At 68.8% G+C, this 54649-nt stretch carries 53 protein-coding genes and 1 tRNA gene; 33 read left to right on the top strand and 21 right to left on the bottom strand.

Annotated elements, in window-relative coordinates; genetic code table 11:
• Positions 1-5: 5 nt before the first annotated feature.
• Positions 6-191 (bottom strand): (2Fe-2S)-binding protein, encoded by a 186-nt coding sequence (locus AC1RN0_RS05695; protein WP_492786469.1) that lies wholly within the window; start codon positions 189-191, stop codon positions 6-8.
• A gap of 164 nt (positions 192-355) precedes the next feature.
• On the opposite strand from AC1RN0_RS05695, the gene AC1RN0_RS05690 reads away from it, so the two are divergent.
• Genes AC1RN0_RS05690 through thiE form a run of 4 tightly spaced genes read left to right on the top strand, consistent with a single transcriptional unit; the run spans position 356 to position 3561 of the window.
• On the top strand, positions 356-1750 hold the full coding sequence (locus AC1RN0_RS05690) for a cytochrome ubiquinol oxidase subunit I (protein WP_492786468.1): 1395 nt from the start codon (positions 356-358) through the stop codon (positions 1748-1750).
• A 1-nt stretch (position 1751) separates the two neighbouring features.
• Complete coding sequence (gene cydB / locus AC1RN0_RS05685) at positions 1752-2774, top strand: cytochrome d ubiquinol oxidase subunit II (RefSeq protein WP_492786467.1); 1023 nt, start codon at positions 1752-1754, stop codon at positions 2772-2774.
• Positions 2758-2904: a hypothetical protein gene (locus tag AC1RN0_RS05680; protein ID WP_492786466.1), complete on the top strand. Its 147-nt coding sequence runs from the start codon at positions 2758-2760 to the stop codon at positions 2902-2904. Before cydB ends, AC1RN0_RS05680 begins: the two co-directional genes overlap by 17 nt.
• 9 nt (positions 2905-2913) lie before the next feature.
• Positions 2914-3561: a thiamine phosphate synthase gene (gene thiE, locus AC1RN0_RS05675; RefSeq protein ID WP_492786465.1), complete on the top strand. Its 648-nt coding sequence runs from the start codon at positions 2914-2916 to the stop codon at positions 3559-3561.
• Here thiE and AC1RN0_RS05670 read toward each other — a convergent pair.
• Complete coding sequence (locus tag AC1RN0_RS05670; protein WP_492786464.1) at positions 3558-3761, bottom strand: hypothetical protein; 204 nt, start codon at positions 3759-3761, stop codon at positions 3558-3560. The genes thiE and AC1RN0_RS05670 overlap by 4 nt on opposite strands.
• 169 nt (positions 3762-3930) lie before the next feature.
• Here AC1RN0_RS05670 and efp point away from each other — a divergent pair, with 169 nt between their 5' ends.
• Both efp and AC1RN0_RS05660 read left to right on the top strand, forming a co-directional pair.
• Positions 3931-4497, top strand: a complete 567-nt coding sequence (gene efp / locus AC1RN0_RS05665) for an elongation factor P (protein WP_492786463.1) — start codon at positions 3931-3933, stop codon at positions 4495-4497.
• Between the two features lies 1 nt (position 4498).
• The gene (locus tag AC1RN0_RS05660; protein WP_492786462.1) at positions 4499-5296 is read left to right on the top strand and encodes an inositol monophosphatase family protein; all 798 of its coding nucleotides are present in this window, start codon (positions 4499-4501) and stop codon (positions 5294-5296) included.
• 6 nt (positions 5297-5302) lie between these two features.
• Here AC1RN0_RS05660 and AC1RN0_RS05655 read toward each other — a convergent pair whose 3' ends face one another.
• The 3 genes from AC1RN0_RS05655 to AC1RN0_RS05645 are packed head-to-tail and all read right to left on the bottom strand — an operon-like array spanning position 5303 to position 7175.
• Complete coding sequence (locus AC1RN0_RS05655; protein WP_492786461.1) at positions 5303-5911, bottom strand: carbonic anhydrase; 609 nt, start codon at positions 5909-5911, stop codon at positions 5303-5305.
• Positions 5912-5919: 8 nt separating this feature from the next.
• A complete protein-coding gene (locus AC1RN0_RS05650; RefSeq protein ID WP_492786460.1) occupies positions 5920-6222 on the bottom strand; it encodes a TFIIB-type zinc ribbon-containing protein in 303 nt (100 codons plus the stop codon).
• The gene (locus AC1RN0_RS05645) at positions 6222-7175 is read right to left on the bottom strand and encodes a TerC family protein (RefSeq protein ID WP_492786459.1); all 954 of its coding nucleotides are present in this window, start codon (positions 7173-7175) and stop codon (positions 6222-6224) included. Before AC1RN0_RS05645 ends, AC1RN0_RS05650 begins: the two co-directional genes overlap by 1 nt.
• Positions 7176-7457: 282 nt before the next feature.
• Between AC1RN0_RS05645 and AC1RN0_RS05640 the strand changes: the two genes are divergently transcribed.
• On the top strand, positions 7458-8516 hold the full coding sequence (locus AC1RN0_RS05640) for a glycerophosphodiester phosphodiesterase (RefSeq protein WP_492786458.1): 1059 nt from the start codon (positions 7458-7460) through the stop codon (positions 8514-8516).
• A complete protein-coding gene (locus AC1RN0_RS05635; RefSeq protein WP_492786457.1) occupies positions 8513-9844 on the top strand; it encodes a hypothetical protein in 1332 nt (443 codons plus the stop codon). Before AC1RN0_RS05640 ends, AC1RN0_RS05635 begins: the two co-directional genes overlap by 4 nt.
• Positions 9845-9973: 129 nt before the next feature.
• On the opposite strand, the gene AC1RN0_RS05630 is transcribed toward AC1RN0_RS05635, so the two are convergent.
• Together AC1RN0_RS05630 and AC1RN0_RS05625 are read right to left on the bottom strand one after the other, a co-directional pair.
• Positions 9974-10486 carry a 6-pyruvoyl trahydropterin synthase family protein gene (locus AC1RN0_RS05630; RefSeq protein WP_492786456.1) on the bottom strand — a complete coding sequence of 171 codons (513 nt, stop codon included), beginning with the start codon at positions 10484-10486 and terminating at the stop codon, positions 9974-9976.
• 41 nt (positions 10487-10527) lie between these two features.
• Positions 10528-12372, bottom strand: coding sequence for an ABC transporter transmembrane domain-containing protein (locus AC1RN0_RS05625; protein WP_492786455.1), 1845 nt, complete (start codon positions 12370-12372; stop codon positions 10528-10530).
• 109 nt (positions 12373-12481) lie between these two features.
• Between AC1RN0_RS05625 and rpmE the strand changes: the two genes are divergently transcribed.
• Entirely contained in the window at positions 12482-12709 is a 228-nt protein-coding gene (rpmE, locus tag AC1RN0_RS05620) for a 50S ribosomal protein L31 (RefSeq protein WP_488899615.1), read from the top strand.
• Positions 12710-12930: 221 nt separating this feature from the next.
• Here rpmE and rcdA read toward each other — a convergent pair whose 3' ends face one another.
• Both rcdA and AC1RN0_RS05610 read right to left on the bottom strand, forming a co-directional pair.
• Positions 12931-13455, bottom strand: a complete 525-nt coding sequence (rcdA, locus tag AC1RN0_RS05615) for a protease adaptor protein RcdA (protein WP_488899614.1) — start codon at positions 13453-13455, stop codon at positions 12931-12933.
• Between the two features lie 95 nt (positions 13456-13550).
• Entirely contained in the window at positions 13551-13751 is a 201-nt protein-coding gene (locus AC1RN0_RS05610) for a DUF1192 domain-containing protein (RefSeq protein WP_492786454.1), read from the bottom strand.
• An 84-nt stretch (positions 13752-13835) separates the two neighbouring features.
• Between AC1RN0_RS05610 and AC1RN0_RS05605 the strand changes: the two genes are divergently transcribed.
• Both AC1RN0_RS05605 and AC1RN0_RS05600 read left to right on the top strand, forming a co-directional pair.
• Positions 13836-14813, top strand: a complete 978-nt coding sequence (locus tag AC1RN0_RS05605; protein WP_492786453.1) for an NAD(P)H-quinone oxidoreductase — start codon at positions 13836-13838, stop codon at positions 14811-14813.
• Positions 14814-14924: 111 nt separating this feature from the next.
• Positions 14925-15629, top strand: coding sequence for a DUF1013 domain-containing protein (locus tag AC1RN0_RS05600; RefSeq protein ID WP_492786452.1), 705 nt, complete (start codon positions 14925-14927; stop codon positions 15627-15629).
• 86 nt (positions 15630-15715) lie between these two features.
• Here the strand turns inward: AC1RN0_RS05600 and AC1RN0_RS05595 are convergent, their stop codons facing one another.
• Positions 15716-15889 carry a YdcH family protein gene (locus AC1RN0_RS05595; RefSeq protein WP_492786451.1) on the bottom strand — a complete coding sequence of 58 codons (174 nt, stop codon included), beginning with the start codon at positions 15887-15889 and terminating at the stop codon, positions 15716-15718.
• 135 nt (positions 15890-16024) lie between these two features.
• Between AC1RN0_RS05595 and AC1RN0_RS05590 the strand changes: the two genes are divergently transcribed.
• From AC1RN0_RS05590 to AC1RN0_RS05575, 4 genes are all read left to right on the top strand, one after another.
• On the top strand, positions 16025-16624 hold the full coding sequence (locus AC1RN0_RS05590; protein WP_492786450.1) for a UbiX family flavin prenyltransferase: 600 nt from the start codon (positions 16025-16027) through the stop codon (positions 16622-16624).
• A complete protein-coding gene (locus AC1RN0_RS05585) occupies positions 16621-17061 on the top strand; it encodes a TIGR02444 family protein (RefSeq protein WP_492786449.1) in 441 nt (146 codons plus the stop codon). Before AC1RN0_RS05590 ends, AC1RN0_RS05585 begins: the two co-directional genes overlap by 4 nt.
• Before the next feature lie 46 nt (positions 17062-17107).
• Positions 17108-17332, top strand: a complete 225-nt coding sequence (locus AC1RN0_RS05580; protein ID WP_492786448.1) for a YdcH family protein — start codon at positions 17108-17110, stop codon at positions 17330-17332.
• Between the two features lie 196 nt (positions 17333-17528).
• Complete coding sequence (locus AC1RN0_RS05575; RefSeq protein WP_492786447.1) at positions 17529-17972, top strand: ABA4-like family protein; 444 nt, start codon at positions 17529-17531, stop codon at positions 17970-17972.
• On the opposite strand, the gene AC1RN0_RS05570 is transcribed toward AC1RN0_RS05575, so the two are convergent.
• The 3 genes from AC1RN0_RS05570 to AC1RN0_RS05560 all read right to left on the bottom strand — a co-directional run bounded on the left by AC1RN0_RS05570 (position 17973) and on the right by AC1RN0_RS05560 (position 22518).
• Positions 17973-18533, bottom strand: a complete 561-nt coding sequence (locus tag AC1RN0_RS05570; protein ID WP_492786446.1) for a hypothetical protein — start codon at positions 18531-18533, stop codon at positions 17973-17975.
• Between the two features lie 44 nt (positions 18534-18577).
• Positions 18578-19177, bottom strand: a complete 600-nt coding sequence (locus tag AC1RN0_RS05565) for a hypothetical protein (RefSeq protein WP_492786445.1) — start codon at positions 19175-19177, stop codon at positions 18578-18580.
• Positions 19178-19272: 95 nt separating this feature from the next.
• Positions 19273-22518: an acetyl-CoA carboxylase family protein gene (locus tag AC1RN0_RS05560; RefSeq protein ID WP_492786444.1), complete on the bottom strand. Its 3246-nt coding sequence runs from the start codon at positions 22516-22518 to the stop codon at positions 19273-19275.
• Positions 22519-22625: 107 nt separating this feature from the next.
• Between AC1RN0_RS05560 and AC1RN0_RS05555 the strand changes: the two genes are divergently transcribed.
• The 3 genes from AC1RN0_RS05555 (at position 22626) to AC1RN0_RS05545 (ending at position 28220) form a co-directional block, all read left to right on the top strand.
• A complete protein-coding gene (locus AC1RN0_RS05555) occupies positions 22626-23402 on the top strand; it encodes an ImuA family protein (protein WP_492786443.1) in 777 nt (258 codons plus the stop codon).
• A gap of 106 nt (positions 23403-23508) precedes the next feature.
• Positions 23509-24969: a DinB/UmuC family translesion DNA polymerase gene (locus tag AC1RN0_RS05550; RefSeq protein ID WP_492786442.1), complete on the top strand. Its 1461-nt coding sequence runs from the start codon at positions 23509-23511 to the stop codon at positions 24967-24969.
• Positions 24966-28220 carry an error-prone DNA polymerase gene (locus AC1RN0_RS05545; protein WP_492786441.1) on the top strand — a complete coding sequence of 1085 codons (3255 nt, stop codon included), beginning with the start codon at positions 24966-24968 and terminating at the stop codon, positions 28218-28220. The genes AC1RN0_RS05550 and AC1RN0_RS05545 overlap by 4 nt, the downstream gene beginning before the upstream one ends.
• Before the next feature lie 8 nt (positions 28221-28228).
• Here the strand turns inward: AC1RN0_RS05545 and AC1RN0_RS05540 are convergent, their stop codons facing one another.
• The 3 genes from AC1RN0_RS05540 to AC1RN0_RS05530 form a co-directional block, all read right to left on the bottom strand.
• Positions 28229-30034, bottom strand: a complete 1806-nt coding sequence (locus AC1RN0_RS05540; protein ID WP_492786440.1) for a response regulator — start codon at positions 30032-30034, stop codon at positions 28229-28231.
• A 67-nt stretch (positions 30035-30101) separates the two neighbouring features.
• The gene (locus tag AC1RN0_RS05535; RefSeq protein WP_492786439.1) at positions 30102-31319 is read right to left on the bottom strand and encodes a molybdopterin molybdotransferase MoeA; all 1218 of its coding nucleotides are present in this window, start codon (positions 31317-31319) and stop codon (positions 30102-30104) included.
• Positions 31309-32127: a ferredoxin--NADP reductase gene (locus AC1RN0_RS05530; protein WP_492786996.1), complete on the bottom strand. Its 819-nt coding sequence runs from the start codon at positions 32125-32127 to the stop codon at positions 31309-31311. The genes AC1RN0_RS05535 and AC1RN0_RS05530 overlap by 11 nt, the downstream gene beginning before the upstream one ends.
• 156 nt (positions 32128-32283) lie before the next feature.
• Between AC1RN0_RS05530 and AC1RN0_RS05525 the strand changes: the two genes are divergently transcribed.
• Positions 32284-34446: a prolyl oligopeptidase family serine peptidase gene (locus AC1RN0_RS05525; protein ID WP_492786438.1), complete on the top strand. Its 2163-nt coding sequence runs from the start codon at positions 32284-32286 to the stop codon at positions 34444-34446.
• Between the two features lie 3 nt (positions 34447-34449).
• On the opposite strand, the gene AC1RN0_RS05520 is transcribed toward AC1RN0_RS05525, so the two are convergent.
• Positions 34450-34611, bottom strand: coding sequence for a hypothetical protein (locus AC1RN0_RS05520; RefSeq protein ID WP_492786437.1), 162 nt, complete (start codon positions 34609-34611; stop codon positions 34450-34452).
• A 144-nt stretch (positions 34612-34755) separates the two neighbouring features.
• Here AC1RN0_RS05520 and AC1RN0_RS05515 point away from each other — a divergent pair.
• From AC1RN0_RS05515 to rplA, 5 genes are all read left to right on the top strand, one after another.
• Positions 34756-34831 (top strand) — tRNA-Trp (locus AC1RN0_RS05515).
• 60 nt (positions 34832-34891) lie between these two features.
• A complete protein-coding gene (secE, locus tag AC1RN0_RS05510) occupies positions 34892-35203 on the top strand; it encodes a preprotein translocase subunit SecE (protein WP_492786436.1) in 312 nt (103 codons plus the stop codon).
• Positions 35204-35207: 4 nt separating this feature from the next.
• Complete coding sequence (gene nusG / locus AC1RN0_RS05505; RefSeq protein WP_492786435.1) at positions 35208-35786, top strand: transcription termination/antitermination protein NusG; 579 nt, start codon at positions 35208-35210, stop codon at positions 35784-35786.
• A gap of 203 nt (positions 35787-35989) precedes the next feature.
• Positions 35990-36421: a 50S ribosomal protein L11 gene (gene rplK / locus AC1RN0_RS05500; protein ID WP_492786434.1), complete on the top strand. Its 432-nt coding sequence runs from the start codon at positions 35990-35992 to the stop codon at positions 36419-36421.
• 4 nt (positions 36422-36425) lie between these two features.
• The gene (gene rplA, locus AC1RN0_RS05495; RefSeq protein ID WP_492786433.1) at positions 36426-37115 is read left to right on the top strand and encodes a 50S ribosomal protein L1; all 690 of its coding nucleotides are present in this window, start codon (positions 36426-36428) and stop codon (positions 37113-37115) included.
• A gap of 68 nt (positions 37116-37183) precedes the next feature.
• Here rplA and AC1RN0_RS05490 read toward each other — a convergent pair whose 3' ends face one another.
• Both AC1RN0_RS05490 and AC1RN0_RS05485 read right to left on the bottom strand, forming a co-directional pair.
• Positions 37184-37456: a hypothetical protein gene (locus AC1RN0_RS05490; RefSeq protein ID WP_492786432.1), complete on the bottom strand. Its 273-nt coding sequence runs from the start codon at positions 37454-37456 to the stop codon at positions 37184-37186.
• A 145-nt stretch (positions 37457-37601) separates the two neighbouring features.
• Entirely contained in the window at positions 37602-38144 is a 543-nt protein-coding gene (locus tag AC1RN0_RS05485) for a lipocalin family protein (protein ID WP_492786431.1), read from the bottom strand.
• Between the two features lie 371 nt (positions 38145-38515).
• Between AC1RN0_RS05485 and rplJ the strand changes: the two genes are divergently transcribed.
• Together rplJ and rplL are read left to right on the top strand one after the other, a co-directional pair.
• The gene (rplJ, locus tag AC1RN0_RS05480) at positions 38516-39031 is read left to right on the top strand and encodes a 50S ribosomal protein L10 (protein WP_492786430.1); all 516 of its coding nucleotides are present in this window, start codon (positions 38516-38518) and stop codon (positions 39029-39031) included.
• A gap of 45 nt (positions 39032-39076) precedes the next feature.
• The gene (gene rplL / locus AC1RN0_RS05475) at positions 39077-39460 is read left to right on the top strand and encodes a 50S ribosomal protein L7/L12 (RefSeq protein WP_492786429.1); all 384 of its coding nucleotides are present in this window, start codon (positions 39077-39079) and stop codon (positions 39458-39460) included.
• Positions 39461-39538: 78 nt separating this feature from the next.
• Here rplL and AC1RN0_RS05470 read toward each other — a convergent pair whose 3' ends face one another.
• Positions 39539-41506, bottom strand: a complete 1968-nt coding sequence (locus AC1RN0_RS05470) for a M61 family metallopeptidase (protein ID WP_492786428.1) — start codon at positions 41504-41506, stop codon at positions 39539-39541.
• A gap of 68 nt (positions 41507-41574) precedes the next feature.
• Between AC1RN0_RS05470 and AC1RN0_RS05465 the strand changes: the two genes are divergently transcribed.
• From AC1RN0_RS05465 to rpoC, 3 genes are all read left to right on the top strand, one after another.
• Positions 41575-41733 (top strand): hypothetical protein, encoded by a 159-nt coding sequence (locus AC1RN0_RS05465; RefSeq protein WP_492786427.1) that lies wholly within the window; start codon positions 41575-41577, stop codon positions 41731-41733.
• A gap of 281 nt (positions 41734-42014) precedes the next feature.
• Positions 42015-46103, top strand: coding sequence for a DNA-directed RNA polymerase subunit beta (gene rpoB / locus AC1RN0_RS05460; RefSeq protein ID WP_492786426.1), 4089 nt, complete (start codon positions 42015-42017; stop codon positions 46101-46103).
• A gap of 88 nt (positions 46104-46191) precedes the next feature.
• Entirely contained in the window at positions 46192-50376 is a 4185-nt protein-coding gene (gene rpoC, locus AC1RN0_RS05455; RefSeq protein ID WP_492786425.1) for a DNA-directed RNA polymerase subunit beta', read from the top strand.
• 75 nt (positions 50377-50451) lie between these two features.
• Here the strand turns inward: rpoC and AC1RN0_RS05450 are convergent, their stop codons facing one another.
• Positions 50452-51054 (bottom strand): hypothetical protein, encoded by a 603-nt coding sequence (locus AC1RN0_RS05450; protein ID WP_492786424.1) that lies wholly within the window; start codon positions 51052-51054, stop codon positions 50452-50454.
• Positions 51055-51507: 453 nt separating this feature from the next.
• Between AC1RN0_RS05450 and rpsL the strand changes: the two genes are divergently transcribed.
• The 4 genes from rpsL to AC1RN0_RS05430 form a co-directional block, all read left to right on the top strand.
• On the top strand, positions 51508-51879 hold the full coding sequence (gene rpsL, locus AC1RN0_RS05445) for a 30S ribosomal protein S12 (RefSeq protein WP_488899585.1): 372 nt from the start codon (positions 51508-51510) through the stop codon (positions 51877-51879).
• Between the two features lie 12 nt (positions 51880-51891).
• The gene (gene rpsG, locus AC1RN0_RS05440) at positions 51892-52365 is read left to right on the top strand and encodes a 30S ribosomal protein S7 (protein ID WP_488899584.1); all 474 of its coding nucleotides are present in this window, start codon (positions 51892-51894) and stop codon (positions 52363-52365) included.
• 83 nt (positions 52366-52448) lie between these two features.
• The gene (fusA, locus tag AC1RN0_RS05435) at positions 52449-54527 is read left to right on the top strand and encodes an elongation factor G (RefSeq protein ID WP_492786423.1); all 2079 of its coding nucleotides are present in this window, start codon (positions 52449-52451) and stop codon (positions 54525-54527) included.
• A gap of 51 nt (positions 54528-54578) precedes the next feature.
• A partial coding sequence (locus AC1RN0_RS05430) for a hypothetical protein (RefSeq protein ID WP_492786422.1) occupies positions 54579-54649 on the top strand: 71 nt, incomplete at its 3' end.

Below are 54649 nucleotides of genomic sequence, written 5' to 3'. Positions count from 1 at the left end.
GGCCGCTACTCGGCGGCGTAGCGCAGAACGTCGCGGGACTGGTCAATCATCTCGCGCATTTCGCAGACGCAGCGCGCGCACTGGACCTTGCAGTCATGGGCGCGGAACACGTCGGCGGGGCGCGTCGCGCCAGCCTCGATGGCCGCGCGGACCTGACGTTCGCGGATGCCGTTGCAGTTGCAGACGTACACGGGAAGGCCTCGACTTGAGAACGATCCGCATGTAGCGACTCGCAGTCGCCGTTGCAACTCATTTGCAATTAGAAATCATGGTTGTGCGACCGGATGTCGCTGCAACCCGGGTTGTCCCGGCGGCGTTGGAGGCGTTGGGTAGCGTCGTTCGACGAGGGGGCGGGATGATGAGTTTTGACGCGGAACTGCTGGGCCGGTTGCAGTTCGCCTTCACCATCGCCTTCCACATCATCTTTCCGAGCTTCACCATCGGCCTGGCCAGCTTCCTCGCCGTGCTTGAGGGTCTGTGGCTGATCAGCGGCCGCGAGGCGTTCCGCAACCTCTACCTTTTCTGGATCAAGATCTTCGCCCTCAGCTTCGGCATGGGCGTCGTGTCCGGCGTGGTCATGAGCTACGAGATCGGCACCAACTGGTCGGTGTTCTCCCGCGTCGCGTCGCCGGTGATCGGTCCCCTGCTGGCGTTCGAGGTGCTGACCGCCTTCTTCCTCGAGGCCAGCTTCCTGGGCGTGATGCTGTTCGGCTGGAAGCGGGTGGGGCCCAGGCTGCACTTCCTCGCCACGGTGCTGGTCGCGCTCGGGACCCTGGTGTCGGCGTTCTGGATCATCTCTGCCAACAGCTGGATGCAGCATCCGACCGGATTCACCACCCTGCCCGACGGCAGCCTGCGGGCCACCGACTGGCTGCAGGTGATCTTCTCGCCGACCTTCCCCTCGCGCCTGGCCCACATGAGCCTCGCGGCCTACCTGACCACGGCCCTGGTGGTGGGCGCGGCCAGCGCCTGGACCCTGCTGAAGGACCGCAACCAGCCCGAGTCGCGCCTGGCGCTGCGCATGGCCGTCGGCATGTTCGCCATCGTCGCGCCGCTGCAGCTGCTGGCCGGGCATGAGTCCGGCAAGCTGGTGCTTGAGCACCAGCCGCTGAAGACCGCGGCCATCGAGGCCTACTGGAAGAGCGCGCCCGACCAGCCGCAGAGCCTGATCGGCCTGCCGGACCGGGGCGCGGCCAAGACGCACTTCGAACTGGCCATTCCCGGCATCGGCAACACGGTCCAGGGCGTCCCCAGGGACCATGTCCTGAAGGGGCTCGACGCCTTCCCGCGCGAAGACTGGCCGGTCGTCGGCCTGGTCTACTGGGCGTTCCGCGTCATGGTCGGCCTCGGGCTGGCGATGATCGGACTGGGCGTCTGGGGCGTGGTGCTGATCGCCCGCAAGCGGCTGGAGGACTCGACCTGGTTCCTGCGCGCGGCGGCGGCCATGGGGCCGGCCGGATTCGTCGCGGTGATCGCCGGCTGGATCGTCGCCGAGGTGGGGCGCCAGCCCTGGACCATCTATGGCGTCCTGCGCACGGCGGACTCGGCCTCGCCGGTCGGGCCCGGCCAGATCTCCGCCTCGCTGCTGGCCTTCATCGTCATCTACGCCATCGTCTTCAGCGCCGGCGCGATCTACATCCTGCGCCTGATCGCCAAGGGGCCGTCGCCCGACACCGAAGCCCCGCCGGCGGCCGAGGGGCGCGCGCCCGGCACGCCGCTGGCGGCCGTTCCCGCCGAACCGGAGGCCTGAGATGACCCTCGACCTTCCCCTCATCTGGGCCGGGCTGATCGCCGTGGCGGTCCTGCTCTATGTGCTGCTCGACGGCTTCGATCTGGGCGTCGGCCTGCTGTTCCCGTTCGCCCGCTCGCCGAAGGACCGGGACGTGATGATGGACAGCATCGCGCCGGTCTGGGACGGCAACGAGACCTGGCTGGTGCTCGGCGGCGGCGGCCTGTTCGCCGCCTTTCCGCTGGCCTACAGCATCCTCGCGCCGGCCCTCTACCTGCCGCTGATCCTGATGCTGCTGGCGCTGATCCTGCGCGGGGTGGCGTTCGAGTTCCGCCTGCACGGGCGCAAGCGCGGCAAGGCCTTCTGGACGGCCGCCTTCGCCGGCGGCTCGCTGATGGCCACCCTGGCCCAGGGCCTGGTGCTCGGCGGCTTCATCCAGGGCGTGACGGTGAAGGACGGCCAGTTCGCCGGTCAGCCGTTCGACTGGCTGACGCCCTACAGCCTGCTGGTCGCGCTGGGGCTGGTCGCCGGCTACGCCCTGCTCGGCGCCTGCTGGCTGATCTGGAAGACCAAGGACGAGCTGCACGGCGACGCCCGCCGCTGGGCCATCATCGCCGGCGGGGCGACGGCGCTGCTGCTGGCGGCGGTCAGCGTGGCGACCCTCATCGTCCATCCGCGCGTGGCGGCCCGCTGGGGATTCGAGAGCGGCCACTTCACGCTCAACATGCTGCCCTTCCTGCCGATCCCGATCCTCGGCGCCGCCGGTCTGCTGATCGTCGCGGAGGGCCTGCGCCGCAGGGAGCACGGCATGCCCTACGCCGGGGCGGCGCTGGTCTTCCTGTCCGGTTACCTCGGGCTGGCGGTCGGCTTCTTCCCGGCCATCGTGCCCTACGACATCGACTTCCGGCAGGCGGCCAACGCCGACAACGCCCTGGCCCTGATGCTGGTGGGGGTGGGGGTCATGCTGCCGCTGATCCTCGGCTACACGGCCTGGGTCTACTGGCTGTTCCGCGGAAAGGTCGGCGACGGTGAAGGTTACCATTGAACCCCCGCCCGGCGAGGGCGAGCCCCTCGCGCCGCTGCACCGCCGGCTCGGCTGGTTCGTCGGCCTGGCCCTGGCCTCGGCGGCGGCCACGGCCGTCGTCGCCTATGCCCTGAGGGCCCTGCTGGTGTAGGGACGGTCCATGACCGCTGATTGCCGCCTCTACCTGATCACCCCGCCGAGCCTCGACGACCTGGCCGCCTTCGCCCACACCCTGGCGGCGGCGCTGGACGCCGGCGACGTCGCCGCCCTGCAGATCCGCCTCAAGGACGCGCCGGACGAGGTCGTCGCCGCCGCCGTCGAGGTGCTCGGCGTCATCGCCCGCTCGCGCGACGTGGCCGTGATCCTCAACGACCGTCCCGACCTGGCCGTGAAGTTCGACTGCGACGGCGTGCACGTCGGCCAGGACGACATGAGCTGCGCAGACGCCCGCAGGATCGTGGGCAAGGACCGCATGGTCGGCGTCACCTGTCACGACAGCCGCCATCTGGCGATGGAGGCGGCCGAGGCCGGGGCCGACTATGTGGCTTTCGGAGCCTTCTTCCCGACCACGACCAAGGACGCGCCGACGACGGCCGATCCCGAGATCCTGTCGATCTGGCAGGAAACCATGTCGGTCCCCTGCGTGGCCATCGGCGGGATCACCGCCGACAACGCCGCCGGCCTCGTCGCCGCCGGCGCGGACTTCATCGCCGTCAGCGCGGGGGTCTGGAGCCACCCCGACGGCCCGGCCGCCGCCGTGAAGGCGCTCAACGCCGCGATCGCCGAGGGGCTGGCGGCGCGCGCCTAGTCCTCGGTGCGGAGAGTCTTCAGGATAAGATGGCTGACGGTGCAGGCCATCACGGCAACGACGGTCATGGTGACGGCGGCCACGATCGGCGTCTGCAGGGACTCAAGTCCGGAGTCCCGCAGGCGGTCCATCGCCATCACCACCAGCAGAAGCCAGAAGCCGCCGGAGGCCAGGAGCGTGGCGTTGCGCCACAGCGTCACGAGGCGGATTCGTCTTTCCCTCGACTGATCTGACAACGGCGTCATGGGCGGGGTCCTGTCGTCGGTTCGTGGAATGAGCTTCGCTCATTTTGCCTCGCCTTGCTATCCCACGGCCCTGCCGCTAGGTTCCGCCGCCCTTTCCCGACCCCCCGCGCGGCGCCCCCTACCCATGAAGATCAACGGCAACACCATCAAACCCGGCATGGTGCTCCAGCACGACGGCGGCCTGTGGGTCTGCGTGAAGGCCTCGCACGTGAAGCCCGGCAAGGGCGGCGCCTTCGCCCAGGTCGAGATGAAGAACCTGATCGACGGCCGCAAGACCAACGAACGCTTCCGCTCGGACGACAAGGTCGAACGGGTGACCCTCGACCAGCGCGACAACACCTTCCTCTACGCCGAGGGTGAGATGCTGGTGTTCATGGACGCCGAGAACTACGAGCAGATCAGCCTGCACGAGGACTTCGTCGGCGAGGACCAGGTCCGCTTCCTGCAGGACGGCATGAAGGTGAAGGTCGAGTTCCATGAGGAACGCCCGATCAGCATCTCGCTGCCCGAACATGTCGTGCTGACCATCGTCGAGGCCGACGCCACGACCAACGGCCAGACCGCCTCATCCTCCTACAAGCCCGCCAAGGCCGACAACGGCATGCGCATCCTGATCCCGCCCTATATGGAAGCGGGCGAGCGCGTGCTGGTCTCGACCGAAACCGGCGAATACCTGCGCAGGGCCGACTGACGTGTCCACAGCTTCCGCACTTCTGACTGTCATGATCGACGCCGCCCGCAAGGCGGCCAAGGGCCTGGCCCGCGACTTCGGCGAACTGGGCGAGCTCCAGGTGTCCAAGAAGGGCGCCGGGGACTTCGTCACGGCCGCCGACATCAAGGCCGAGCAGGCCCTGTTCGAGGCCCTGACCAAGGCCCGTCCCGGCTACAGCTTCCTCGGCGAGGAGCGGGGCCTGGTCGAGGGCACCGACAAGACCCACCGCTGGATCGTCGACCCGCTCGACGGCACGACCAACTTCATGCACGCCATCCCGCACTTCGCGGTCAACATCGCGCTCGAGCGCGAGGGCCAGATCGTCGCGGCGGTGACCTACAACCCGATCACCCACGACACCTTCTGGGCCGAAAAGGGCAAGGGCGCCTGGCTCGGCAACGAGAAGCGCCTGCGCGTGGCGGCCCGCACCCGGCTCGACGAGAGCCTGCTCGGCACCGGCGTGCCGTTCATCGGCCGCCCGGGTCACGGCCAGTTCCTTAAGGAGCTGCACCAGATCAGCCAGCGCGTCTCCGGCGTGCGTCGCTTCGGCGCCGCGGCCCTCGACCTCGCCTGGGTGGCCGCCGGCCGCCTGGACGGGTTCTGGGAGCGCAACCTGAGCCCCTGGGACGTGGCGGCGGGTCTGCTGCTGGTCACCGAGGCCGGCGGCAAGGTCACCGACCTCGACGGCGCCGACTACCGCGTCGAGCGCGGCGACATCTGCGCCGCGAACCTCGAACTGCACCCGCTGATCCTCGAACGGCTCCAGGCGGCGCAGTAGTCAGGGTCAGGAGACGGGGACCAGCCGGTCTCCCTCCAGCCGCGAGAGCTCGCCGTTGTGGATGTCGAAGCGGAAGCCGTGGAGCGCGAGGTCTCCGGCCCGCACCGCGCTGCTGATCCAGGGAAACGACCTCAGGTTCTTCAGCGAGAGGCCGATGATGGCGGCCTCGAGGTGGAGCAGGGCGTCCTTCGGCGGTTTGGGTTCGGGAATCGGCCACAGGACCGGCTCGGCGATTTCCATCCATCGCGCGACGAAGTCCCGCGCTTCCGGCGGCGCGCCCTCGACCATCGCCTGGACGCCGCCGCATTGTGCGTGGGCGAGCACGACGATGCGGGACACCTTGAGCACCCGAACGCCGAACTCCAGCGCCGCGCTGGTCCCGTGATAGCCCGCGTCCGGCTCAAAGGGCGGGACCAGCGCCGCGACGTTCCGGATGACAAAGAGTTCGCCCGGTCCCGCCCCGAAAACGGTCTGCGGATCCACCCGCGAATCCGAGCAGGCGATGACCAGGGTCTCCGGCCGTTGTCCCCGGGTCGCCAGGGCCTCGTAGCGGGCGCGTTGCTCCGGCCAGACGTCGGCGCGGAACCGGCGGTAGCCGTCGAGAAGCGGTTTCATGGCAGGCCTCAATCAAAGATGTCGAACAGGTCGAAGCCGCGCTTGCGGCGACCCTGATGGCGATGGTCGTCGTCGTAGTCGTGCCGGCGGTGGTCATTGTGACGCTCCGGCGGGCGATAGCGGGGGTCCGGCGCCGGGGCCTGGACCGTCCGCGCGTCGGCGGGTCCGCCGCGGCTGGCCTCCATCAGCTTTTCCAGTTCGCCCCGGTCGAGCCAGACCCCCCGGCAGACGGGGCAGAAGTCGAACTCCACGCCCGACCGGCTGACCGATTGCATGGCGGCGTTGTCGTTGGGGCAGACGAGCAGGGGCATCACGAATCTCCATTTTGCGAGGGCAGGGGTGGGGCGGCGCGGGTGCGCCAGAGGGAGTAGAGGACGCCGCTCGCCAGGATCGCGAAGGTGATGGCGAGCGACCATTCGGCCGGGAACTTGCCGAGGCCGAGCAGGTCGGCGACGAAGATCTTCGAGCCGATGAACACCAGCAGCACGGCCAGGGCCTGCTTGAGCCAGGCGAAGCGGTGCAGCACCGCGGCCAGCGCGAAATACAGCGCCCTCAGGCCGAGGATGGCGAAGATGTTGGAGGTGTAGACGATGTAGGGATCGGTGGTGATGGCGAAGATCGCCGGCACCGAGTCCACCGCGAAGACGACGTCGGCGATCTCGATCATGACCAGCGCCAGGAACAGCGGCGTGATCCACAGCACCGGCCGGCCGCCCGCCGTGACCGGTCGACGGACGAAGAACCGCTCGCCGACCAGCTGGTCGGTCACACGGAACCGCCGGCGCATCCACAGCAGCAGCGGGTTGGCGGCGAGGTCCTTCTCCTTGCCGCCCGGCCAGAGCATGCGCACGCCCGTCACGATCAGGAAGGCGGCGAACAGGTAGAGCAGCCAGGCGAATTCGCTGACCAGGGTCGCGCCGACGCCGATCATGATCGCCCGCAGCACGATGACCCCGAGGATGCCCCAGAACAGCACCCGGTGCTGCAGGTCGCGGGGTATGGCGAAGAAGCTGAAGATCAGGGCGATGACGAACACGTTGTCCATCGCCAGGCTCTTCTCGACGACGAAGCCGGTGACGTATTCGATGCCCGCCCGGGCCCCGAGCTGGGACCAGACGAAGCCGCCGAAGGCCAGGCCGATGGCGATGTAGCCGGCCGAAAGCGCCAGGCTCTCGCGCACGCCGATGGTCCGGCTGCCGCGATGCAGAACGCCGAGGTCGAGGGCCAGCAGCAGGCCAACCACGGCGACGAACGCCAGCCACATCCACAGCGGCTGGCCCAGGATGATGAAAAACAGACTCTCCAGCTTACCCTCCTGTTGTCTGGAGGGTGGCGCGTCGCCGGCTTAGGTTTCCTGTCCGGACCCGGCATCGAGCTCACCCGATGCGGTCCGACATCACGCGCTTTCGCTGCGTCAGAGGGGCCCGGCCCGCGTCGGGGAGATAGGGGCGGCTCCACGGACCGGCAAGGGGCGCCCCGGCGATAAGCGAAAGCCTGTTCGCGGCGTCTTGACGAACCCGTCACAGGACGCGGCTAATCCCGGCTCATGACCCTCACCCGACGCTCCCTCGCCGCCGCGAGTCTCGCCATGGCCGCCAGCCCCGCTCTCGCCAGGCCGCACCGGCCGCGCCCCATCGTCATCGGCCACCGCGGCGCCAGCGGCGAGCGGCCCGAGCACACGCCGATGGCCTATCGCCTGGCGATCGCCGAGGGTGCGGACTTCATCGAGCCGGACCTGTGCATCACCAGGGACGGCCACCTCGTCGCCCGGCACGAGAACGAGATCGGCGGCACGACGGATATCGGGACCCGGCCTGAGTTCGCCGCCCGGAAGACCACCAAGGTCATCGACGGACAGTCGATCACCGGCTGGTTCACCGAGGACTTCACCCTCGCCGAGATCAAGACGCTGCGGGCCCGCGAGCGCCTGCCGCAACTGCGCCCGGCCAACGCCGCCTTTGACGGCCAGGAAGCGATCCCGACCTTCGCCGAGGTCGTGGCCATCGCGAAGGCGGCCGGCGTCGGCGTCTATCCGGAGATGAAGCACCCGCGCCACTTCGCCTCGGTCGGTCTGCCGTTCGAACAGCGCATGGCCGACGCCCTCAAGGCCGAGGGGCTGAACTCGAAAAGCGCGAAGGTCTTTGTCCAGTGTTTCGAGGTCGGGCCGCTGAAGACCATCCGCGCCCTGACGAAAGCCCCGCTGGTCCAGTTGGTCGATTCCGAGGGCTCGCCCGCCGATCTGCCGGACCTGAAGTATACGGACATGGTCACCGCGGGCGGCCTGAAGGCCATCGCCGCCTATGCCGACGGCGTGGGGCCGGACAAGTCGATGGTCGTGCCGACGGATAGCCAGGTCCTGCTGCCGCCGACGGCGCTGGTGGCCGACGCGCACAGCGTCGGGCTCAAGGTTCACCCCTGGACGGTGCGGGCGGAGAACTACTTCCTCCCCGCGTCGCTCCAGAAGGGCGCACAGGGGCCCGAACGCCCCCGCCTGCACGGCGACGTCGGCGCGATGTTCAAGGCGCTGTACGAGGCCGGCGTGGACGGCCTGTTCAGCGATTTCCCCGGCCTGGCGGCCGAAGCCCGAAAGGCGTTCCTCGCATGATCCGTCTGATGGTCGCGGCGCTCGCCGCATGCCTGTTCGTTTCGGCGGTTCCGGCGCCGGCCAGCGCCGCGCCGCCGGTCACTGACAGGGACGGCCAGGCGCTCGATGCTTTCGCCAGATGGTATGTGAAGACGAGCCTGGAAATCGGCGAGTACGAGGACGGCTATATCGACGCCTACTACGGCCCGGCTGAATGGCAGACCGAGGCGAAGGCGAAGGGCAAGAGCCGCGGCCTGCCGGCGGTGATCGAGAGCGTCGAGGTGGTCCAGCGCGGGCTGGACGGCCTGGAGGCGCATCCGGCTCGCCCCCTGCCGCCCGAGTACAAACGTCGCATCGCCTTCCTGAAGGCCCATCTCACCGCCGCACACACCCGGCTGCGGATGATGTCCGGCGAGAAGCTCAGCTTCGAGGACGAGGCCGAGGGCCTGTTCGGCGTGCGGCCGGTGCTCAAGCCGTTGTCGGCCTATGATCCCGTCCTGAAGCAGATCGAGGCCCTCGTCCCCGGCGACGGTCCGCTGTGGCAGCGCGTCGATGCGTTCAACGACCGCTTCATCATCCCCGCCGACCGGCTCAAGCCCGTCATGGAAGCCGCCATCGCTGAGTGCCGCCGGCGGACCATGGCGCACATCGCCCTGCCGGCGAACGAACGGTTCACCCTGGAGTTCGTCACCGGCAAGTCCTGGTCGGGCTACAACTGGTACAAGGGGAACGCCAACAGCCTGATCCAGGTGAACACCGACCTGCCGGTCCGCCTGAGCCGGGCCGTCGATCTGGGCTGCCACGAGGGCTACCCGGGCCACCATGTGCTGAACATGCTGCTCGAGGAGCGGCTGAGCAAAGGCAAGGGCTGGGTCGAGTTCACCGTCTATCCGCTCTACTCGCCGCAATCGCTGATCGCCGAGGGCAGCGCCAACTACGGCATCGAGCTGGCCTTCCCGGGCGACGAGAAGCGGGCGTTCGAGGTCGGAACCCTCTATCCGCTCGCCGGGCTCGATCCGAAGGACGCGGCCCGCTACGACGCGCTGCTGGAGGCCCAGAAGGCTCTGGCCGGCGCCCGCTTCACCATCGCCAGCGATTACCTGTCGGGCCGCATCACCAAGGAGCAGGCCATCGCCCTGACCCAGACCTACGGCCTGGTCTCGGCCAAGCGCGCGGCCCAGACCGTGGCCTTCAGCGAACAGTACCGCAGCTATGTGATCAACTACGGGCTCGGCATGGACATGGTGCGGGCCTACGTCGAGCGGGCAGGGCCGGACGCCGACGCGCGCTGGAAGGCCATGGAATGGGTGATCGGCGGCCCGACGCTGCCGGGCGATCTGCTGAAGTAGGCTTCCTGCGTCCTTCGACACGCCGCTGCGCGGCTGCTCAGGATGACCTGAAGTGGGGACGCGACATCCCTTTAGGTCATGGTGAGCAGCACCCGCAGGGTGCGTGTCGAACCACGCACCTTGTCGCCGCTAACTTTCCCGCGCCACCAGCGCGGCCAGGGCCTCGGCCGAAATCTGGCGCAGCACCGTCTCCGGGTTCTGGTAAACCGCGCTGTTGGCGCCGTGCTCGAAGCACTCGACCGAAACGATCCAGCACCGGCCCTTGGTCGCGGCGGCGATCATCGGCTGGGTGTGGTCGAACACGAACCGGGCGATGCGCTCGCAGCTGACCGCCGGCAGGACGCGCATGTCGCAGAGGCCGAGGTCGCGCAGCCGGATGAACTCGTCGAAGTGCGGATCGTCCTTCGCCACCAGGGTGGTGTGGTCGAAGGTGGCGTGCAGCCACTCGCGGATCGGCCCGAAGCCGCCCTTGCCGAAGTCGACCACCCAGCCCCGGTGGTCGAGCTGTTCGGCCGCGAAGGTGAACTTGAAGCCCAGCGAATAGCCGTGCAGCAGGTTGCAGTGACTGTCGGCGGTCCAGGCCCGCATGGCGCAGGACAGGCCGCGGTCGCCGCCGTAGGTCTTGGTCGAGAAGAAAGCCATGGCGCCAGACTAGCCCGTTTCGCGGCCGCGGTCAGCGGCGGTCAGGCCGCCTCGACCCCGAACTGCAGCTGGGCCAGCTTGGCGTAGAGGCCGCCGGCCTTGCTGAGCTGGGCGTGCGTGCCCTGTTCGACGACGCGGCCGTCGTCCATCACCACGATACGGTCGGCGCGCAGGACGGTGGCCAGGCGGTGGGCGATGACCAGGGTGGTACGGTCGCCCATGGCGCCTTCGAGCGCCTTCTGCACCAGCCGTTCGTTCTCGGCGTCCAGCGCGCTGGTCGCCTCGTCGAGCAGCAGGATAGGGCTGTTGCGGACCAGCGAGCGGGCGATGGCCAGCCGCTGCTTCTGCCCGCCGGAGAGGGTCTTGGCCCGCTCGCCGACCGGGGTGTCGTAGCCTTCGGGCAGGGCGCGGATGAAGCCGTCGGCCTCGGCGGCCACGGCGGCGGCCTGGACTTCCTCCAGCGTCGCGTCCTCGCGGCCGAAGCGGATGTTGTCGAGCGCGGAACCGGAGAACAGCGAGGCGTCCTGCGAGACCAGCGCCATGCGGGCGCGGACCTCGGCGGGGTCGGCGTCCTTCAGATCCACGCCGTCGAGCAGGATGCGGCCGGCCTGGGGGTCATAGAAGCGCAGCAGCAGGCGCAGGACGGTGCTCTTGCCGGCCCCCGAGGGGCCGACCAGGGCCACGGTCTCGCCGGGCTTTACGCTGAGGTCGAAGCCGCGCAGGGCGGGCAGGTCGGGCCGTCCGGGATAGGCGAAGGTCACGTCCTCGAAGACGATCTCGCCGCGCGCCGGAACGGGCAGGGGTTTGGGATGCGCCGGGGCGGCGATCAGCGTCTTCGACGCCAGCAGCTCGAAGATCCGCTGCATGGCGCCGGACGCCTGCTGCACCACGCCCCAGACCTCACCGAGGGCGCCGACAGAGGCGCCGGCGAACACCGACAGGGCGAGGAACTGGATCAGCTGGCCGCCGGTCATGGTGTGATTGACCACGGCATGGGCGGCCGTCCACAGCAGCAGGCCGATGCCGCCGAACACCAGGCCGATGACCACCAGGGTCATCAGAGAGCGGGCGAACACCCGGCTCAGCGACGTGCGGAACGCCGTCTCGACCGCATCGCCGAAGCGCTTGTCGGCCATGCCCTCGCGGCCGAACGCCTGCACGGTGTCGAGTGCGTCGAGGCTTTCGCCGGCGAAGCCGACGGCCTGGGCGAAGCGGTCCTGGGTCTTGGTCGACAGGCTGCGCACGCGGCGGCCGAACAGGAACAGCGGCGCGATCAGCAGCGGCGCGCCGAGCATGACGAACAGGGTCAGCTTGGGCGACACCACGGCCAGCATGACCGTCGCGCCGATCAGGCCGAGAATGTTGCGCAGGGCGATCGAGGCCGCCGAGCCGACGAGATTCTCGATGATCGTCACATCGGTGGTCATGCGCGACAGTACCTCGCCGGTGCGGGTCTTGAGGAAGAACGAGGGATCGAGCGTCAGGACATGGCGGTAGAGCGCCTTGCGCAGGTCGGCCACGACCCGTTCGCCCAGCACGGTGATGAAATAGAACCGGGCGGCCGTGGCCAGCGCCAGCACCAGCACGACGATCGCGGCCAGGCCGAAGTAGCGGTTGAGGTTCTCGGCCGACAGGAAGCCCTTGTCGACCACCAGCCGCAGGGCCTGGGTGATGCTCAGGGTCGCGCCCGTCGAGAACAGCAGGAAGAAGCCCGCGGCGGCCGCGTGACGCCAGTGCGCGCGGATGAACGGCAGCAACGGCGCGAGATTCTTGATGTCGCGACTCTTCGGCCGGCGGGCCGCTTCTTCCGTCAGACTCTGGGCCAGGGCGGCGCCCGCGCTGGGCCGTCCATCGGCCACGGCGTCGCTTGCGCTGGTGTCAGTCATGTTCGGCCCCTTGCCTTAGTCGCGGCCCTTCTGTATAGCCGCGCCTCTTCCGTGGCCCGAACTTTCGGCCGCCAGATCAACATTCCTCTTAAGTCGGTTGGACCGCCCGATGAAACAAGACACCCATCCCGACTATCACTTCATCACCGTGGTGATGACGAACGGCACGACGTACCAGACGCGCTCGACCTACGGGAAGGAAGGCGCGACCCTGAACCTGGACATCGATCCCTCGACCCACCCGGCCTGGACCGGCGGCAACGCCCACCTGCTGGACCGCGGCGGCCGCGTGTCGCGCTTCAACGCCAAGTTCGCCGGCTTCACCGCCAAGAAGTAGGCGTCGGCGTCAGCCAGCGAGATTCGAAAAGGCCGGCAGGGGAAACCCCGCCGGCCTTTTTGCTGTCTGCTCCTCCCTCCCCCTTGTGGGGAGGGACAGACCGCGTAGCGGTCAGGGTGGGGAGTTGGCGGGCGATCGGATGCGCCCGGGTTGTGGGCGGTTGCCCCACCCGTCCGGGCTTCGCCCGGCCACCCTCCCCATAAAGGGGAGGGAGAAGAAAGTCAGAGCGCCGCGCCGCCGAACGCGTCGCGCAGGCGGTCCATCTGCGACAGCACCGGATGCGGCGTGGTCTCGGTGGAGGCCTCGACATACATGCGGCGGTCCAGATGGCGGACGCGGTCGTACAGGCGGGCCGACCGGTCGAGCAGTTCCAGCAGCCCGAGCGGCAAATCATGCAGGGCTTCGGCCTCGCTGACCGAGGTGTCCTCGGCGTCGAGCCGGTAGCGGCTTTCACAGGCGGCCTCGGGGGCCATGTCGCCCTCGCGCACGGCGCGCTGGACCAGCAGCCAGCTGGCCACCCGCATCAGCCGGGTGGTCAGGCGCATGCTTTCGGAGGCGTAGGACAGCGCGGCGTTGCGGGACAACAGTTTGGAGTCCTGGCGGCCGCCGCCGTCGAGATAGGCCGCGGTCTCCTCGACCAGGTCCATACCCTCGAGAAAGGTGCGGTCAAACAGCTCCGACCGGGCGAAGTCAGCGATCACGTTCGCCCGCCACGGCGCCGTTGCGGGCGCGCCGAGTTCATTCATGGACAAGATCGCCCCTCACAAGAAACGCGCGGGATCACATTCCCGCATGGTCTCAACGGCTGCAACGGACGTGCCAAGCCCCCGGCCATCCGCCCTCAGAACTTGAAAAACGCATCGGCGGCGGACTTGCTGGCCCGCTTCTTTTCAATCTGGGCCTCGGTTCGCGCGATTTCGGCCCGCAGCAGGCCGACCCGCTCGTCGAGGTCGTCGACGCTGTAGAGCTCAAGATCCTCGCGCAGGGCGTGGGACAACGCCTCGCCCCTGTGTCCGCGCGGTTCGGCTGGTTCGTCGCTCATCGCCGGGGCCTCCCTATCGCTTCCGACGTCTTTCACGATATCAGACGCGCGCTGACGATAACACGCAAGTCCAGGAGCGAGACCATGGCCGAGTCCAGCATGACCGCCGTCACCGTCGAGGGCGGCAAGGGGCCGGCCGAGGCCCTCAGGGCCGTTTCGGCGCCGCGCCCCGTTCCGAAGGACGGTGAAATCCTGATCCGGGTCAGGGCCGCCGGTGTGAACCGTCCCGACCTGCTCCAGCGCATGGGCTTCTATCCGCCGCCGCCCGGCGCGCCGGCCACCCTGGGCCTGGAAGTCGCCGGCGAAGTGGTCGAGGGCGCGGGCCGCTGGAAGGCGGGCGACCGGGTCTGCGCGCTGCTGGGCGGCGGCGGCTATGCCGAATACGCGGTGGTCGACGCGCGTCACGCCCTGCCGATCCCGGCGGGCTTCGACTTCGTCCGCGCCGCCGGCCTGCCCGAGACGGTGTTCACCGTGTTCGCCAATGTCTTCGAGCACGGGGGGCTGAAGGCCGGCGAGACCTTCATGGTCCACGGCGGTACGTCGGGCATCGGCGTCACAGCCATCCAGATGGCCAGGGCGGCCGGCGCGAAGGTCATCGCCACCGGCCGCGGCGCCGACAAGGCGGCCCAGGCCCTGGCGCTGGGCGCCGACGTGGCCGTCGATACCAAGACGCAGGACTTCGCGGAGGTCGCGACCGCGGAGGGCGGCGTCGATGTCGTGCTCGACATGGTCGGCGGATCGTACTTCGCCAGGAACTTGCAGGCGCTGAAGACCGGCGGGCGGATCGTCTACATCGCCTCGCTCGGCGGCGGCACGCTGGAGGTCCCGGTGCTGGCCATCATGCAGAAGCGGGCGGTGATCACCGGCTCGACCCTGCGCCCGCGCTCGAATGACGAAAAGGCCCGCCTGGCGGCCGAGGTCGAGCGGGTCGTCTGGCCGTGGATCGAGGCCGGAAAGATCAGCATCCCGGTCGACGCCACCTTCCCGCTGGCCGAGGCGGCGAAGGCGCACGCGCATCTGGAAGCCGGCGCGCACGTGGGGAAGGTCGTTCTGACGGCCTGAAATCCCCGCGACAACGGAACGCCGTTTCCTTTGTCCGGGAACGGCTCTATATGTCTCATCCAACATCCCGCCCGGCCGAAAGGCCGGGCGCCGTCGTATCTGGAGCACGACATGTCCGACCAAATCCTGATGCCGAAGGCGACCGCCGTCTGGCTCGTGGACAACACCTCGCTGACGTTTGAGCAGATCGCCGACTTCTGCGGCCTGCACCGTCTGGAAGTCCGCGGCATCGCCGATGGCGAGGTCGCGCGCGATATCCGCGGCGCCGACCCGATCGCCAATGGCCAGCTGAACCGCGAAGAGCTCGACAAGGCCGGAGCCGATCCGTCCTACCGCATGGTCGCCCAGGTGAGCCGTCATGCCGCGCTGCTCAAGCCGGTCAAGAAGGCGCCGCACTATACGCCCGTTTCGCGCCGCCAGGACCGTCCGGACGCGATCAAGTGGTTCGTCACCCACCATCCGGAAGTGACCGACGCGCAGATCGCCAAGCTGCTGGGTACGACCAAGTCGACCATCGAGTCGGTGCGCTCGCGATCGCACTGGAACAGCGCCAACATCAAGGCGGTGGATCCGGTCACGCTCGGCCTGACGACCCAGATCGATCTCGACGCGCTGGTCCGCAAGGCCGCCGACAAGAAGGCCAAGGACGACGCCCGCAAGGGCATCGTCGCCCCTGACGGCGCGACCCTGCGCCCGGCCTCGGAAGCCGAAATCGAGGACGCGCCCGAGATCGAGACTGACGAAGAAGCCGCCAGCCACGTCAACCTCAAGACTGTCTTCGCCGACGTCGACGACGACATGGATGACGAGGACTAGGATCCTGAGGGGACATGCACTTCAGTGCGTGTCCCCGGGGCTCCGCAGGCAGGGGACACGCACTGAAGCGCATGTCCCCGTGATGATCAGTGAACCTGCATCCGCAAGCTTTCGATCTCTTCCTTGAGCCGCAGCTTCTGACGCTTGAGTTCCTTGAGGCGGATGTCGTCGGTGGAGGGTCTGCGGGTCTCGTCCTCAATCAACCTGTCGAGGGTCTGGTGACGGTTACCGAGTTCGCGAATGCGGGCGTCCAACGCCATTAGTCGCCTCCTCTTCTGTGGCCTGACGAGTGAACACCCGTCTTGCCGCGGAGTCAGATCACAAAGCGTTGCGCCGGTTTGATCGGGCCTTGCGGCCTTTCCCACGTTCACGCGGACGCGTAGAGGTTGGCGGACATGACTGAAACGGCCCGTCAGAAACTTGTGATCGGCATCTCCGGCGCTTCCGGCGTGACCTACGGCCTGCGCGCGCTGGCGGCCTGCCGCGACCTCGGCGTCGAAAGCCATCTGATCCTGTCCAAGGCGGCCGTCCTGACCCTGGCCGACGAGACCGGGCTCACGGCGGTCGAGGCGAACGCCATGGCCGACGTGGTGCACAAGGTGGGCGACATCGGCGCGGCCATCGCCTCCGGCTCGTTCCGGGCCCTGGGCATGCTGGTCGCCCCCTGCTCGGTGCGGACCATGAGCGAGATCGCCACCGGCGTGACCTCCAACCTGCTGACCCGGGCCGCCGACGTGACGCTGAAGGAGCGCCGGCCGCTGGTGCTGATGGTGCGGGAGACTCCGTTCCACCTGGGCCACCTGCGCACCATGGTCCGGCTGGCGGAGATGGGCGCGACGATCGCTCCGCCGCTGCCGGCCTTCTACGCCAAGCCGCAGTCCATCGCCGAGATGGTCGACCAGTCGGTCGGCCGGGCGCTCGACCTGTTCGGCCTCGACTGGGCGGCGGTGCGGCGCTGGGGCGAAGATCTCAAGCCGATCGTGGAGGGCGCGTGAGCTTCTGGGACTGGGCGCTGGCCGCCTATGACAAGCCGGGCGTGCCCGAGGCCTGCCTGGCATTGCAGGACGAGCACGGCTTCAACACCGCCCTGCTGCTGTGGGCCGTCTGGGCCAATCCGGATCGCGAGACCCTGGCCAACGGCGTGCAGACCACGGTGCTGTGGGACGAGACCGTGCTCTGGCCGCTGCGCAACGTGCGCCGGGCGCTCAAGGGCCACCGCCCGCCGTTCGCCGACGCGCCGCGCGAGGGGCTGCGCGAGGACGTGAAGGCCGCCGAGATGCGCGCCGAACGCACCCTGATGGACACGCTGGCGGGGTTCGCCGGCCCGGCCGCCGAGCCGGACCCCAGGGGCGCCCTGACCCGCGCGGCCATGGCCTGGTGCGGCCAGGCGCCGGCCGAGGCCCTCGACCGCCTCGCGCGGGCTCTGGCGTGACGCGCACGGCGACTGTATTTTCCCTTCGTCAGGGAGCGCGCCAACCATGAACGACGACGATGGGCTGTACGCCATGCCCAACATGGAGGTCCGCGGCCGGCTCATGGAATTGCGCCAGCGCCACCAGGACCTCGATGCGGCCGTGGAGGCCCTGCTCGACAAGCCGCTGCCCGACCAGCTGCAGATCGCCCGGCTGAAGAAGCAGAAGCTGGTGCTGCGCGACCAGATCACCAAGCTGGAAAACCAGCTGACGCCGGACATCATAGCGTAGACCCTCTCCCTCCCCTTCATGGGGAGGGTGGACGGCCGAAGGCCGGACGGGTGGGGCATCCGGTCGCCACCCCGTTGAACCGGACTCGGCGGCCCTGTCCCCCTCCCTGACCGCTGCACGGTCTGTCCCTCCCCATGAAGGGGAGAGAGGAATCCTGTGCTAGCTTCCCCCAATCAAACCCTGGGGAGGGACGACCATGGACCTTGAACAGATCTTCTCGCTGATGAGCGGCCTGGCCGTGGCCGGCTGGCTGGCGCTGGCCGTCGCGCCGCTGCGGCGGCCGGCGTTGATCGCCGCCGCGCGGGTCATCGGGGCCATCCTGGCGTTGGCCTATGTCATTCTGATCTATCGCGGCCTGACCGCGACCGGCGGGCCGGAGGGCGGCGGGTTCGGCTCGCTGAAGGCGGTGATGATCCTGCTGTCGACGCCGGCGGCCATGCTGCCCGGCTGGATCCACTACCTGTGCTTCGACCTGTGGGTCGGGACCTGGCAGGTCGAGGATGCGCCGAGGGCCGGCGTGCCCCACTGGCTGCTGCTGCCCATCCTGCTGCTGACCTTCATGTTCGGGCCGGCCGGGCTGTTCGCCTATCTGGTCGTGCGGTTCGTCCTGGCGCGGGTCCGGCAGAAAGCGGCCGCCTGATCAGCCGCCCGCCCGGGCCGCCTTCGCTTCCCGGATGACCATGATCTGGCCCTGGAAATACGGGCTCTGGCCATTCTTCTTCAGGTAGGCGTCGAAGTCCTGGAGCAGCTTGATCGCCTCGTCGTGCCGGCCCTGCCGCACCAGCTGCTGGGCGAGCATGCCGCGGACGTCGACCAGGTTGGGCACCAGCTCCAGCGTCTTGCGGTTCCACCTCATCGAGTCCTCGGTCCGGCCAAGGGCGTCGAGGCTGATGGCGTAGTTGGCGAACAGGTCGTAGGTCCCGACGCCCTCCCGGAGCACCTGCTCGTACTGCGGGACGGCCAGCGGATGCTGGCCGGACTTGGTAAGGCTGATGGCGTAGATCGCGCGCGTATCGCTCTCGGTCGGATAGAGCTTGAGGTAGCCGTAGTAGTTCAGCGCGGCGCACCGGTAGTCGCGGGCGCGGTAGCAGGTTTGGGCGTCCTCCTTGCTGGCCGGCGCCGGCTCGGGCGGGGCGGGCTTGTCGCAGGCGGTCAGCGCCAGGCCGAGCACGCCGGCGGCGAACAGATGCGCGATCTTCATGTGGACACTCCCCTGGCCCGCTACCGGGCCGCCCCGGCCGCCGCCTAGTGCGCCGCGTTCCGCGCGGCTTCGGACGCCTCGGCCTTGTCGGCGAAGCGCCGGAAGGCGCCCGGGATGATCTCGGCGATGAAGTCGTTCTCCAGGCCGCCCATAAGCGAGTCGAGGTGCGACAGGCGGTCGAGGAAGGCGCGCCCGGCCGGGCTGTTGATCACCTTTTCGGTGGCCCGCTGGGGGCGCGTCGTCGGCGTCGGCCGGTCGGCGGCCGCGGCCGCGATCGCCGCCTGCATGGCGGGGTCGCGCATGATCGTCACGCCCGCCCGCAGTTCCTCGACCGTGAGATTGTCAGCGAACGACTTGCCGAACAGCCGCTTCAGCGCCGGGATGTCGTGTTCGGTCTCCTCGATCATCGAGTCGACCAGCAGCTGCTTCCACTCGGGCCGGAAGCTGAAATCGCCCATAGAGGCGGATTCCTCGGTCATGGCCCGGGCGATGACCGACTTGAAGTCGGCCGCGTCGAGCAGGGTGGACCCGATTTCCAGTCCGAGGGCTTCCCCTTCCGGCGTGGCCGCGCGGACCGGAGACGCCAGCGACAGGGCCGCAATGAAGCTCAGGGCCGCGAGCCCCTGGAAGACAGACCGGAACATGAAGACCCCTCTGGACGCTGGCGGCGCCCCTCAGCGCCACTCGCGCTCAAGGAATTCACAGTCGCCGCGACAAGTCCAGATGTCGCGGCGGCGCGTCACCAGGCGTCGACCCAGCCCCGCGCGGGACGCCTGCGCGGCGGACAGCAGTCGAGGCCGCGGATGATCCAGCGGCGGGTCTCGGCCGGGTCGATGACGGCGTCGATCTCCAGCGCCGCGGCCATGCTGGTCGCCTTGCCGGCGGCGTAGAGCCGGCCGACCAGCTGGTCGTACAGGGCCTTGTTCTTCTCCGGGTCGGTCTCGGCGGCCAGCTCCTTGCTGTAGCCGAGCTTGACAGCGCCCTCGAGGCCCATGCCGCCGAACTCGCCGGTGGGCCAGCTGGCGATGAACACCGGCGCGTGGAAGCCGCCGCCGGCCATCGCCTGGGCGCCCAAGCCGTAGCCCTTGCGCAGCACGATGCACATCAGCGGCGTGCCCAGCTTGGCTCCGGCGATGAACTGCCGGCTGACGCGGCGCACGGCGCCGGCGGCCTCGCTGTCGGGGCCGACCATGAAGCCGGGCGTGTCGCACAGGCTCAGCACCGGCAGGTCGAAGGCGTCGCACAGCTGCAGGAAGCGGGCGCATTTCTCCGCCCCGTCGCAGTCGATGGCCCCGCCGAGGTGGCGCGGGTCGTTGGCGATCAGCCCCATGGGCCGGCCCTCGACGCGGATGAAGCCGGTGATCATCCCGGCCGCGAAGCCGCGACGAAGTTCGAGGAAGCTGCCGTCGTCGGCGAGGGTCTCGATCAGCGGACGGATGTCGTAGACCCGCAGGCGGTTCTCCGGGATCGCCCGGCGCAGCGCGCGCTGGTCGGCGGCGGTCCAGTGCGCCACCCGGCCCTGGAAGGTCGACATCGCCTGCTTGGCCAGGGCCGTGGCGTGGGCCTCGTCGTCGGCCAGGATGTCGATCACCCCGTTGGCCCACTGCACGTCGCTGGGGCCGATGTCCTCGGGCTTGAACACGCCGAGGCCCCCGCCCTCGATCATGGCCGGACCGCCCATGCCGAGGTTGGAGTCCCTGGTGGCGATGATGATCTCGGAAAGGCCGGCGATGGCCGCGTTGCCGGCGAAGCAGCGGCCGGCGACGATGGCGATCTTCGGCACCTCGCCCGACAGTTCGGCGAACTTGCCGAAGGTGGTCACGTCCAGCCCGGCCACGCCGGTGCCGTCGGTGTCGCCCGGCCGGCCGCCGCCGCCCTCGGCGTACCAGACCACCGGCAGCTTCTGCTCGCCGACGATGTGCAGCAGCCGGTCGGTCTTCTTGTGGTTCATGTTGCCCTGGGTGCCGGCCAGGACGGTGAAGTCGTAGCTGAGCGCCGCGACCCGCGCCTTGTCGGGCGCGAACAGGTGGCCGTTGATCGCGCCGATGCCGGCGATCAGGCCGTCGGCGGGCGTGGCCTTGATCAGGTCCTCCAGCGTGCGGCGGCGGCGCTGGGCGGCGATGGTCAGGGCGCCGTACTCGATGAAGCTGCCGGGATCGAGCAGGTCGTCGAGGTTCTCCCGCGCCGTGCGGTGGCCGGTGCGGCGGCGTTTGGCCACGGCCTCGGGCCGGTTCTCGTCGAGGGTGAAGGCGTGCCGGTCGATGACGGCCTGCAGGTCCGGGCGGATGTGGTCAGGGTCGATCTGCGCCGCCTCGGCCTGGGCGTCGGCGACGACGTCGGCCGGTTCGAGGAACAGGATCGGCTGGTCCTTGAGCAGGGTCTCGCCCCTGGCCGCGGCGATGCGCACGACCCGGCCGCCTTCCGGCGCGGTCACCACATGCTCCATCTTCATCGCTTCGAGGATGGCCACGGTCTGGCCCGGCGCGACGAGGTCTCCCTCGGCCACCTCGATGTGCCCCACCGTCGCCAGCAGCGGCGCGGCGACGCTGAACGCGCCGTCGAGGCTTTCGAACGCCGACTGGATTGCGACGGGCAGGGGAGCGGCGTCGACAGGCGCCGGCTCGACCTTCGGCAGCTTCGCCAGCAGGTCCGGCAGCTGCGTCTCAAGGAAGCGGGTCGTCGCCTGGCCGCCGGTCACCGCCGGCTCGGCCAGCACGGCGCGCAACAGCGGGGCGTTGGTCTCCACGCCGTCCAGCCGGAATTCGCCGAGCGCCCGGGCGGTGCGGGCGCAGGCGGACGCCATGGTGTCGCCCCGGCCGATGACCTTGGCCAGCAGGCTGTCATAGGCCGGGCTGGTGACGTAGCCGGCGTAGCCGTAGCCGTCGACGCGCACGCCCGGACCGCTCGGCGGCTCATAGGTGGCCAGTCGTCCGCCGCCGGGCAGGGTCGCGCCGTCGGCGGTCAGGGTTTCCAGGTTGACCCGCGCCTGGACGGCGAAGCCGCGCGGCTTCGGCGCTTCGGTCAGGCCCAGCTGGACGAGGGTCCTGCCCGCCGCCAGCTCGAACTGGACGCGAACCAGGTCGAGGCCGGTGACCTCCTCGGTGACCGTGTGCTCGACCTGCAGCCGGGCGTTGGTCTCGATGAAGGCGAAGCCCCCCTTGCCGTCGACGAGGAACTCGACGGTGGCCAGGGTGCGGTACTTCGTGGCCGCGCACAGCCGCTCGGCGGCCTCGTGCAGGGCCTTGCGCAGCGGTTCGGGCAGGATCGCCGGGGCGCTCTCGACGAGCTTCTGGTTGCGGCGCTGGATCGAGCAGTCGCGGTCGCCCACGGCCAGCACGGCCCGGCCGTCGGCCACCACCTGCACCTCGATGTGCCGCGCGTCGGCCACCAGCCATTCGGCGTAGACCGTCCCGTCGCCGAACGCCGCCAGCGCCTCGCGCGAGCAGGCGGCCAGGGCGAACTCGATCTCCGCCTCGGTCTGGACGATGCGCATGCCGCGCCCGCCGCCGCCGGCCACGGCCTTGAGCATCATCGGGCCGTTTTTGCGGAAGAAGGCGCGGGCGGCGGCCAGGTCGATCGGGCCCGTGCCGGCCAGCACCGGAACCTTGGCCTTGGCCGCCAGCGCCCGGGCCTTGGCCTTGTCGCCGAACAGCTCCAGCGCGTCGGGCGAGGGGCCGATGAAGGTGATCTTCGCGGCGGCGCAGGCGCGGGCGAAGGCGGCGTTCTCCGACAGGAAGCCGTAGCCCGGGTGGATGGCGTCGCACTTCGCCGCCTTCGCCGCGGCGATCACGCCGTCGATGTCGAGATAGGCCTTCACGCCGGAGCCCTTGAGGGCCACGGCCTCGTCGGCGGCCCGGACGTGCAGCGAGGCGGCGTCGTCCTGGGCGTGGATCGCGACGCTGACGATGCCCAGCTCCGCCGCCGCCCGGGCGATGCGGATGGCGATCTCGCCGCGGTTGGCGATCAGCACGCGCTTGAAGCTCAAGGGAATCCTCCGTCGGCTCATACAGCCGTTTGAGCGCACCATAGCGTCCCGGCTTGACTCTCCAAGTCCGCAGGGTGAGAACAAAAGCGGAACATTGGAGAACAGTCATGCCGGCGTCGCGGCTCGCCCGCCTCGCGGCCGTGAAGGGCCAGATCGCCGCTCTGGAAGCGGGGACTCGGACTCCATCCGCGGTTCTGCCGTTCGGCGACCCGCGCGTCGACGACTGTCTGCCGGGCGGCGGCCTGCCGCTCGGCCGCTGGCACGAGGTGACCGGCGGCGGGATGGATGTCGAGACGGGCGCCGCCACCGCCGGCTTCGCCGCCCTGCTGGCCCTGCCGCTGGCGGCGCGCGGGGCGGTGGTCTGGATCCTGCGGCGGGACGACCTCTACGCGCCGGGGCTGGAGACGCTGGGCTTTCCGGCCCGGCGGCTGATCCAGGTGCGGGCGCCGGACGATACGGCGGCCCTGATGGCGCTCGAGGACGCGCTCGGCTCGGCCGGGGTCGCCGCCGTGGCCGCCGAGATCGAGGACGTCGACCTGACCGCCGGCCGCCGGCTGCAACTGGCCTGCGAGAAGCACGGGGCGACCGGCTTCGTGATCCAGCGGCGGCCGTTCGGCGGGGCGGCCCGAAAGGGCGTCAGCGGCTCGGCGGCGGCGACGCGCTGGCGGGTCGCGGTCGCGGCCAGCGATCCTCCCGCGGGCGAACCGGGGCTGGGACCGCCCCGCTGGACCGCGACCCTCGAACGCTGCCGGGGCGGTCGCCCCGGTGAATGGACCTTTGAATGGCGGCAGGAGGCTGACCATGGCTCGCATCCTCTCGCTGTGGCTTCCGGACTGGCCGGTGACGGTGTGGAACCGCAGGACCGCGACCGGCTCAGGGCGTGATTCCAAATCCGCTCATCCCGGCGAAGGCCGGGACCCAGGCGTTTTTGGGATGGGTCGGACAGACTCGGGCGGATCAGAAAAAACCTGGGTCCCGGCCTTCGCCGGGATGAGCGGGAAAAATACACCGCTGGCGCTTTTGATCACCGAACGCGGCGCCCGCCGGCTGCACGCGCTCGACGCCGGGGCCCGGGCGCTGGGCCTCTACGCGGGGCAGAAGGCCGCCGACGCCGCGGCCCTGGTTCCGGAACTGGTCACCGCCGACGCCGATCCGGAGGGCGACGCGGCGGCGCTGACGGCGCTCGGCGACTGGTGCGTGCGGTTCTCGCCGGCCGTGGCGCCCGACGGGCCCGACGGGCTGGCGCTCGACATCACCGGCGTCTCACACCTGTGGGACGGCGAGGCGGCGATGCTCGAGGACCTGCTGGCGCGGCTGGCGGCCAACGGCATCCCGGCGCGCGGCGCGGTCGCCGACACCCTCGGCGCGGCCTGGGCCCTGGCGCGGTACGGCGAGGCGCCGGCCGTGGTCATCCCGCCGAACGGCCAGGCGCCCGTGCTCGCGCCGCTGCCGGTCGCGGCCCTGCGGCTGGATGCGGCGGCGACGGCGCAACTGCCCCGGCTGGGCCTGACCCGCATCGCGCGGCTGCTGGACCTGCCCCGGGCCCAGCTGACCCGGAGGTTCGGGCCGCTGGTGGTGCGAAGGCTCGACCAGGCCCTGGGCCGGGCCGAGGAGGCGCTGACCTATCGCCGGCCGCCGAGCCCCTGGTTCGACCGGCTGGCCTTCGCGGAGCCGATCAGCGTGCTCGATGACCTGGTCCGCGCGACCGGCGACATCGCCACGCGGCTGTGCGATCGGCTGACCACAGAGGGCCGGGGCGGGCGGCGGTTCGAGCTGACCTTCCACCGGCTGGACGGCAAGGCCTTCCCCGTGCGGGTCGGGCTGTCGACGCTCGGCCGCGACGCCCGCGCCCTGACCCGGCTGTTCGCGCCGAAGCTGGAGGCCATAGACCCCGGCTTCGGCATCGAGGTGGTGACCCTTTCGGCCGGCGGGGTGGAGCTGGTCTCCGCCGCCCAGGGACAGCTCGACAACAGCCGCGCGGCCATGGCCGAGGAGGGGCTGGCGGCGCTGGTCGACCGGCTGGCCAACCGGCTGGGCGAGGACCAGGTCTGGCGCGCCGAGGTGTTCGAGAGCCATGTGCCCGAACGGGCTTCACGCGCCTCGGCGCCCTTGTCGCCGTCGACCGCCGCCGGATGGGACCCCGACCGGCCGCGGCCGATCCGCCTGCTGGCCCGGCCCGAGGCGATCACCGCTCTGGCCGAGCTGCCCGACGCCCCGCCGGCGACCTTCACCTGGCGCGGCCGGCGTCATCGCGTGCGTCTGGCCGAGGGCCCCGAGCGCATCGCCGAGGAGTGGTGGCGCAAGCCGATCGACGAGGTCCGCACCGGCCTGATCCGCGACTACTACCGGGTCGAGGACGAGGTCGGCGGCCGCTACTGGATCTTCCGCGCGGGGCTCTACGGCGACCCCGAGATCACGGTGCGCTGGTGGCTGCACGGGGTGTTCGCGTGAGCCGCCCCTCCACCCGCTACGTCGAACTCCAGGCCACCACCAACTACAGCTTCCTGCGCGGGGCCTCGCATCCGGCCGAGCTGGTGGTCACGGCCCAGGCGCTCGGCGTCGAGGCGATCGGGATCACCGACCGCAACAGCCTGGCCGGGGTGGTGCGGGCCTGGGCGGCGGCGCGCGAACTGGGGGTGCGCAGCCTGACCGGTTGCCGGCTCGACTTCATGGACGGCACGCCCAGCCTGCTCTGCTACCCGTCCGACCGCGAGGCCTACGCCCGGCTGACCCGGCTGCTGAGCATCGGCCAGAGCGGGGCGGAGAAGGGCGAATGCGACCTGCTGCTCGATGACTTTCTCGACCAGTCCGAGGGGCAGCTGTGCCTGATCGTCCCGCCGCCGCGACTGGACGCGACGTTCGAGACCCGCGCGGCCGTCCTGGCGGGGGCGCTGAAGGGCCGGGTCTGGCTGGCGGCGTCGCGGCTGTTCGGCGCGCAGGACGCCCGGCGACTGCACCGTCTGGCCGGGCTGGCCGACCGCATCGGCGCGCCGATGGTCGCCACGGGGGACGTGCTCTACCACGCCGCCGAACGACGGCCGCTGCAGGACGTGCTGAGCTGCATCCGCGAGGGCTGCACCCTCGAGCAGGCCGGTTTCCGGCTGGAGGCCAACGCCGAGCGGCATGTGAAGTCGCCGGCCGAGATGGCCCGGCTGTTCGCCCGCTGGCCGGGCGCGGTGGAGCGCTCGGGCGAGATCGCCGACCGTATCGCCTTCGACCTCGGCGACCTGCGCGAGGAGTATCCCGATGAGCCCGTGCCGGCCGGCAAGACGGCCATGGAGCATCTGACCGACCTGGCCTGGAACGGCGCCCGCTGGCGCTATCCGGACGGCGTGCCGGACAAGGTCACCGCCCTGCTGCGCAAGGAGCTGAAGCTGATCGGCGAGCTGAAGTACCCGAACTACTTCCTCACCGTGCATGACATCGTCCAGTGGGCCCGCGCCCGGCCCGAGCCGATCCTCTGCCAGGGCCGCGGCTCGGCGGCCAACTCGGTGGTCTGCTTCTGCCTCGGGGTGACGGCCGTCGACCCGACCAAGAAGGACCAGGACCTGCTGTTCGCCCGTTTCCTGTCGAAAGAGCGCGGCGATCCCCCCGACATCGACGTCGACTTCGAGCACGAGCGGCGCGAGGAGGTGATGCAGTACATCTACAGGCGCTATGGTCGGCACAAGGCGGCCATCTGCGCCACCGTGATCCATTACCGGCCGCGCAGCGCCATCCGCGAGGTCGGCAAGGTGCTGGGCCTGACCGAGGACATCACCGCCGCCCTCGCCGGCACGGTCTGGGGCAGCTGGGGCGACGGCATCGCCGGGGATCACATCCGCCAGGTGGGGCTCGATCCGGACAATCCCGAGATCCGCCGCGCCACCACCCTGGCCGCCGAGCTGCTGACCTTCCCGCGCCATCTGTCACAGCACGTCGGCGGCTTCGTCCTGACCCGGCGGCGGCTCGACGAGACCGTGCCGATCGGCAACGCGGCGATGAAGGACCGCACCTTCATCCAGTGGGACAAGGACGACATCGACGCGCTGGAGCTGATGAAGGTCGATATCCTGGCGCTCGGCATGCTGACCTGCCTGAAGCGCGGCTTCGACCTGCTGAACCTGCATCACGGCGAGACGCTGCGGCGTAAGTACGGCGAGCCGTTCAGCGACATCGCCCACATCCCGCAGGAGTGCCCGAAGGTCTACGACATGCTCTGCCGGGCCGACTCGGTGGGGACCTTCCAGGTCGAGAGCCGGGCGCAGATGTCGATGCTGCCGAGGCTCAAGCCGCGGAGGTTCTACGACCTGGTCATCCAGGTGGCGATCGTCCGGCCCGGGCCGATCCAGGGCGACATGGTCCATCCCTATCTCAAGCGGCGCAGCGGCCAGGAGCCGGTGACCTATCCCGCCCCGGCCCCCGAGTTCGGCCCGCCGGACGAGCTCAAGGCGGTGCTGGAGAAGACCTTCGGCGTGCCGCTGTTCCAGGAGCAGGCCATGCGGCTGGCCATCGAGGCGGCGAAGTTCACCGACGACGAGGCCAACCTGCTGCGCCGGGCGATGGCCACCTTCCGCAATCTCGGCAACCTCGCCGACCACGAGGAGCGGTTCATCGGCGGGATGGTCAGCCGCGGCTACGACGGCGATTTCGCCGCCCGCTGCTTCGAGCAGATCAAGGGGTTCGGCCACTACGGTTTCCCCGAGAGCCACGCCATCAGCTTCGCCCTGCTGGTCTACGCCTCGGCCTGGATGAAGTGCTGGTACCCGGACGTGTTCTGCGCGGCGATCCTCAACGCCCAGCCGATGGGCTTCTACCAGCCGGCCCAGCTGGTGCGGGACGCGCGTGAGCACGGCGTCGAGGTGCGCGCCGTCGACGTGCTGCACAGCGACTGGGACTGCACGCTGGAGCCGGCGTCCGATCCGAAGGCCCGGCTGAAGGCGGTGCGGCTGGGGATGCGGCAGGTGAAGGGGCTGCAGAGGGCGGAGATCGAGCGTCTGGTCGCGGCGCGGGCGGCCGGCGCGCGCACCCTGGCCGACCTGGCCCGGGCCGCGCGGCTGTCCCGGCGGTCGCTGGAGCTGCTGGCCGAGGCCGACGCCTTCCGTTCCATGGGCATGGACCGGCGGGCGGCGCTGTGGGCGGTCAAGGGCGAGGGCGCCGAGGCGTCGGCGGACCGCGACGGGTCGCTGCTGTCCGGCCTGCCGCTGTTCGAGGCCGCCGCCGCCCTGCCGGTGATGAGCCTGCCGCAGCATGTGGCCGAGGACTACCGCACCGCCGGCCTGTCGCTGAAGGCGCACCCCTGCGGCTTCTTCCGGCCCTTGCTCGACGAGATGGGCTGCGTGCGGGCCGCCGACCTGCCGAAGATCAAGACCGGTCGGCGGGTGTCGGTCGGCGGACTGGTGCTGATCCGCCAGCGGCCCGGCACGGCCAAGGGCATCGTCTTCGTGACCATGGAGGACGAGACGGGCCCGGCCAACGCGGTGGTCTGGAAGGACGTGTTCAGCGCCAACCGCCGGCTGGTGATGACCTCGGCCTTCCTCGTCATCCACGGCCGGATCCAGCGGGACGAGGACGCCGGCAAGGAAGGCCAGGTGATCCACATCGTCGCCGAGCGGTTCACCGACCTGACCCCGAAGCTGGCCGCGATGCGCGAGGAGGGGCAGCAGCCGCGACCGGGCGAGGCCGTGCGCTCACGCCTGGTCCGCAGCCGGGACTTCCACTGAAGGGTCGATCAGGCGGCGACGGCGTCCGCGGCGGCCCTTGCCGAGGCGTCGGACAGGGCGGCGAACAGTTCGGCCAGATCGATCGGTTTGCGCACCACGCCGTTGGCGCCGGCGTTGCGATAGCGCGTCACGTCCTCTTCGAAGACATTCGCGGTCAGCATCCAGACCGGCGTCGCCGCGCCCGGTCCACCGGCGGCGCGGATAGCGCGCAGGGCGTCCAGGCCGTCCATCACCGGCATGTTGGCGTCCATCAGGACGATGTCGAAGGCTTCGGCGGCCATGGCCTCGACGGCCTCGCGGCCGTTCTCGACAAGCGTCAGGTTGACCGACAGCGGCTCCAGCAGCACCCGCAGCACATGCCGGTTGGCGGCGTTGTCCTCGGCCGCCAGCACACGCAGGGGGCGGTCCTCGTCGAGCACCGGCGCGCTGTGGTCGGTCGCGACCGGGTCGGCGACCTCGGCCGTCGGCGCCTCGAACGCGAAGCGGAAGGCGGCCCCGCCGCCCGGCGCATCGTCGACCGAGATGGTCCCGCCGATCAGCGCCATGTTGCCGGCGCTGATGGCCAGCCCCAGGCCCGCGCCGCCGAGCGCGCGGCCTTCCCGGGTCTGCTCGAAGGTCTCGAAGATGCGCAGCCGGTCCTCGGCCGGAACGCCGGCGCCCTGGTCGATCACCTCGCCGGTCACGGCCAGCGCGCCGTCCCGGGCCGTGGCGGCCAGACGGATGGTCACGGTCCCGCCGCGCGGGCTGAACTTGACCGCGTTGGACAGCAGGTTGACCAGCGCCTGTTCGACCTTGGCCCCGTCCGTCAGCACGCCGCAGGGCGAGGGCAGTCCGGTGGTGTCGAGCACCAGCGCCACGTCTCGCTCGCTGGCCCGGGGGGCCCAGATGCGCACGACAGTCGCCGCCAGGGGATGCAGATCAACCGGCGCCAGCTCGACCGACATCTTGCCGGCCTCGATGCGGGTGATGTCGAGCACCGCGTCCAGCAGGCGCTTGAGCAGCGCTCCGGCGTCGAGCACGCCGGCGGCCATTTCCTTCTGGGAGACGTTCAGAGGCGTGCGGTTCAGCGCCTCGGTGAGGCCCAGAACGGCGTTCAGCGGGGTGCGGATCTCGTGGCTGGTCATGGCCAGGAAGTCGGACTTGGCGCGGTTGGCGGCTTCGGCCTGCGCGCGGGCGGCCTCGGCCTCGGCGACCAGCGCCGTCAGGGCGAAGTTCTTCTCTTCCAGCGCCAGTCGCACATTGGCCAGCGACCGGTCGGTCGACTGCTGGCGCCAACTGGCCGCGACCACGCCGACGACGAACACCAGCACGGCGGCGCCGAAGTGGGCGCTGGGCATCTGCTGCTTCTGGTCGATGCCGATCCACAGCATGGACGCGATCGAGGGCACGATGGCGGCGATGTAGCCCAGCCGGCTCATGTGCACCTGCAGGGCGGTGAACATCAGCACGCCGATGATCAACAGGCCCGATTCCGTACGCACGATCCCGGTGGTGGCCGCGCCGCGAACCTCCATGGCCATCCAGCAGGCGTGCAGCGACGTCAGGAACACGATCAGGCCGGTGCGGACCGTCATGTCCCGCAGGGCCGCGCTCTTGTCCGGATTGCGCGCGCCGACCTCGACCGCCCAGGCCAGACAGACATAGAGCGCCAGGTGCAGAACGCCGAAGCCGATGGTGAAGCTCGGCGGCGCCACGGTCGCCAGCAGGCCGGTGAGCCCCAGCGCCATGCCGAAGCGCACGATATTCATGCCCCTGTAGTGCTGGACGTAACCGTCGAGCCTCAGGCCGTCTGCTGTAAAGGAATGCCCCGTCATCGTGTGACAATCGACCACAGGTTTGTGAACATCGGCCTAAGCGGGCCAAGCCGGGCCCACGACCGGTTCAGGCGTTGGCGCGATCCAGCCGAAGGATGTCGACGGTCTCGCCCGCCGGGGCGGCCGGGGCGCCGGGCAGGCGGCGCAGCAGGGCGTCGGCCGCAGCGAACACGGTCACCAGCGAGGAGTCCTGGTCCGGGAAGGCCGTCACACCGTCAGGGCCCAGCCGGGCGCGCATCCAGTGCTCGCGCGGGCCGTTGGCCGGCAGGGCCACGGCCAGCGGCGCGGCGTCCATCCGGTGCGGCCGCGCCGCGCCCTGCAGGGCCAGCACCAGCGGCTTGAGGAACAGCTCCGCGCAGACGAAGGCCGAGGCCGGATTGCCGGGCAGGCCGAGCACCAGCCGCCCGTCGCTAAGCCGGCCGAACCAGGTCGGCTTGCCGGGGCGGACGTTGACCGTCTCGACGTCCAGGTCGAGCCCCAGCGTCGCCAGCGCCGGCTTGACCAGGTCGTAGTCGCCGACCGACGCGCCGCCGACGGTGACAATGACGTCGGCCTCGATGTCCCGCACGGCGGCGATGATGGCCTCCAGCGTGTCCCCGGCCGGGGCGAGGCGGGTCGGCAGGCCGCCCCAGCGGCGGATCATCGGCAGCAGGCCCGCGCCGCCGGACTCGTAGATCTGGAACGGTCCGGCCTCGCCGCCGGGCGCGGCCAGCTCCTCGCCGGTCGCCAGCACCGCGACGCGCGGCCGGCTCGCGACCTGGACCATGGCGCGGCCGGCCGCCGCGGCCAGCGACAGCCGCCAGGGGTCGAGCCGCGCGCCGGCTTCCAGCAGGGTCGCGCCGGCCCGGAAATCGCCGCCGCGGGGGCGGATGTTGCTTCCGCCATCGCCGGCGGGGCCCAAGCGGACATGGTCGCCATCGCGCTCGGCGTTTTCCTGGATGACCACCAGGTCCGCGCCGGCGGGGACCGGGGCGCCGGTGAAGATACGTACGGCCTCGCCGGCCCGCAGCACGGGCTCGTAGCCGCGCCCCGCCGCGCTCTCGCCGGCGATGAACAGGCTGACGGCCTGGCCGACATCGGCCCGTTTGACCGCCCAGCCGTCCATGGCCGAGGCGTCGAACGGCGGCTGGTCGCGGATGGCGGTGATGGTTTCGGCCAGCACCCGGCCGTCGGCGTCCGCCACGGCGACGGCTTCCGCCGGCAGGGGCGCGGCGCGCGCGAGCATCCGCGCCCGGGCGTCCTCGACGCTCAGGTTGCGGGGGCCGCGGATGGGGTTAGCCGACAAAGGCCCGTTCGAGGACGTAGTCGCCCGGCTCGGCGTTGGAGCCCTCGGTCATGCCCTGGCTTTCCATCACCGCGGCCATGTCCTTGATGAACTCCATGCTGCCGCAGAGCATCACCCGGTCCTCGGCCGGATTGAAACGGTCCTCGGGGATGCCGAGGTCACGGAAGAACTGGCCCGAGTTGATCAGGTCGGGGAACCGGCCCTGATGTTCGAACGGCTCGCGGGTCACGGTCGGGTAGTAAGTCAACTGGGCCTTCGCCTCGTCGCCGACCAGCGGATCGTCGTGGATCTCGGTTGTGAACAGGTCGCGGTAGGCCAGTTCGCTGACCTGGCGCACGCCGTGACAGACGAAGACCTTCTCGAAGCGCGCGTAGGCGTCCGGATCGCGGGCCACCGACAGCCAGGGCGCCAGACCCGTGCCGGTGCCGAACAGGAACAGCCGCTTGCCGCCCTTGACCGCGTCCAGCACCAGGGTGCCGGTCGGCTTCTTGCCCATCAGCACGGTGTCGCCGGGCTGAATGTGCTGCAGGCGCGAGGTTAGGGGACCGTCCTGGACCTTGATCGACAGGAACTCGAGGGTCTCGGACCAGGCCGGGCTGGCGATCGAATAGGCCCGCAGGACCGGCTTGCCGCCGTCCTCGCCGGGCAGGCCGATCATCACGAACTCACCCGAGCGGAAACGGAAGCTGTCCGGCCGGGTGATCGCGAAGCTGAACAGGCGATCTGTCCAGTGCTTCACCCACAGCACGGTTTCTTCGAAGAAGGGGCTCGCCTTCACGGGCGCCGCCGGGGCTTCGGCCGTCGTCATCACGCTGAAATTCCCTGAAGACCCGCAACGGGGCCGCCGCGTTCTCCATGTGATGCGGCGCAGCATGATGTCAACGCAAGGAAGTCTCGGACGGGAGTCAGCCTTGCTCATCCACGACGGTTGATTCCACGAACGACGATCTGACAGTCTGGCGCGATGAAGCTCTCGTCGCTCGCGCTCGTCGCCCTGGTCTTCCTCGCCACGCCGGTCGCGGCCGCGCCGCCGGTCGCGCGGGTCGGTCCGGTGACCGATATCTATTTCGGAGAGACCGTCTCCGATCCCTACCGCTGGATGGAGGGCGGCGGCGCTGCGTTCACCGACTGGGCGGCGGCCCAGGACGCGGTGACGCGGTCAGAGCTGTCGGCGCTGCCGGGCTATGCGGCGCTGGCCGGGTCGGTCGCGGCCATGAGCGCGGCTGTGGAGCCGGTGGGCTGGGTCAGCCGCGTGGGCGACAACATCTATTACCAACGCCGGCCGGCGGGCGCGCAGCAGAACAGGCTGTTCGTGAAATCGCTGAAGACCGGCGTGGAGCAGGAACTCTTCGACCCGACATCGGGGCCAGGCGGCGCCCTGGCGTCGATCGCCTACTACGCCCCGTCGCCGGACGGGTCGCTGGTGGCCATCGGGGTCGCGGACAGCGGATCGGAAGAGGCGGTCCTCAGGATCCTGCGGGTGCGGGACCGAACCTTCCTGCCGGACAGGATCGACCGGGCCCGGTTCGGCAGTCCCTCGTGGGATCCCGACGGCCGGAGTTTCTACTATGGCCGGCTGAGGCTGACCGCACCGGACGCCGATCCGGCCACCCGCTTCTCGGACATGCGGATTCTCCGGCACAGGCTCGGCGACGATCCGGACCATGACGCGCAGGTCTTCCGTATCGGTGATCAAAGCTCCGACGTCGGCGTCGACGGCGCGACGGCGATCACCATCTCCAACGACGGTCGCTACGCCTTCGCCATCGCCAATGCCGGCGTCTCGCCGTTCGGCGAGTGGTGGGTGACGCCGGTCGTCGACCTGCGGGCCGGCAAACCGGCGTGGCGCAAGATCGGGTCGCTGGCGGACCAACTGGTTCAGGTCTCCGGCTCGGGCAACGGCATTCCACCGTGGGTGACCGGCGGGAAGGCCATCTTCCTGTCCACGCGGGACGCCCCGCGCGGCAAGCTGGTCCGCGTCGACCTGACGCGGCCGGACAGGCCGATCGAAACCGTTCTGCCTGAGGGCGAGACGGTCCTGACGCAGTTCATCGGCGCCGCCGATGGGCTGTATCTGCTGCGCACCGGCGCGGGGGGCGGGCTTTCACGCATGGACCTGCGAACCGGAGGGGTCACGCCGGTCAACGGCTCGGGGTCGGGCGCCATCGTCGAGCTCGCAACGGATCCGAAACGGTCCGGAATCGTCTTCAGCCTCGAGACCTGGACGCGGCCGGCGACCCTGCAGTTGTCGGACGGCGAGGGGGCGCCGAAGCCACTGACGCTGGGCCGAGCCTTTCCCGCGGACCTGTCGATGATCGTCAGTGAAGAAGCGACCGTTCGCGCCGCCGACGGCGTGGCGATCCCGGTGTCGATCATCCGTCGGTCCGACCTGAAGCGGGATGGCTCGGCGCCGGGGCTGTTCGAGGCCTATGGCGCCTACGGCATCCCTATCGACCCGACGTTCAATGCGCGTCTGCTGCCCTGGCTTATGCGCGGCGGCGTCTATGTGGTGGTTCATGTCCGCGGCGGCGGCGAGCTGGGCGAAACCTGGCATCTGGCCGGGATGCAGGCGACCAAACCCAACACCTGGCGCGACATGATCGCCGCCATCGAATCCCTCGAGGGGCAGGGCTATGTCGCCAGGGGGCGTATCGCCGTCACCGGGACCAGCGCGGGCGGGGTCATGGTCGGGCGGGTGCTGACCGAGCGGCCCGACCTTCTGGCGGCGGCGATCATGAATGTCCCGGTGGCCGACACCCTGCGCTTCGAACTGACAGAGGGCGGTCCGTCCAATGTCGTCGAGTTCGGAACCGTGACCACCGAGCCTGGCTATCGGGCCCTGCGAATGATGAGCCCGTACGCCAACGTGATCGACGGGACGCGCTATCCGGCGGTGATGGTGACGGCCGGCGTCAACGACCACCGCGTGCCGGCCTGGATGCCCGCCAAGATGGCGGCCCGGCTGCAGGCGGCCAGCGTCGGCGATGCGCCGGTGCGGTTCCGGGTGGAGTTCGATGCCGGACACGGCGTGGGGTCGAACAAGGCGCAACGCGACGGGCTGCTCACCGACACCCTGGCGTTCATTCTGCGGGCGGTGGGGGATCCGGCGTTCCAGCCGGCCCCCTGAGGGTCAGGCCTGTTCGCCGGAGCCGGGATCGGTTTCTGTCTTGGGTGTGCGGACCGACCCGGCCGCGCCGTCGGGCTCGGTCGCGGGGCGGGGCGCCTCGCCGTCGGCGCCGGGCTTGAGGTTCTCGTTCTCGACTTCGTGGTTCTTGGCTCGGGGTTCGGTCATGTCGCCTCCGGAAAGAGACGGGGAAACGCCCGCGAAGGTGGTTCGCTCCGCTTGCTCCGAAAGACGCCTCCTGCTACATCGCGCGGCTTCCGGTCGGCCGGGCGCGCCTCAGGGGATTCCCTCGGGCGTTCTTGGCGTTCCTGGAGGAGTGTAGCTCAGCTGGTAGAGCGTCGGTCTCCAAAACCGAAAGTCGTGGGTTCGAGTCCCTCCACTCCTGCCACCCTATATACGGGGCGCGATGGTCGCGCTTCGGCCAGTTGAAAGAGTTTCAACCCGTCCTATGGCAAAGAAAACGGGCAACCTCGCCGCGATGAAACAGCGCGCCGCCAAGGCCGCCGCCGTCGTCGCCGCGCCTGCTGGACAAGCCGCCGCGGCGCCCGCCGCGCCGAAGAAGCCGTTCAACCCGGTGCAGTTCGCGCGCGAAGTCCGCGCGGAAGCCCGCAAGATCACCTGGACCAGCGGCAAGGAGACCTGGATCACCTCGGTGATGGTCTTCATCATGGTCGTGGTCGCGGCCGTCTTCTTCTTCGTGGTGGACTGGCTGCTCAGCGCCGGCGTCGCCCTGCTCCTCAAACTCGCGAATGCGGGATAACGCCATGACCACCCAGACCGCCGAAGCCGTCGTGAAGGCCCCGTCCAACCCGCACCACAAGTGGTACATCGTCCACGCCTACTCGAACTTCGAGAAGAAGGTGGCCGAGCACATCCGTGACCAGGCCAAGAACCAGGGTCTGGAAGACTGCTTCTCGGAAATCCTCGTGCCGACCGAAGACGTGGTGGAAGTCCGCCGCGGCCGGAAGGTCAATTCCGAGCGCAAGTTCTTCCCCGGCTACGTGCTGGTGAAGATGGACCTGACCGACGAAGCCTATCACCTGGTCAAGAACACCCCGAAGGTCACGGGCTTCCTGGGCAGCGCGGCCAAGCCGATGCCGGTGTCCGAAAAGGAAGTGCAGCGCATCGTCGGCGCCATCGAGGAAGGCGTCGAGCGGCCCAAGCCCACGATCAGCTTCGAGATCGGCGAGCAGGTGCGCGTCACCGACGGTCCGTTCGCCAGCTTCAACGGCACGGTCGAGCAGGTCGACGAAGACCGCACCCGCCTGCACGTGGCCGTCTCGATCTTCGGCCGCGCGACCCCGGTCGAACTGGAATACAGCCAGGTCGAAAAGATCAGCTGACTATCGGGGACATGTACCAAGGGTACGCGTCCCCAATCGGTGTGCAGCGGGTTTAGGGGACCCGTACCCTTGCGGGTGCATGTCCCCGTCTGCTACACGCCGCCGCTTCTCCGGCTCCGGCCGGAGATCAAATCCGTGGGAGGGGTCTGCCCGCACCACGGCCGCATAGGCGCTTTGACGAGCGCCGCTTAACGGAGACAGAGATGGCCAAGAAGATCCTGGGCTATATCAAACTGCAGGTGAAGGCCGGCTCCGCCACGCCTTCCCCGCCTATCGGCCCGGCGCTCGGTCAGCGCGGCGTCAACATCATGGGCTTCTGCAAGGAGTTCAACGCGCGCACCGAGAAGGAAGTGAAGGGCACCCCCCTGCCGACGGTCATCACCGTCTACCAGGACAAGTCGTTCACCTTCATCACCAAGACCCCGCCCGCGACCCACTACATCAAGGAAGCGCTGGGCCTGAAGTCCGGCTCGACCAAGCCGGGCCGTGAGTCCGCCGGCACGATCACCCGCACGCAGCTGCGCCAGATCGCCGAAGGCAAGATGAAGGATCTCAACGCCAACGACGTTGAGGCCGCCGCCCGCATCATCGAGGGCTCCGCCCGTTCGATGGGCCTGCAGATCGTGGAGGCCTAAGCACATGCCGAAGCAAGCAAAGCGCATTCAAGCCTGGACCGGCGATCGTGACACGATCCACTCGGTCGAGGACGCCGTGAAACTGGTCAAGGCCAACGCCAAGGCCAAGTTCGACGAGTCGGTCGAAATCTCGGTCAACCTGGGCGTCGACCCGCGTCACGCCGACCAGCAGGTCCGCGGCGTCGTCGGTCTGCCGTCGGGCACCGGCCGCGACGTTCGCGTCGCCGTCATCGCCAAGGACGCCAAGGCCGCTGAGGCCCTGGCCGCCGGCGCGGACGTCGTCGGCGCCGAAGACCTGGTCGAGCGCATCCAGGGCGGCTTCATGGAATTCGACCGCGTCATCGCGACCCCCGACATGATGGCCCTGGTCGGTCGTCTGGGTAAGGTGCTGGGCCCGCGCGGCCTGATGCCCAACCCGCGCGTCGGCACGGTCACGCCGAACGTCGGTCAGGCCGTCAAGGACGCCAAGGGCGGCGCCATCGAGTTCCGCGTCGAGAAGGCGGGCATCGTCCACGCCGGCATCGGCAAGGTCTCGTTCACCGACGAAGCCCTGCTCGCCAACGTCAAGGCCCTCGTGGACGCCCTGTCCAAGGCCAAGCCGACCGGCGCCAAGGGCACCTACATCAAGAAGATCTCGCTCTCCTCGACCATGGGGCCGGGCGTGAAGGTCGATACCGCTTCGGTCAACCCGTAAGGGTCAGACCTGTCGCAAGACAACGGACGGGCGGGCTCGCGAGGGCCCGCCCGTTCTGCGTTCGGGGCTCAGGCCGGAAGGGGCGGGAAGGCGGCGTCGGCCCGCAGTTCAGCGGCCTTGAACACGGCGCTGGGCGCCACGGCTTTCCAGTAGACGGCGTCTTCGGTGCGGCCGAGGCCGTTGCGTTCGACCGAGCGCAGGCGGCGGGCGGCGGCGATGGTCAGCAGTTGCGCGTGGCGGCCGCGCGCGGTCTGCACCGGCTGGGGCGCGAACGCGCGCAGCCGGCGAACGTCGACCTGGGTCCAGGGGGCCGTCAGGCCCGGAGAGGGCGCCATCTTCATGGGGCAGGCTTTCAGCGGCGGCGGGGCCAGCGTTCGGCGCGCCCGCGTCCGGAGCTCTGATCGGCTTCGCGATCCTGATCCCTAAATGGGGACAACCTGTGGATAGTTCCACAGAGGGGCGAAAATCTGTCCGGATTCCAGCGGTTTAAGGCGCCGGCGGCTGGGCCGTCATATGCAGGCGGCTGGTGTCGTAGCCGAGCGCCGCCGTGCGGGCGACCAGGGCGGCGGTCGCCTCGGCGCCGGGCGTGGCGTCGCGGCTGAGGATCCAGAGGTACTTGCGCCTGGGCTCGCCGACGATGGCCCAGCTGTAGTCATCGGCCCGGTCGAGCACCCAGTAGTCGGCGTAGAACGGCCCGAAGAACGACACCTTGAGCTTGGCGCCCTGGCTGTCGGGCACGACTTTGGCCTTGCCCTCGGCGGTGGTCACCGGCCCGCCCGGCGCGCCCTTGCGGCAGGTGTTGAGCACCCGGACCATGCCGTCGGGCTTCAGCGCGTATTCCGCGGTGACGCCTTCGCAGCCGCGCTCGAAGACCATGTCGTAGCGGGCCAGCTCGTACCATTTGCCGAGATAGAGGTTCAGATCCACCGGCTTCGCCGGCTGCGGAACCGCCGCCTGCCCCGACGCGCCCGAACAGGCGGCGAGGGTCGCGGCGAGGGCGATCACGATGCGGGTCAGGGCTCTGGACATGGGGTGTTCCTGGCGGGACGTTCGGAGGGTGTACGCAAACGGCCGGCGCCTGGATTGGCTCCCGGCTTGAGTTTCCGCCCGCCTTCCTCTATACGCGCCCACTTCCGCACCCGGGCTCGCCCGGGAGCGACCTGTCCGAGAACTGCGCGGCGATGGGGTCACCATCGTCGTAACCGAAGGGGAGCCCCCCTTCAGCGCAGGGAGGCGGGGATAGAGACGCCATCAGCCTCCGCCCCATGGGCGCGGAGCGCTTCGGCTGAACTTCCTTGGGACAGGCCTACCGTAACCCGCCTTCGGGAGCGATCCCGCATGTGGGTTGCATGCTTACCGGCGTCCGGATGGTCCGGGCGTCGTTGATCCAGGAGACCGCAATGAACCGCGCACAAAAAGCGGAATCGATCGAGACGCTCAAGGGCGTCTTCGCCGATGCCGGCGCCGTGGTCGTGACCCACTACATGGGTCTCACCGTTGCGGAAATGACCGACCTGCGCCTTCGCCTCCGCAAGGAGGGCGCGCAGATCAAGGTGGTGAAAAACACCCTGGCCCAGAAGGCCCTGGCCGGTTCGGTCGGCGAAGCGGGCGACGCCCTCTTCACCGGCCCTGTCGCCATCGCCTATGCGCCGGACCCTGTTTCCGCCGCCAAGGTCGTGACCCAGTACGCCAAGGACAATGACAAGTTCACTGTCGTCGGCGGCCTCATGGGTACGGACGTGCTCGACCAGAACGCCGTCAAGGCGCTGGCCACCCTGCCGTCCCTCGACCAACTGCGAGCCAAGATTATCGGCGTCCTGCAAGCTCCGGCCACCAAGGTGGCGGGCGTTATCCAGGCTCCGGCGTCCCAGCTCGCCCGCGTCGTTGGCGCTTATGCCGCCAAGGAAGCGGCCTGAACCCGGTCATCTCCGCCTATCTCTGAACCCCAAGGAAACTGACACATGTCGAAGCTTGATAAGATCGTTGAGGACCTGTCCTCCCTGACCGTGCTTGAAGCCGCTGACCTGGCCAAGCTGCTGGAAGAAAAGTGGGGCGTCTCCGCCGCCGCTCCGGTCGCCGTGGCCGCCGCTGGTCCGGCCGCCGCTGCTCCGGCTGAAGCCGCCGAAGAGCAAACCGAGTTCACCGTTGTTCTGACCGCCGGTGGCGACAAGAAGATCAACGTGATCAAGGAAGTCCGCGGCGTCCGTCCGGACCTCGGCCTGAAGGAAGCCAAGGACCTGGTCGAAGGCGCTCCGCAGAACGTCGTCGAAAACGTCTCGAAGCAACAAGCCGACGAGATCGCCAAGAAGCTGACCGAAGCCGGCGCCTCCGTCACCATCAAGTAAGATGGGACGGCGTCAGCTCTGACGCTTTCGAAGATCGCGGGCCCGGGGGGAAACCTCCGGGCCCGTTTTCTTTGGCCGCTACTTCTTCCTCGGACTGAGGATGTCGCCGAGCCGGTCGGGGGTTCCCTCGATCCGCTCCAGCTGCGGGTAGCGCAGGCCGCCGGTCCAGGCGAGGCGCACCACCCGGTACTGCTCGCCGGTCTTGACGATCAGCTCGATCGGCGTGGTCCCGTCCTTCGCCGCGGTGATGATCCGCTTGAGCCGGTCGCCGCTGTAGGTCTCCCCGTTCACGGCGACGAGCTGGGCGCCGACGATCAGGCCGGCCTTGTAGGCGGGGCCGTCCCACTGCACGGCGGTGACCGCGCCGGTGGCGTTCAGCGTCAGACCCGCGGACCAGGTCAGGTCGGTGGTCTTGGCCGCGGCTTCGGCCGCCTTGCCGTAGGCGCTCGGCTTGTCCTTCCACACGAGGCGGTAGCCGCCGCGCGCCAGACCGTCGAGCGGGGCGGGGCCGTTGCCCTCCAGCCGGGTCCTGAGGAAGCCCGCCCAGTCGTAGGGCGTCACGGCGTTGAGCGCGGCGACCACGTCCTCGAAGGTGTAGGTCACCGGCGTCCAGGAGCCGTCGTTGACGCCGAAGAAGGCTTTCGCGAAGTCGTCGAGCGACTTCTTCCCGCCGGTCCGCTCGCGGATCAGGGTGTCGACATCGAGCCAGATCAGCTGGCCCTCTGAATAGTAGTCCTCGTTGCGCTGCCAGCTCAGCCAGCCCTTGGGCTTGCGGGCCGAGATGACCGGGTCGTTGGTCGTGTCCTCGACCGGCCGCCATTGCCGGCCGACGCGGTAGTCATAGGTCGCCGCCGTCAGGGCGATCGCGTCGAGCGTCTCCTGGCGACTGACGATGCCGGCCCGGGCGGCGAGCACATAGCCCCAGTACTGGTCCTGCCCCTCGTAGACCCACAGCAGGCTGCCGCGCATCGGCATGGCATAGTCGGGAGTCCACAGGTCCGCGCCGCGGCGGAACTTGCCGTCCCAGCTGTGGCTGTACTCGTGCGGGATGGTGTTGCGTCGTGACGCCAGCTTGTCCCACTCGGTGAAGAACTCCGGCGGCGAGCCGACCTCCGTCGAGCGGTGATGCTCCAGGCCGATGCCGCCGATGCGGTCGGTCAGCGCCAGCAGGATATCGTAATGGTCGAAGTGCCGCGCGCCGAACAGCCGGTCGGCCTGGACGACCATGTTGCGGTAGGTCTGGATCTGGGCGTCGCTGGCCTCAAGCAGGTCCGGGCGGTCAGCGACCACGTTGAGCCGCACGGGCGAGCGGCCGCCGGGGTCCAGATCGAACTGTCGGTAGTAGCGCCCGGCCATCATCGGCGAGTCGACCAGGGTCTCGAAGTCGACCGTTCTGAAGGTCGTGGTGTCGCCGCTCTGGCTGGCCACTTCCAGCGCCGTGCCGAACTTCCAGCCGGTCGGCAGGGTGACGCTGGCGTCGACCGGAATCCGGCGGGTGAACCAGCCGGACGGATAGAAGGCGGTGGAGTTCCATTGCAGGTTCAGCATCTCCTGCGAGACCACGACACGCCCCTGGTCGGCGGCCGTGGCCGACAGGAACTGGAACTCCAGCTCCAGCGCCGTCGCGTCTTCCGGCACATCGACGTGCAGGGCGTAGACCTCGACCGGATCGCGCACCCAGCGCACCGGCTTGCCGCCCGCCGTGATCGTCAGGCCGGCCACCTTTTCCAGCTGGCCGCGCGGGGCATGGGAGCCGGGCAGCCATTCCGGATAGAGCAGGGTCATCGGCCCGGCTCCGGCCACGGGGATGGTTTCCTTCACCCGGAAGATGCGCCGGTCCAGGTCGGTGGCGTCGACCGCCAGCTTCAGCGTGCCGGGATAGGGCGCGTCCTTTGGCGTCGGGGCCTCGGCGGGCAGGGGGACCGGCGTCGGGCCGGGGCTGACCTGGGCGCGGGCCGGCAGGAAGGCCAGGCTCGTCAGCGCCACGGCGGCGAGGGTGCGTCTGATCACGGAGGGACTCGAACTGACAGGGGGAGGGGGCCGCATTTGGCCCCGCCGGCGAACCAGCGGCAAGGCCCGGGGAACTTTCGCGCCCGGCCCTGCGTTTGCCGTCCATGCTCAAGCTCGCCGGCGTCTTCCTCGTTGTCATGATCATCGCCGGCATCCTCGGCTTCGTCGTCGATGTCGCCGGCTTCGCAGCCAAGGCTGCGTTCTTCGTCTGCCTGATCGGGTTCGCCGTCTCGCTGGCGGTCAAGGCGCTCCGGAAGACCTGAGCGGCCGACCTGCCCTGTTGCAAAAGTCTGAAGACGGGCCTTCCCTTCCGTCCGGCTTTCCCCTATATCCGCTCCCTCGCGGAAAACCCGTTCAACTGAGAAGCGATTTTTCGCGCGCGTAGCCCGATGGCCCGGTCATAGCCCTCCGACCGGTGCGAAGGGGCGCTCCTGTAACGCCAGGAGCATCGTCTTGTGTCCGCTCCCGGTTCGCCGGGAGAGCCGAGGGTGGACGCGACAAGACACTTTACGCGCGGAGTCCCGCCGCGCACGCAGGGAAAAAAATGGCGCAATCCTTCACCGGCAAGAAGCGGATCCGGAAGTCTTTCGGCCGCATCCCCGAAGCTGTGCAGATGCCGAACCTGATCGAGGTTCAGCGCTCCTCCTACGAACAGTTCCTGCAGCGCGAAGTGCGCAGCGGCGAGCGTCGTGACGAGGGGATCGAAGCGGTCTTCAAGTCCGTCTTCCCGATCAAGGACTTCAACGAGCGCGCGGTGCTCGAATACGTCTCGTACGAATTCGAAGAGCCGAAGTACGACGTTGAGGAGTGCATCCAGCGCGACATGACCTATGCCGCGCCGCTGAAGGTCAAGCTCCGCCTCATCGTGTTCGAGACGGAAGAAGAGACCGGCGCCCGCTCCGTCAAGGACATCAAGGAGCAGGACGTCTACATGGGCGACATCCCGCTCATGACGGACAAGGGCACGTTCATCGTCAACGGCACCGAGCGCGTGATCGTCTCGCAGATGCACCGTTCGCCGGGCGTGTTCTTCGACCACGACAAGGGCAAGACCCACAGCTCGGGCAAGCTGCTGTTCGCCGCCCGCGTCATTCCCTACCGCGGCTCCTGGCTGGACTTCGAGTTCGACGCCAAGGACATCGTCTATGTCCGCATCGACCGCCGCCGCAAGCTGCCGGCCACGACCTTCCTCTACGGTCTGGGCATGGACGGCGAAGAAATCCTGACGACCTTCTACGACGTCGTGCCGTTCGAAAAGCGCGAAGAGAAGAAGGGCAAGCCGGGCGGCTGGGCCACCCCGTACAAGCCCGAGCGCTGGCGCGGCGTGAAGCCGGAATTCGCCCTGATCGACGCCGACACGGGTGAAGAAGTCGCCGCCGCCGGCGCCAAGATCAGCGCCCGCGCCGCCAAGAAGCTGGCCGACAACGGCCTGAAGACCCTGCTGCTGTCGCCCGACGCGCTGGTCGGCCGCTACCTGGCCCGCGACGAAGTGAACCCGGAAACGGGCGAGATCTACGCCGAAGCCGGCGACGAGCTCGACACGGCGATCATCGAGGTCCTCGAAGAGAAGGGCTTCACCACCATCGACGTGCTCGACATCGACCACGTCACGGTCGGCGCCTACATGCGCAACACCCTGCGGGTCGACAAGAACGCCATCCGCGAGGACGCGCTGTTCGACATCTACCGCGTCATGCGCCCGGGTGAGCCGCCGACGGTTGAAGCCGCCGAGGCGATGTTCAAGTCGCTGTTCTTCGACCAGGAGCGCTACGACCTCAGCTCGGTCGGTCGCGTGAAGATGAACATGCGCCTGGAACAGGATGTCGGCGACGACGTCCGCGTGCTGCGCAAGGAAGACGTGCTGGAAGTCCTGAAGGTCCTCGTGGGCCTGCGCGACGGCCGCGGCGAAATCGACGACATCGACAACCTCGGCAACCGCCGTGTGCGTTCGGTCGGCGAGCTGCTGGAGAACCAGTACCGCGTCGGTCTGCTGCGCATGGAGCGCGCCATCAAGGAGCGCATGTCCAGCGTCGACATCGACACGGTCATGCCGCACGACCTGATCAACGCCAAGCCGGCCGCCGCCGCGGTCCGCGAATTCTTCGGCTCCTCGCAGCTGTCGCAGTTCATGGACCAGACGAACCCGCTGTCGGAAATCACCCACAAGCGCCGTCTCTCGGCGCTTGGCCCGGGCGGTCTGACGCGCGAACGCGCCGGCTTCGAAGTCCGCGACGTGCACCCGACCCACTACGGCCGGATCTGCCCGATCGAAACGCCTGAAGGCCCGAACATCGGCCTGATCAACTCGCTGGCCACCCACGCGCGGGTGAACAAGTACGGCTTCATCGAAAGCCCGTACCGCCGCGTGACCGACGGCAAGCCCCAGGCCGAGGTCGTCTACATGTCGGCCATGGAAGAGGCGAAGCACGTCATCGCCCAGGCCAACATCCGGATGGAAGGCGGCATGATCGCCGACGACCTGGTCCCCGGTCGTGTGAACGGCGAACCCGGTCTGCTCCAGCGCGAGCAGGTCGACCTGATGGACGTTTCGCCCAAGCAGGTCGTGTCGGTCGCCGCCGCCCTGATCCCGTTCCTGGAAAACGATGACGCCAACCGCGCCCTCATGGGCTCGAACATGCAGCGTCAGGCCGTTCCGCTGATCCAGTCGGACGCGCCGCTCGTCGGCACCGGCATGGAAGACGTGGTGGCCCGGGACTCCGGCGCCGTCGTGATCGCCCGCCGCAAGGGCGTGGTCGAGCAGATCGACGGTACGCGTATCGTCATCCGCGCCACGGAAGAGACCGACCCCACCAAGTCGGGCGTCGACATCTACCGTCTGAGCAAGTTCCAGCGCTCCAACCAGAACACCTGCATCAACCAGCGCCCGCTGGTCCGCGTGGGTGACCGGATCAACGCCGGCGACATCGTCGCCGACGGTCCCTCGACCGATCTCGGCGAACTCGCCCTGGGCCGCAACGCCCTCGTCGCGTTCATGCCGTGGAACGGCTACAACTTCGAGGACTCGATCCTGATCTCCGAGCGCATCGTGCGCGACGACGTGTTCACCTCGATCCACCTCGAGGAATTCGAGGTCATGGCCCGCGACACCAAGCTGGGTCCGGAAGAAATCACCCGCGACATCCCCAACGTCGGCGAGGAAGCCCTGCGCAACCTCGACGAAGCGGGCATCGTGGCGATCGGCGCCGAGGTCCTGCCGGGCGATATCCTGGTCGGCAAGGTCACGCCCAAGGGCGAAAGCCCGATGACCCCGGAAGAGAAGCTGCTGCGCGCCATCTTCGGCGAGAAGGCTTCGGACGTCCGCGACACCTCCCTGCGTCTGCCCCCGGGCGTCGCCGGCACGGTCGTCGAGGTCCGGGTGTTCAACCGGCACGGCGTCGACAAGGACGAACGCGCGCTCGCCATCGAGCGGGCTGAAATCGAACGCCTGGGCAAGGACCGCGACGACGAGTTCGCCATCCTGAACCGCAACATGACCGCGCGTCTGCGCGAGCTGATCGTCGGCAAGGTCGCCGTCTCCGGTCCCAAGGGCCTGGGTCGCGGTGAAGTGTCGGCCGAGAAGCTCGAGGAGATCGCGCCGGGCCTGTGGTGGCAGATCGCCCTCGACGACGAGAAGGCCATGGGCGAGCTGGAGGCCCTGCGCCGCCAGTTCGACGAAGCCCGCAAGCGCCTCGACCGTCGTTTCGAGGACAAGGTCGACAAGCTGCAGCGCGGCGACGAACTGCCCCCGGGCGTGATGAAGATGGTCAAGGTCTTCGTGGCCGTGAAGCGCAAGCTTCAGCCGGGCGACAAGATGGCCGGCCGTCACGGCAACAAGGGCGTCATCTCCAAGATCCTGCCGATCGAGGACATGCCGCACCTGGAAGACGGCACCGCCGTCGACGTCGTGCTGAACCCGCTGGGCGTGCCTTCGCGCATGAACGTCGGCCAGATCTTCGAAACCCACCTCGGCTGGGCCGCGGCGGGTCTGGGCAAGCAGATCGCGAACCTGCTCGAAGCCTGGCAGAACGGCGGGCAGAAGAAGGCCCTCCAGGACCGCCTGCGTGAAATCTACGGCCCGGACGAAGAGCTGCCGGACGACGAAGCCGAGCTGATCGAGCTGGCGAAGAACCTCAGCAAGGGCGTGCCCTTCGCGACCCCGGTCTTCGATGGCGCGCACATCCCCGACATCGAGGACCTCCTCGCGTCGGCCGGTCTGCACCGTTCCGGTCAGTCGGTCCTGTTCGACGGCCAGACCGGCGAGCAGTTCCGTCGCCCGGTCACGGTCGGCTACATCTACATGCTGAAACTGCACCACCTGGTGGACGACAAGATCCACGCCCGTTCGATCGGCCCCTACTCGCTCGTCACCCAGCAACCGCTGGGCGGCAAGGCGCAGTTCGGCGGTCAGCGCTTCGGGGAAATGGAAGTGTGGGCGCTGGAAGCCTACGGCGCCGCCTACACCCTGCAGGAAATGCTGACGGTGAAGTCGGACGACGTGGCCGGCCGGACGAAGGTCTACGAGTCCATCGTTCGCGGCGACGACACCTTCGAAGCCGGCATCCCGGAAAGCTTCAACGTGCTGGTCAAGGAAATGCGCTCCCTCGGCCTGAACGTCGAACTCGAGAACAGCTGACGATCATGACCCCCTCCCCGGCCAGGGGAGGGGCGACCGCCCGTCTTGCTCTGAAATTTTCGCGGGGGATCCCGCAGAAGGAAAAAAGATGAACCAGGAAGTCCTGAACATCTTCAATCCGGTCCAGGCCGCTCCGACCTTCGACCGTATCCGCATCGCCCTGGCCTCGCCCGAGAAGATCCGTTCGTGGTCGTTCGGCGAGATCAAGAAGCCGGAAACCATCAACTACCGCACGTTCAAGCCGGAACGTGACGGCCTGTTCTGCGCCCGCATCTTCGGTCCGACCAAGGACTACGAGTGCCTGTGCGGCAAGTACAAGCGGATGAAGTACAAGGGCATCATCTGCGAAAAGTGCGGCGTGGAAGTCACGCTCGCCCGCGTCCGGCGCGAGCGGATGGGCCACATCGAGCTGGCCAGCCCGGTCGCCCACATCTGGTTCCTGAAGTCGCTGCCCTCGCGCATCGCCATGATGCTCGACATGCCGCTGAAGGACATCGAGCGCGTCCTCTACTTCGAACACTACATCGTCACCGAGCCGGGCCTGACCGCGCTGAAGCAGCATCAGCTGCTGTCGGAAGACGAGTACATGCGCTTCCAGGACGAGTTCGGCGACGACAGCTTCACCGCCGAGATCGGCGCCGAGGCGATCTTCGGCCTGCTGAAGGCCATCGACCTGCCGAAGGAAGCCGACCATCTGCGTGAGGAGCTCGCCGGCTCCCCGTCGGAGATGAAGCAGAAGAAGTACTCCAAGCGCCTGAAGATCATCGAGGCCTTCATCGAGTCCGGCAACAAGCCGGAGTGGATGATCCTGACGGTCGTTCCGGTCATCCCGCCCGAGCTGCGCCCGCTGGTGCCGCTGGACGGCGGCCGCTTCGCCACGTCGGACCTCAACGACCTCTATCGCCGGGTCATCAACCGCAACAACCGCCTCAAGCGCCTGATCGAGCTGCGCGCGCCGGACATCATCATCCGCAACGAAAAGCGGATGCTGCAGGAATCGGTCGACGCCCTGTTCGACAACGGCCGTCGCGGCCGGGTCATTACCGGCGCCAACAAGCGCCCGCTGAAGTCCCTCGCCGACATGCTGAAGGGCAAGCAGGGCCGGTTCCGCCAGAACCTGCTCGGCAAGCGCGTCGACTACTCGGGCCGTTCGGTCATCGTCGTCGGTCCCGACCTGAAGCTGCACGAGTGCGGCCTGCCCAAGAAGATGGCCCTCGAGCTGTTCAAGCCGTTCATCTACGCGCGCCTGGACGCCAAGGGCCTGTCGGGCACCGTCAAGCAGTCCAAGCGGATGGTCGAGCGTGAACAGCCGGCCGTCTGGGACGTGCTGGAAGAAGTGATCCGGGAACACCCGGTGATGCTCAACCGCGCCCCGACGCTCCACCGTCTGGGCATCCAGGCGTTCGAGCCCAAGCTGATCGAAGGCAAGGCCATCCAGCTTCACCCGCTGGTCTGCGCCGCCTTCAACGCCGACTTCGACGGCGACCAGATGGCCGTGCACGTCCCGCTGAGCCTCGAGGCCCAGCTGGAAGCGCGCGTGCTGATGATGTCGACCAACAACATCCTCAGCCCCGCCAACGGCCGCCCGATCATCGTGCCGTCGCAGGACATCGTCCTCGGCCTCTACTACCTGTCCGGCGCGCGTGAAAAAGAGCCGGGCGAGGGCAAGTTCTTCGCCGATCTGGGTGAAATCGAAGCCGCGATGGACGCCGGGGTCGTGACCCTGCACGCCAAGATCAAGGCGCGCTTCACCGAGATGGACGCGGACGGCAAGCTGGTTCGCAAGGTGATCGACACGACGCCGGGACGGATGAAGATCGCCTCGCTGCTGCCGCACCACCCGCAGGTCGGCCACCGCCTGATCGAAAAGGCGCTGACCAAGAAGGAAATCGGCAACCTGATCGACATCGTCTACCGCCACTGCGGTCAGAAGGCGACGGTCATCTTCGCTGACCAGATGATGGGTCTGGGCTTCAAGGAAGCGGCCAAGGCCGGCATCTCCTTCGGCAAGGACGACATCGTCATTCCCGAGCGCAAGAAGCCGATCGTCGCCGAAACGCGCAAGCTGGTCGAAGAGTACGAGCAGCAGTACGCCGACGGCCTGATCACCAAGGGCGAGAAGTACAACAAGGTCGTCGACGCCTGGTCCAAGGCCACGGACCGGATCGCCGACGAGATGATGCTCGAGATCTCGACCAAGAAGTACGACGACACCGGCCGCGAGAAGGAAATCAACGCCATCTACATGATGGCCCACTCCGGCGCCCGCGGTTCGCAGGCCCAGATGAAGCAGCTCGGCGGGATGCGCGGCCTGATGGCCAAGCCGTCCGGCGAGATCATCGAGACCCCGATCGTCTCGAACTTCAAGGAAGGCCTGACCGTGCAGGAGTACTTCAACTCCACGCACGGCGCCCGCAAGGGCCTGGCCGACACCGCGCTGAAGACCGCCAACTCCGGCTACCTGACCCGTCGTCTCGTCGACGTGGCGCAGGACAGCATCATCACCGAAGAAGACTGCGGCACCACCCGGGGCATCACCCTGAAGGCCGTGGTCGAGGGCGGCGACGTGCTGGTCTCGCTGGGTCTGCGCGTCCTGGGCCGCTTCTCGGCCGAGGACATCAAGGATCCGGCGACCGGCGAAGTGCTGATCCCGGCCGACACCTACCTGGTCGAGGACCTGTCGGACATCATCGACAAGGCCGGCGTCCAGAGCGTGAAGGTCCGTTCGGTCCTGACCTGTGAAGCCGGCACCGGCGTCTGCGGCGCCTGCTACGGCCGCGACCTCGCGCGCGGCACGCCGGTCAACATCGGCGAAGCCGTGGGCGTCATCGCCGCCCAGTCGATCGGCGAGCCGGGCACCCAGCTGACGATGCGGACCTTCCACATCGGCGGCGCGGCCCAGGTCGCCGAGCAGTCGTTCTTCGAGAGCAGCAACAACGGTACGGCCCGCATCGTCGGTCCGACGGTGAAGGCGTCGAATGGCGAGTTCATCGTCATGAGCCGCAACACCACCATCACCGTCCAGGTCGATGGCAAGGATCGCGAAGCCTACAAGCCGCCGTATGGCGCGCGCCTGAAGGTCAAGGACGGCGACAAGGTCAAGCGCGGCGATCGTCTCGCCGAGTGGGACCCCTACACCGCCCCGATCATCACCGAAGTGGCCGGCAAGATCCGCAACGAGGACCTGGTGGACGGCTTCTCCGTTCGCGAGGAAACCGACGAAGCGACCGGCATCGCCAACCGCGTGATCACCGACTGGCGGACATCGACCCGCGGTTCGGACCTGCGTCCGGCCCTGGCCGTCATCGACGCCGACGGCGCCTACAAGCGTCTGTCGAACGGCGGTGAAGCCCGCTACCTGCTGCCGGTCGGCGCGGTTCTGTCCGTCAACGACGGCGATGAGGTGAAGCCCGGCGAGGTCATCGCCCGCATGCCCACCGAAGGCGCCAAGACCCGGGACATCACCGGTGGTCTGCCGCGCGTCGCCGAACTCTTCGAAGCCCGCCGTCCGAAGGACTGCGCGGTCATCGCGGAGATGGACGGTCGCGTCGAATTCGGCCGCGACTACAAGAACAAGCGCCGCATCAAGATCACCCCGGAAGATGGTGGTGACGCGGTCGAGTTCCTGATCCCGAAGGGCAAGCACATCACCGTCCACGACGGCGACGTGATCCTGCGCGGCGAGTACATCATCGACGGCAACCCGGATCCGCACGACATCCTGCGCATCCTGGGCGTCGAGGCGCTGGCCAACTTCCTCGTCGACGAGATCCAGGAGGTCTATCGACTGCAGGGCGTGCCGATCAACGACAAGCACATCGAGGTGATTGTCCGGCAGATGCTGCAGAAGGTCGAAATCCTCGAGCCGGGCGACACGGGTCTGATCCGTGGCGACCACCTCGACAAGCCGGACCTGGATATCGAGAACACCAAGGCCCAGGCCCGCGGCGGTCGTCCCGCCGTCGTCCAGCCCGTGCTGCTCGGCATCACCAAGGCGTCGCTGCAGACCCGCAGCTTCATCTCGGCGGCGTCGTTCCAGGAGACCACCCGCGTCCTCACCGACGCCTCGGTCCACGGCAAGGTCGACACCCTCGAAGGCCTCAAGGAAAACGTCATCGTCGGCCGCCTCATCCCGGCGGGCACGGGCTCCTACCTGCGTGGCCTGCAGCGCATCGCCACCAAGCGCGACGAGGCCCTCTCGGCCTCCCGCGAGGAGACGATGGAGCCGCTTCCCGCCGAGATCGCCCTCGACGTGGAAACCACCGACGCCTGACGGCGCCGAACGGTCTGAATCTATACGAGACGGCCCGGGCGCGATCCCGGGCCGTTTTCGTTCGGGGCGGGCCGCTCAGTAGCCGAGGATGCCCAGGCCGTTGGTCCGCGTACCGCCGGCGTTGTCGGCGGGATTGACCCCCGGCGGGGGCGGGGCCTCCTTGCGCTTGCGCGCGCGCTCCCTGCGGGCCGACTCCGCGTCCCACGCCGCGCGCTTGCCGGGGTCCATGGGCGGCTGGATGAACGGGTCGTTCTCCCGCCCCTTCGCATAACTGTCGTCGCAGTTTTCGCGCTCGCGCAGGGTCAGGCCGACCGTGTCGCGGTTGGCGCAGCCGACCGTCGATCCGCGCAGGGCGCGCCGCAGGTCGCCGTCCGCGGCGGTGACCGGGGCCGTCGCGCCGAAGCCGTCGGGCCGCCGGGCGGGCGGGGCGGGCCCCTGGGCGGGCGCGAGGGGCAGGGGGGCGACCACCGGCGACCGCGTGGGCGCGCGGGCCTGGCGCGGCCTCAGCGGCGACGGGACGGCGGCGGCCGGGCTGCGTCGCGCCGCCACGGCCGGCGGCGGGGTCCAGATCTCAACCGGCGTGACGGCGGCCTCGTCCCGCAGGGCCGGCCGCGGCGCCTGGCTCGACAGGCCCAGCAGCGCCAGCGCCACGACGTGGGCCAGCGCGGAAACCGCCATGATGGCGGCCCGGCGGGTTCGACCGCGGCGATGGCTGACTCCCGGCACGAACGCCCCCCTGCTGGCCCGCGCAGGGTTTTCGGTCGCGGCGGCGAAAGCGTGGCGGGCGCGGGGCTATCCTGCGACGCGGGCGCTAAACCGGTGCGAGTCGCGGCCGACAATTCGCGGACTGTCGCGCGCGGGTCACGTCCGGCGCCGCAACCCTTTCCAAAGCCTTGACCTAGCGGCCCTTCGCCAGTATTTAGCGCCCCTCTTTCGGAGCCGGTCCATCAGGGCCTGTCCCGATCAGCGGATGTCCCGCCAAGGACCGCCAGGCCCGCCGGAACGCATGAGAGCGCGTGCCGGCGAGTTTTCGCGTTCGAAAAGGGCCGCCGTTAAGAGCCGGAAGATCAACAAGGACCCTGAGACGCTTCGGCCGAAAGGCACACGTCTCCACGAGCACGAAAAGAACGAATGCCTACAGTCAATCAGCTCATCCGCAAGCCTCGCCAGCCGAAGCCTACGCGGAACAAGGTGCCGGCCCTCAAGGGTTGTCCCCAACGTCGCGGCGTCTGCACGCGCGTCTACACGACGACCCCGAAGAAGCCGAACTCGGCTCTGCGTAAGGTCGCCAAGGTCCGTCTGACCACCGGCATCGAAGCCGTGTGCTATATCCCGGGCGAAGGCCACAACCTGCAGGAGCACTCGGTGGTGCTCATCCGCGGCGGCCGCGTGAAGGACCTTCCCGGCGTCCGTTATCACATCCTGCGCGGCGTGCTCGACACGCAAGGCGTCAAGGACCGTCGCCAACGCCGTTCGAAGTACGGCGCGAAGCGTCCGAAGTAAGGAAGAGCAAGAATGTCCCGCCGCCGCCGCGCAGAGAAGCGTCAGGTTCTGCCCGATCCCAAGTTCGGGGACCTGATTGTCACGAAGTTCATGAACTACGTGATGTACGAAGGTAAGAAGGCCGTCGCCGAAAACATCATCTACGGCGCCTTCGATATCCTTGAGGCCAAACGCAAGGACCAGGGTCCCCTGGAAACCTTCCACTCGGCCCTGGATAACGTCGCGCCCGCCATCGAGGTCCGGTCCCGCCGGGTCGGTGGCGCCACCTATCAGGTGCCCGTGGAAGTCCGTCCGGACCGCCGCCGCGCCCTGGCCATCCGTTGGCTGGTGACCGCCGCGCGCAAGCGTGGCGAGAACACCATGACCGAAAAGCTGGCCGCCGAGCTGCTGGACGCTTCGAACAACCGCGGCACCGCCGTGAAGAAGCGCGAAGACACGCACAAGATGGCCGAAGCCAACCGGGCCTTCTCGCACTACCGCTGGTAAGACCCAGCCCAACACCTTCCAGGGCGCGGGCGGTTCTCCAAAACCGCCCGCGCTCAGTTTTATAGGCCGACAGGCAGACCGATATGCCCCGCACAACTCCGATCGAAGACTACCGTAACTTCGGAATCATGGCCCACATCGACGCGGGCAAGACGACGACGACGGAACGGATCCTCTACTATACCGGCAAGTCCCATAAGATCGGCGAAGTCCACGACGGCGCCGCTACCATGGACTGGATGGAGCAGGAGCAGGAGCGTGGCATCACGATCACCTCCGCCGCCACCACCGCCATGTGGAACGGCAAGCGCCTGAACATCATCGACACCCCCGGGCACGTCGACTTCACCATCGAGGTCGAACGCTCGCTGCGCGTGCTCGACGGCTGCGTGGCCGTTCTCGACGGCAACCAGGGCGTTGAGCCCCAGACCGAAACCGTCTGGCGTCAGGCCGACCGGTACGACGTGCCGCGCATCGTGTTCGTCAACAAGATGGACAAGACCGGCGCCGACTTCCAGATGTGCCTGGCCACGATCCGCGACCGCCTCGGCGTGAAGGCCGTGCCGATCCAGCTGCCGATCGGTTCGGAAGCCTCGCTCAAGGGTCTGGTGGACCTGATCCGCATGAAGGCCGTTGTCTGGGACAGCGAAGGCCTGGGCGCCAACTACCACGACGAAGAGATCCCCGCCGACATGGTGGCCGCGGCTGAAGAAGCCCGCCACTACCTGGTGGAAAACGCCGTCGAACTCGATGACGAGGCGATGGAAGCCTATCTGGGCGGCGAGCAGCCCTCGGAAGAGGTGCTGAAGAAGTGCATCCGCAAGGCTGTGCTCAGCGGCGCCTTCTATCCGATCCTCTGCGGCTCGGCGTTCAAGAACAAGGGCGTCCAGCCCCTGCTCGACGCCGTCGTCGACTACCTGCCGTCGCCGATCGACATTCCCCCGACCCCGGGCATCGATTTCAAGACCGACGAACCGACGACCCGCAAGGCCTCGGACGACGAGCCCCTGTCGGTGCTCGCGTTCAAGATCATGGACGACCCCTTCGTCGGCTCGCTGACCTTCTGCCGCGTCTACTCGGGCAAGATCGAGACCGGCATGGGCCTGCTGAACTCCTCGCGCGACAAGCGCGAACGGGTCGGCCGCATGCTGCTGATGCACTCGAACAACCGCGAGGACATCAAGGAAGCCTACGCCGGCGACATCATCGCGCTGGCCGGCCTGAAGGACACCCGCACGGGCGACACCCTGTGCGACCCGATCAAGTCGCCGGTCATCCTGGAGCGCATGACGTTCCCGGAACCCGTCATCGAGATCGCCATCGAGCCGAAGTCGAAGGCCGACCAGGAAAAGCTGGGCGTCGCGCTCGGCAAGATGGTCGCCGAAGACCCCTCCTTCACCGTCCACACCGACCAGGAGTCGGGCCAGACGATCATGAAGGGCATGGGCGAGCTGCACCTCGACATCAAGGTCGACATCCTGAAGCGGACCTACAAGGTCGACGCCAACATCGGCGCGCCGCAGGTGGCCTACCGTGAAAGCCTCGGCCGCAAGGTCGACATCGACTACACGCACAAGAAGCAGACCGGTGGTACGGGCCAGTTCGCCCGCGTCATGATCACCTTCGAGCCGGGTGAACCGGCCTCGGGCTTCGTGTTCGAGTCGAAGATCGTCGGCGGCGCCATCCCCAAGGAATTCATCCCGGGCGTGGAAAAGGGCCTCGAGAGCATCAAGGAAAACGGTCTGCTGGCCGGCTTCCCGCTGATCGACTTCAAGGCGACCCTGACGGACGGCAAGTACCACGACGTCGACTCCAGCGTGCTGGCGTTCGAAATCGCGGCCCGCGCCGCCTTCCGCGAACTGAAGGAAAAGGGCGCGCCCAAGCTGCTCGAGCCGATCATGAAGGTCGAAGTGCTCGTCCCCGACGAATACCTCGGCGACGTCATTGGCGACCTGAACAGCCGTCGCGGCCAGATCCAGGGCACCGATCAGCGCGGCAACGCGCAGGTCGTGACCGCGTTCGTCCCGCTGGCCAACATGTTCGGCTACATCGGCAACCTGCGCGGCATGTCCCAGGGACGCGCCCAGTTCACCATGCAGTACGACCACTACGAACCGGTGCCGCAACACGTCGCCGACGAAGTGATCAAGAAGTACGCGTAACCCAACCCCCCAAACGTAAGGACCCCGATTGGGGGACCAGGAGCTAAGAAAATGGCCAAGGAAAAGTTCGAACGCACCAAGCCGCACTGCAACATCGGCACGATCGGGCACGTCGACCACGG

The sequence above is a fragment of the Caulobacter sp. GW821-FHT12F03 genome, from assembly GCF_058806855.1.
The sequence above is the reverse complement of the archived record's forward strand: the minus strand, read 5'-3'. Positions and strand labels throughout refer to the sequence as shown.

Excerpts from the sequence above, each read along its gene's own strand:
- AC1RN0_RS05690 (WP_492786468.1), top strand. The coding sequence starts at position 356 with ATGATGAGTTTTGACGCGGAACTGCTGGGCCGGTTGCAGTTCGCCTTC.
- cydB (WP_492786467.1), top strand. The coding sequence starts at position 1,752 with ATGACCCTCGACCTTCCCCTCATCTGGGCCGGGCTGATCGCCGTGGCG.
- thiE (WP_492786465.1), top strand. The coding sequence starts at position 2,914 with ATGACCGCTGATTGCCGCCTCTACCTGATCACCCCGCCGAGCCTCGAC.
- efp (WP_492786463.1), top strand. The coding sequence starts at position 3,931 with ATGAAGATCAACGGCAACACCATCAAACCCGGCATGGTGCTCCAGCAC.
- AC1RN0_RS05655 (WP_492786461.1), bottom strand. The coding sequence starts at position 5,911 with ATGAAACCGCTTCTCGACGGCTACCGCCGGTTCCGCGCCGACGTCTGG.
- AC1RN0_RS05650 (WP_492786460.1), bottom strand. The coding sequence starts at position 6,222 with ATGCCCCTGCTCGTCTGCCCCAACGACAACGCCGCCATGCAATCGGTC.
- AC1RN0_RS05645 (WP_492786459.1), bottom strand. The coding sequence starts at position 7,175 with ATGTGGCTGGCGTTCGTCGCCGTGGTTGGCCTGCTGCTGGCCCTCGAC.
- AC1RN0_RS05640 (WP_492786458.1), top strand. The coding sequence starts at position 7,458 with ATGACCCTCACCCGACGCTCCCTCGCCGCCGCGAGTCTCGCCATGGCC.
- AC1RN0_RS05635 (WP_492786457.1), top strand. The coding sequence starts at position 8,513 with ATGATCCGTCTGATGGTCGCGGCGCTCGCCGCATGCCTGTTCGTTTCG.
- AC1RN0_RS05630 (WP_492786456.1), bottom strand. The coding sequence starts at position 10,486 with ATGGCTTTCTTCTCGACCAAGACCTACGGCGGCGACCGCGGCCTGTCC.
- AC1RN0_RS05625 (WP_492786455.1), bottom strand. The coding sequence starts at position 12,372 with ATGACTGACACCAGCGCAAGCGACGCCGTGGCCGATGGACGGCCCAGC.
- rpmE (WP_488899615.1), top strand. The coding sequence starts at position 12,482 with ATGAAACAAGACACCCATCCCGACTATCACTTCATCACCGTGGTGATG.
- rcdA (WP_488899614.1), bottom strand. The coding sequence starts at position 13,455 with ATGAATGAACTCGGCGCGCCCGCAACGGCGCCGTGGCGGGCGAACGTG.
- AC1RN0_RS05610 (WP_492786454.1), bottom strand. The coding sequence starts at position 13,751 with ATGAGCGACGAACCAGCCGAACCGCGCGGACACAGGGGCGAGGCGTTG.
- AC1RN0_RS05605 (WP_492786453.1), top strand. The coding sequence starts at position 13,836 with ATGGCCGAGTCCAGCATGACCGCCGTCACCGTCGAGGGCGGCAAGGGG.
- AC1RN0_RS05600 (WP_492786452.1), top strand. The coding sequence starts at position 14,925 with ATGTCCGACCAAATCCTGATGCCGAAGGCGACCGCCGTCTGGCTCGTG.
- AC1RN0_RS05595 (WP_492786451.1), bottom strand. The coding sequence starts at position 15,889 with ATGGCGTTGGACGCCCGCATTCGCGAACTCGGTAACCGTCACCAGACC.
- AC1RN0_RS05590 (WP_492786450.1), top strand. The coding sequence starts at position 16,025 with ATGACTGAAACGGCCCGTCAGAAACTTGTGATCGGCATCTCCGGCGCT.
- AC1RN0_RS05580 (WP_492786448.1), top strand. The coding sequence starts at position 17,108 with ATGAACGACGACGATGGGCTGTACGCCATGCCCAACATGGAGGTCCGC.
- AC1RN0_RS05575 (WP_492786447.1), top strand. The coding sequence starts at position 17,529 with ATGGACCTTGAACAGATCTTCTCGCTGATGAGCGGCCTGGCCGTGGCC.
- AC1RN0_RS05570 (WP_492786446.1), bottom strand. The coding sequence starts at position 18,533 with ATGAAGATCGCGCATCTGTTCGCCGCCGGCGTGCTCGGCCTGGCGCTG.
- AC1RN0_RS05565 (WP_492786445.1), bottom strand. The coding sequence starts at position 19,177 with ATGTTCCGGTCTGTCTTCCAGGGGCTCGCGGCCCTGAGCTTCATTGCG.
- AC1RN0_RS05555 (WP_492786443.1), top strand. The coding sequence starts at position 22,626 with ATGCCGGCGTCGCGGCTCGCCCGCCTCGCGGCCGTGAAGGGCCAGATC.
- AC1RN0_RS05550 (WP_492786442.1), top strand. The coding sequence starts at position 23,509 with ATGAGCGGGAAAAATACACCGCTGGCGCTTTTGATCACCGAACGCGGC.
- AC1RN0_RS05540 (WP_492786440.1), bottom strand. The coding sequence starts at position 30,034 with ATGACGGGGCATTCCTTTACAGCAGACGGCCTGAGGCTCGACGGTTAC.
- AC1RN0_RS05530 (WP_492786996.1), bottom strand. The coding sequence starts at position 32,127 with ATGACGACGGCCGAAGCCCCGGCGGCGCCCGTGAAGGCGAGCCCCTTC.
- AC1RN0_RS05525 (WP_492786438.1), top strand. The coding sequence starts at position 32,284 with ATGAAGCTCTCGTCGCTCGCGCTCGTCGCCCTGGTCTTCCTCGCCACG.
- AC1RN0_RS05520 (WP_492786437.1), bottom strand. The coding sequence starts at position 34,611 with ATGACCGAACCCCGAGCCAAGAACCACGAAGTCGAGAACGAGAACCTC.
- secE (WP_492786436.1), top strand. The coding sequence starts at position 34,892 with ATGGCAAAGAAAACGGGCAACCTCGCCGCGATGAAACAGCGCGCCGCC.
- nusG (WP_492786435.1), top strand. The coding sequence starts at position 35,208 with ATGACCACCCAGACCGCCGAAGCCGTCGTGAAGGCCCCGTCCAACCCG.
- rplK (WP_492786434.1), top strand. The coding sequence starts at position 35,990 with ATGGCCAAGAAGATCCTGGGCTATATCAAACTGCAGGTGAAGGCCGGC.
- rplA (WP_492786433.1), top strand. The coding sequence starts at position 36,426 with ATGCCGAAGCAAGCAAAGCGCATTCAAGCCTGGACCGGCGATCGTGAC.
- AC1RN0_RS05490 (WP_492786432.1), bottom strand. The coding sequence starts at position 37,456 with ATGAAGATGGCGCCCTCTCCGGGCCTGACGGCCCCCTGGACCCAGGTC.
- AC1RN0_RS05485 (WP_492786431.1), bottom strand. The coding sequence starts at position 38,144 with ATGTCCAGAGCCCTGACCCGCATCGTGATCGCCCTCGCCGCGACCCTC.
- rplJ (WP_492786430.1), top strand. The coding sequence starts at position 38,516 with ATGAACCGCGCACAAAAAGCGGAATCGATCGAGACGCTCAAGGGCGTC.
- rplL (WP_492786429.1), top strand. The coding sequence starts at position 39,077 with ATGTCGAAGCTTGATAAGATCGTTGAGGACCTGTCCTCCCTGACCGTG.
- AC1RN0_RS05470 (WP_492786428.1), bottom strand. The coding sequence starts at position 41,506 with ATGCGGCCCCCTCCCCCTGTCAGTTCGAGTCCCTCCGTGATCAGACGC.
- AC1RN0_RS05465 (WP_492786427.1), top strand. The coding sequence starts at position 41,575 with ATGCTCAAGCTCGCCGGCGTCTTCCTCGTTGTCATGATCATCGCCGGC.
- rpoB (WP_492786426.1), top strand. The coding sequence starts at position 42,015 with ATGGCGCAATCCTTCACCGGCAAGAAGCGGATCCGGAAGTCTTTCGGC.
- rpoC (WP_492786425.1), top strand. The coding sequence starts at position 46,192 with ATGAACCAGGAAGTCCTGAACATCTTCAATCCGGTCCAGGCCGCTCCG.
- AC1RN0_RS05450 (WP_492786424.1), bottom strand. The coding sequence starts at position 51,054 with ATGGCGGTTTCCGCGCTGGCCCACGTCGTGGCGCTGGCGCTGCTGGGC.
- rpsL (WP_488899585.1), top strand. The coding sequence starts at position 51,508 with ATGCCTACAGTCAATCAGCTCATCCGCAAGCCTCGCCAGCCGAAGCCT.
- rpsG (WP_488899584.1), top strand. The coding sequence starts at position 51,892 with ATGTCCCGCCGCCGCCGCGCAGAGAAGCGTCAGGTTCTGCCCGATCCC.
- fusA (WP_492786423.1), top strand. The coding sequence starts at position 52,449 with ATGCCCCGCACAACTCCGATCGAAGACTACCGTAACTTCGGAATCATG.